38 protein-coding genes and 1 pseudogene are annotated in these 40,897 nt (G+C 65.2%); 5 read left to right on the forward strand and 34 right to left on the reverse strand.

Annotation, left to right across the window (positions count from 1 at the left end):
- Window positions 1–972: hypothetical protein (locus VGF12_RS13280; protein WP_331176510.1), on the forward strand; the 972-nt coding region annotated here is incomplete at its 5' end.
- A gap of 150 nt (window positions 973–1,122) precedes the next feature.
- Window positions 1,123–2,466 (forward strand): annotated as a pseudogene (gene tnpC, locus VGF12_RS13285) (IS66 family transposase); the annotation flags it as partial.
- On the opposite strand, the gene VGF12_RS13290 reads toward tnpC, so the two are convergent.
- From VGF12_RS13290 to VGF12_RS13320, 7 genes are all read right to left on the reverse strand, one after another.
- A complete protein-coding gene (locus VGF12_RS13290; protein ID WP_331176511.1) occupies window positions 2,463–2,840 on the reverse strand; it encodes a hypothetical protein in 378 nt (125 codons plus the stop codon). The pseudogene tnpC and the gene VGF12_RS13290 overlap by 4 nt on opposite strands.
- Window positions 2,841–3,088: 248 nt before the next feature.
- Window positions 3,089–3,328 (reverse strand): hypothetical protein, encoded by a 240-nt coding sequence (locus VGF12_RS13295; RefSeq protein WP_331176512.1) that lies wholly within the window; start codon window positions 3,326–3,328, stop codon window positions 3,089–3,091.
- Window positions 3,329–3,507: 179 nt separating this feature from the next.
- Window positions 3,508–4,167 carry a bifunctional 4-hydroxy-2-oxoglutarate aldolase/2-dehydro-3-deoxy-phosphogluconate aldolase gene (locus VGF12_RS13300; RefSeq protein ID WP_331176513.1) on the reverse strand — a complete coding sequence of 220 codons (660 nt, stop codon included), beginning with the start codon at window positions 4,165–4,167 and terminating at the stop codon, window positions 3,508–3,510.
- A gap of 97 nt (window positions 4,168–4,264) precedes the next feature.
- Window positions 4,265–4,411: a DUF2474 domain-containing protein gene (locus VGF12_RS13305; RefSeq protein ID WP_331176514.1), complete on the reverse strand. Its 147-nt coding sequence runs from the start codon at window positions 4,409–4,411 to the stop codon at window positions 4,265–4,267.
- Window positions 4,411–5,421, reverse strand: a complete 1,011-nt coding sequence (cydB, locus tag VGF12_RS13310) for a cytochrome d ubiquinol oxidase subunit II (RefSeq protein WP_331176515.1) — start codon at window positions 5,419–5,421, stop codon at window positions 4,411–4,413. The genes VGF12_RS13305 and cydB overlap by 1 nt, the downstream gene beginning before the upstream one ends.
- Window positions 5,421–6,857: a cytochrome ubiquinol oxidase subunit I gene (locus VGF12_RS13315; RefSeq protein ID WP_331176516.1), complete on the reverse strand. Its 1,437-nt coding sequence runs from the start codon at window positions 6,855–6,857 to the stop codon at window positions 5,421–5,423. The genes cydB and VGF12_RS13315 overlap by 1 nt, the downstream gene beginning before the upstream one ends.
- 77 nt (window positions 6,858–6,934) lie before the next feature.
- Window positions 6,935–7,123 (reverse strand): DUF2970 domain-containing protein, encoded by a 189-nt coding sequence (locus tag VGF12_RS13320; RefSeq protein ID WP_331176517.1) that lies wholly within the window; start codon window positions 7,121–7,123, stop codon window positions 6,935–6,937.
- Window positions 7,124–7,294: 171 nt separating this feature from the next.
- On the opposite strand from VGF12_RS13320, the gene VGF12_RS13325 reads away from it, so the two are divergent.
- On the forward strand, window positions 7,295–8,701 hold the full coding sequence (locus VGF12_RS13325) for a PLP-dependent aminotransferase family protein (protein WP_331176518.1): 1,407 nt from the start codon (window positions 7,295–7,297) through the stop codon (window positions 8,699–8,701).
- A gap of 99 nt (window positions 8,702–8,800) precedes the next feature.
- On the opposite strand, the gene VGF12_RS13330 is transcribed toward VGF12_RS13325, so the two are convergent.
- Window positions 8,801–9,517: a hypothetical protein gene (locus tag VGF12_RS13330; protein ID WP_331176519.1), complete on the reverse strand. Its 717-nt coding sequence runs from the start codon at window positions 9,515–9,517 to the stop codon at window positions 8,801–8,803.
- 397 nt (window positions 9,518–9,914) lie between these two features.
- Here VGF12_RS13330 and VGF12_RS13335 point away from each other — a divergent pair, with 397 nt between their 5' ends.
- Window positions 9,915–11,393 (forward strand): hypothetical protein, encoded by a 1,479-nt coding sequence (locus VGF12_RS13335; protein ID WP_331176520.1) that lies wholly within the window; start codon window positions 9,915–9,917, stop codon window positions 11,391–11,393.
- Between the two features lie 331 nt (window positions 11,394–11,724).
- Here VGF12_RS13335 and VGF12_RS13340 read toward each other — a convergent pair whose 3' ends face one another.
- The 26 genes from VGF12_RS13340 to VGF12_RS13465 all read right to left on the reverse strand — a co-directional run bounded on the left by VGF12_RS13340 (window position 11,725) and on the right by VGF12_RS13465 (window position 39,520).
- Window positions 11,725–13,023, reverse strand: a complete 1,299-nt coding sequence (locus VGF12_RS13340; RefSeq protein ID WP_331176521.1) for a DUF1329 domain-containing protein — start codon at window positions 13,021–13,023, stop codon at window positions 11,725–11,727.
- A gap of 14 nt (window positions 13,024–13,037) precedes the next feature.
- On the reverse strand, window positions 13,038–15,089 hold the full coding sequence (locus VGF12_RS13345) for a DUF1302 family protein (RefSeq protein ID WP_331176522.1): 2,052 nt from the start codon (window positions 15,087–15,089) through the stop codon (window positions 13,038–13,040).
- Window positions 15,090–15,133: 44 nt separating this feature from the next.
- Window positions 15,134–17,569: an efflux RND transporter permease subunit gene (locus tag VGF12_RS13350; protein ID WP_331176523.1), complete on the reverse strand. Its 2,436-nt coding sequence runs from the start codon at window positions 17,567–17,569 to the stop codon at window positions 15,134–15,136.
- Window positions 17,566–18,555, reverse strand: coding sequence for a WD40/YVTN/BNR-like repeat-containing protein (locus VGF12_RS13355; RefSeq protein WP_331176524.1), 990 nt, complete (start codon window positions 18,553–18,555; stop codon window positions 17,566–17,568). Before VGF12_RS13355 ends, VGF12_RS13350 begins: the two co-directional genes overlap by 4 nt.
- 345 nt (window positions 18,556–18,900) lie before the next feature.
- Complete coding sequence (locus tag VGF12_RS13360) at window positions 18,901–19,092, reverse strand: 2-hydroxymuconate tautomerase (RefSeq protein WP_268151031.1); 192 nt, start codon at window positions 19,090–19,092, stop codon at window positions 18,901–18,903.
- Window positions 19,093–19,135: 43 nt separating this feature from the next.
- Window positions 19,136–20,176: a 4-hydroxy-2-oxovalerate aldolase gene (gene dmpG, locus VGF12_RS13365; protein ID WP_331176525.1), complete on the reverse strand. Its 1,041-nt coding sequence runs from the start codon at window positions 20,174–20,176 to the stop codon at window positions 19,136–19,138.
- An 11-nt stretch (window positions 20,177–20,187) separates the two neighbouring features.
- Window positions 20,188–21,102 (reverse strand): acetaldehyde dehydrogenase (acetylating), encoded by a 915-nt coding sequence (locus tag VGF12_RS13370; protein WP_331176526.1) that lies wholly within the window; start codon window positions 21,100–21,102, stop codon window positions 20,188–20,190.
- Between the two features lie 28 nt (window positions 21,103–21,130).
- Window positions 21,131–21,715, reverse strand: a complete 585-nt coding sequence (locus tag VGF12_RS13375) for an antibiotic biosynthesis monooxygenase (RefSeq protein ID WP_331176527.1) — start codon at window positions 21,713–21,715, stop codon at window positions 21,131–21,133.
- Window positions 21,712–22,545 (reverse strand): alpha/beta fold hydrolase, encoded by an 834-nt coding sequence (locus VGF12_RS13380; protein ID WP_331176528.1) that lies wholly within the window; start codon window positions 22,543–22,545, stop codon window positions 21,712–21,714. Before VGF12_RS13380 ends, VGF12_RS13375 begins: the two co-directional genes overlap by 4 nt.
- 14 nt (window positions 22,546–22,559) lie before the next feature.
- Window positions 22,560–23,348, reverse strand: a complete 789-nt coding sequence (gene dmpH, locus VGF12_RS13385; protein WP_331176529.1) for a 2-oxo-3-hexenedioate decarboxylase — start codon at window positions 23,346–23,348, stop codon at window positions 22,560–22,562.
- Window positions 23,349–23,358: 10 nt separating this feature from the next.
- Window positions 23,359–24,141: a 2-oxopent-4-enoate hydratase gene (gene dmpE / locus VGF12_RS13390; RefSeq protein ID WP_331176530.1), complete on the reverse strand. Its 783-nt coding sequence runs from the start codon at window positions 24,139–24,141 to the stop codon at window positions 23,359–23,361.
- Between the two features lie 10 nt (window positions 24,142–24,151).
- Complete coding sequence (locus VGF12_RS13395) at window positions 24,152–25,606, reverse strand: 2-hydroxymuconic semialdehyde dehydrogenase (RefSeq protein ID WP_331176531.1); 1,455 nt, start codon at window positions 25,604–25,606, stop codon at window positions 24,152–24,154.
- A gap of 10 nt (window positions 25,607–25,616) precedes the next feature.
- The gene (locus tag VGF12_RS13400; RefSeq protein ID WP_331176532.1) at window positions 25,617–26,549 is read right to left on the reverse strand and encodes a catechol 2,3-dioxygenase; all 933 of its coding nucleotides are present in this window, start codon (window positions 26,547–26,549) and stop codon (window positions 25,617–25,619) included.
- A gap of 18 nt (window positions 26,550–26,567) precedes the next feature.
- Window positions 26,568–26,936, reverse strand: a complete 369-nt coding sequence (locus VGF12_RS13405) for a 2Fe-2S iron-sulfur cluster-binding protein (RefSeq protein ID WP_331176533.1) — start codon at window positions 26,934–26,936, stop codon at window positions 26,568–26,570.
- A 14-nt stretch (window positions 26,937–26,950) separates the two neighbouring features.
- Complete coding sequence (locus VGF12_RS13410) at window positions 26,951–28,018, reverse strand: 2Fe-2S iron-sulfur cluster binding domain-containing protein (RefSeq protein ID WP_331176534.1); 1,068 nt, start codon at window positions 28,016–28,018, stop codon at window positions 26,951–26,953.
- An 18-nt stretch (window positions 28,019–28,036) separates the two neighbouring features.
- Window positions 28,037–28,399 (reverse strand): phenol hydroxylase subunit P4, encoded by a 363-nt coding sequence (locus tag VGF12_RS13415; protein WP_331176535.1) that lies wholly within the window; start codon window positions 28,397–28,399, stop codon window positions 28,037–28,039.
- 42 nt (window positions 28,400–28,441) lie between these two features.
- Window positions 28,442–30,019, reverse strand: coding sequence for an aromatic/alkene/methane monooxygenase hydroxylase/oxygenase subunit alpha (locus tag VGF12_RS13420; protein ID WP_331176536.1), 1,578 nt, complete (start codon window positions 30,017–30,019; stop codon window positions 28,442–28,444).
- A 43-nt stretch (window positions 30,020–30,062) separates the two neighbouring features.
- Entirely contained in the window at window positions 30,063–30,365 is a 303-nt protein-coding gene (locus VGF12_RS13425) for an MmoB/DmpM family protein (protein ID WP_331176537.1), read from the reverse strand.
- A gap of 15 nt (window positions 30,366–30,380) precedes the next feature.
- Entirely contained in the window at window positions 30,381–31,379 is a 999-nt protein-coding gene (locus VGF12_RS13430; RefSeq protein ID WP_331176538.1) for an aromatic/alkene monooxygenase hydroxylase subunit beta, read from the reverse strand.
- A 42-nt stretch (window positions 31,380–31,421) separates the two neighbouring features.
- A complete protein-coding gene (locus VGF12_RS13435) occupies window positions 31,422–31,700 on the reverse strand; it encodes a phenol hydroxylase subunit (RefSeq protein WP_331176539.1) in 279 nt (92 codons plus the stop codon).
- 215 nt (window positions 31,701–31,915) lie between these two features.
- Complete coding sequence (locus VGF12_RS13440) at window positions 31,916–33,550, reverse strand: sigma 54-interacting transcriptional regulator (RefSeq protein ID WP_331176546.1); 1,635 nt, start codon at window positions 33,548–33,550, stop codon at window positions 31,916–31,918.
- Window positions 33,551–33,853: 303 nt separating this feature from the next.
- Window positions 33,854–34,918: an FUSC family protein gene (locus VGF12_RS13445; RefSeq protein ID WP_331176540.1), complete on the reverse strand. Its 1,065-nt coding sequence runs from the start codon at window positions 34,916–34,918 to the stop codon at window positions 33,854–33,856.
- Between the two features lie 361 nt (window positions 34,919–35,279).
- Window positions 35,280–36,281 (reverse strand): FAD:protein FMN transferase, encoded by a 1,002-nt coding sequence (locus VGF12_RS13450; protein ID WP_414710086.1) that lies wholly within the window; start codon window positions 36,279–36,281, stop codon window positions 35,280–35,282.
- Entirely contained in the window at window positions 36,262–38,466 is a 2,205-nt protein-coding gene (locus VGF12_RS13455; RefSeq protein WP_331176542.1) for a PepSY domain-containing protein, read from the reverse strand. Before VGF12_RS13455 ends, VGF12_RS13450 begins: the two co-directional genes overlap by 20 nt.
- Before the next feature lie 10 nt (window positions 38,467–38,476).
- Window positions 38,477–38,953 (reverse strand): DUF2271 domain-containing protein, encoded by a 477-nt coding sequence (locus VGF12_RS13460; RefSeq protein ID WP_331176543.1) that lies wholly within the window; start codon window positions 38,951–38,953, stop codon window positions 38,477–38,479.
- Window positions 38,954–38,977: 24 nt separating this feature from the next.
- On the reverse strand, window positions 38,978–39,520 hold the full coding sequence (locus VGF12_RS13465; protein WP_331176544.1) for a PepSY domain-containing protein: 543 nt from the start codon (window positions 39,518–39,520) through the stop codon (window positions 38,978–38,980).
- A 435-nt stretch (window positions 39,521–39,955) separates the two neighbouring features.
- Here VGF12_RS13465 and VGF12_RS13470 point away from each other — a divergent pair.
- Window positions 39,956–40,897 (forward strand): hypothetical protein (locus VGF12_RS13470; protein WP_331176545.1); only part of this gene is annotated, 942 nt, incomplete at its 3' end.

The raw sequence follows: 40,897 nt of genomic DNA on the forward strand, positions 1-40,897 counted from the left end.
CCGCGCCAAACCCCGCGTCGACAACTACGATGCAAACCCCTGGGCTCTAGATCGAAGTGCTACGAATCCTGGGGGCAGCGCACCCTGTTTCGCGTGAATAGATCTACATTCTTCGTTCTTGGCCTCCTTGCACTAGCCGGGGGCTTGATATTTCTATATGACTCTGGAGAATCTTCGGAACCGGCAGGCCGAAGGGGTGGGCTGAGGTTTGAAGATGTTGCAGGGTCTGACCCCATAGGTAGGCAGCATCCTGTAGCGCAGGATGCTTCAATACGTTCGAAAATCCAGAATGCCGAAGAGAGGAAGGCTTCGAATTCCAACAGCCTTTCCAGTTTCATTCAGAGAGCAAAGGCGTCCAGCAATCCGGAAGATAAATTGTCTGCATTGTCTGTTGCGGCTGTGTGCACATCATTCCCGCGAAATCCACCATCTTTAGACGAAATTGCGTTGGTAGGAGCGGATCAGAACGCAGAGTTGGCTGCCAAGATAAAGTCTTCCCGTGAACAACTGGAAGACATTTGCAAGAGTGGTGACTTTGAGGACTATCTCAGCTACGTTAAGGCAAACAGGGCTATTTTGACGTCGGTGACAACAAAAGTCAGAGTAACTGGCGACGGAAGTCCAGGTCGGGCGTTGAACGAGTGGGAAATTGCGCTGCTCTCCAATCCAGCGGCGTATCCAAGCGGATTGGAGAATTGGTTAAACAAGAATGTGCAAGCATTGGTCCCACCGGAAATACGCCAGAACCTGACGTTGAGGCGTCACATTTCTAACGAGCTTTATGAGCGATTGTCCGGTGATAGCAGTGGGTTACAAAACCGTGTTCGTTTGTTAAACGAGTGCGGGACCAAGTTCGTTTGCCATCCGCTCAAGCTCTCCCAAGCCGACCAACTCGCCGCTTCGGCCATCGTTGCTGAAATCGAAGGGAAGATTCGGCGCCAGCTTTGGCAGTCGCTAAGGCAGCCCAGGTGAGCGGGGGATGCCCCGAAGGCAAGCCTGAATTCCTTCGGCGTCCGCGCCTTGCTTGGCGACAACGTTGCGCGTCCACTCTGCTTCGATTTCCTTCGTCCAGTGCACGTTGATGAGCTCATCCGCATGTAGATGCATGACGAGGTCTAACATGAGACGCTGGACAGCGACCTGGCGGCTGTTGCCGCCGAGATTGAGGCGCTGCAGCCAAGCCGCGCCGCTGGTGAGCGGCAACAGCCTCGGCGCGAGAAGCTGCCGGCGCACCTGCCGCGCCGCGATGTGCGCCATGAACCCGAGAGCACGACCTGCGGCTGCGGCCAGGCCATGCAGCGCATCGGCGAGGACGTGGCCGAGAAGCTGGACTACCAGCCTGGCGTCTTCACGGTGGAGCGTCACATCCGCGGCAAGTGGGTGTGCAAGTGCTGCGAGCGGATCGTGCAGGCGCCGGTCGCCCCACACATCATCGACAAGGGCCTGCCGACGACTGGCCTGCTAGCCCAGGTGTTGGTCGCCAAGTACCTGGACCATCTGCCGCTGTACCGGCAGGAGGCCATCTTCGAGCGTGCCGGCCACGCCATCTCGCGCTCCACGCTGGCGCAGTGGGTCGGCGAGTGCGGCGTGCAACTGCAGCCGCTCGTTGACGCGCTGACCACCGAGCTGCTGCGCCAGCCGGTGCTGCATGCCGACGAGACGCCGGTGGCGATGCTCAAGCCCGCCGGCCAGCGCGACGGCAAGACCCATCGGGCCTACCTGTGGAGCTACTGCAGCACCCAGTTCAGCCCGCTGAAGGCCGTCGTCTTCGACTTCGCCGACAGCCGTGGTGGCCAGCACGCCCGTGACTTCCTCGGCTTGCCGGGAACGCCGGGCAAGCCAGCTTGGCAGGGCAAGCTCGTGTGCGATGACTTTGCCGGCTACAAGGCCTGCTTCGAGCTGGGCGTGACGGAGGCCGGCTGCATGGCGCACGCGCGGCGCAAGTTCCATGAGCTCTGGGCCAATCATGGCAGCCAGGTCGGCGAGCAGGCGCTGAAGTTCTTCGGCCAGCTCTACGAGGTGGAGCGAGCAGCGGCCAACGCCGACAGCCAAGCCAGGCTCGAAGCCCGCCGAGCAGCCCGGCCGCTGGCCGATGCACTGAACCAGTGGCTCCGGCAAAAGCGCCAGCGCGTGCCGGAGGGCTCAGCCACCGCGCGGGCCATCGACTACAGCCTCAAGCGCTGGACGGCCCTGACCCGCTACCTCGATGACGGTGACCTGCCCATCGACAACAACTGGGTGGAGAACCGCATCCGGCCCATCGCACTGGGGCGGCAGAACTGGCTGTTCGCCGGCAGCTTGCGCGCGGGCAAGAGAGCTGCGGCCGTGATGAGCCTCATCCACTCGGCCAAGCTCAATGGGCTTGATCCTCACGCCTATATGCGCGATGTGCTGGAGCGCCTGCCAACGCAGCCGGCGAGCAGGATCGCGGAGCTGCTGCCGAAGCCGGCGCGCACCACTGGCTAGAACAAGTCTGTAGCCGCCGGCAAATGAGCTTGCTCGCGAAACACGACGACAAAGTCCTTTGCCTCTGCCAGCGTTGTTGGATAGCGGACCGACTGCTTGCCGCCCGACTCGACGTTCCTGTAGACGGAGTAAAAGCGGAAGCCGTGCTCCACAAGAAACTGCACCTTCTTCCACTGAGCAATATCAGCAGACTTCGGTGCCGAGAACTTCCTGCTAAGCATCTCCATCGGGCGCCTGCACTGGGGGCAAAGTCGCGATCCTGTACTGACCGGCAACTTGAACGACTTGCGGCAACCGAAGCAGACAAACGGGAAGCGAAATGCCTGCACATGCTTCTGCTTCGGAAAACGCGAGTGATGCTGGAACTTGCCCATTACGGGGATGCTTACGAGTGCCTCAGGTCCACAAGGGTAGCCGAGCTCTTCCCCTGCGCCCATATCGAAGGTGACTTCCCCGTACGTTTACGTTGCCTTCTCCAAGAGAATCTCCATGCTCAGGCCTCACCGGCTTCGTGCCTGCGCCCGTCAGCTGGCTGTCCTTGTCTCCTTTGAGCCAGTTGCGTAGCGGTTGCTCCGAAATTCCACGAGCGTCCTGGGGGCTCAGGTGGCTAACCGCTTCTCGATCACGGAAGGTTCAAGTCGATGCCAAGCACGGAGCCCATACCGAAGGTCAGCAACAGTAGGGCGACGAGCAACAGCGCGAAGGCAATGATCACTTTCCCGGCCGCCCAAAGCACCGCACGCTGCGACTCAGGCCCCTTCTCCTTTCTCGCTTTGTCGTAGTGCCACTTGACGGCGAGAAACATTCCGATTCCGAGCACGCTTACCTTGAACGCGATGAAGACCGTGGGCACCCATTCCATGATTCCGATGCTCCAGACTCTTAATTGACGTTGTCCGTGCTGAACACGACCAGCTTGAATGTTCCGGGGACTACAAGAACACAATCCATTTTGATGACTTCCGACCAGTTGCTTGATGTTGTCTATCTTGAGGCGCCCTACCCCGCCTCAACGGCAAACGGCAGCCCTGGCGCCCTCCTTCACCACGAGGTGGCAGCCCTTTCGGCCCGTGAGCCTTGTCGGGCCGCGGCGGCGACGAATCGGCGGGCGGTTGCGGTGATCGCACCATAGTCACCGCCTGCTGCGGAACAGGTCAAAGGTCCGCCCACGCCGACAGCAACCACACCTCGTACGAACCACCCAGGGAAATTGTCGATGGTGACACCCCCGCTTGGAAGAAAAACGGCCTGCGGCAATGGCGCCGCGATGGCATCGATGTAGTTCGGTCCAAGCGATGCTGCAGGAAACATCTTGACCACATCCGCACCGGCTTCCAGGGCCGTCACGACTTCGGTCGGCGAAAAGGCGCCTGGAATCGAGACGACGCCATGTCGCGAGCACATGCGAATCACTTCGGCATTGACGGCTGGTGAGAGCAGGAATAGCGCGCCGGCCTGAATGGCAGCACTCGCGGTCTCGGGGTCCAGCACCGTTCCTGCCCCGACCACCACGCCGTCGGTTTTGGACAAAGCCGAAATCACATCCAGACCGTTCGGCGTGGTCAGCGCGATCTCCAGGCAGCGAATGCCGCCGTCTATGCACGCCTGCGCCACCTTGAGTGCGATGTCCGGTTCGTCCTCTCGAACGATGGCGATGACCTTTGAGTCTCGGATTGCGGCGAGTACGTCGAGCTTCTTCATGGTGAACTTGCTTCAGGTTTATGACGCGCGGGGCGAGTCGCTCGTCGTTGTTGTTGTTCATGCTTGGTCCCGGCGGACATGGAACCACCTCATTGGCCTAGCTCAACCCAAGCTGCCGCATGACCAGCTTCATTGCCAGGGCGGCCACCCCCAGGGCCAGCACGCTGGCAAGCCAGATGATCGTCAGCCAGCCAACTCGCCGAAGCCACAGGTGGCGGGTTGGCAAAACGGGCTGCCCTGGCATCAGTGGTACGCCTCGCCATGCCGCACCTTGCCGCGGAACACCCAATAGCTCCAAGCGGTGTACATCAGGATCATCGGGATGATGAGCAGCGCGCCGACGAGCGCAAAGCCGAGGCTCTGCGGCGGGCCGGCAGCGTCCCAGATCGATATCGACGGCGGCAATACGTTGGGCCAGAAGCTGATGCCCAGCCCGCTGTACCCGAGGAGGATCAACACCAGCGTCAGCACAAAGGGCAAGGCGTGCGTCGATTGGCGCCCCAGCGAAGTCTGAAGCCCCCAGGTCACCGCCAACACGAGCGCAGGAACTGGCGCGAACCAGATCATGCGGGGCCAGGTGAACCAGCGGTCGAGGATTGCCTGATGCGCCAGCGGCGTCCAGATGCTGATGGCGACGATGACCGCCAGCAGCGCCCATGACAACCGGTACGAGACACGTCGCATGCGTGCCTGCAGTGCCCCCTCGGTCTTCATCACGAGCCAGGTGCTGCCCAACAGCGCATACGCCACGATGAGTCCCAGGCCGACAAATACAGAAAACGGTGACAGCCAGTCGAAGGCACCACCGACGAAGTTGCCGTCTTGCACTGCAAAGCCGTCGATGAAGGCGCCCAGCGTGACGCCTTGGAAGAACGTTGCCAGCAGCGAGCCGCCGGCGAACGACTTGTCCCACACCCTGCGCTTGCCGGCCGGGACCTTGAAGCGGAACTCGAACGCCACGCCCCGGAAGATGAGCCCCACCAACATCAGGATCAGCGGCAAATACAAGGCACTGAGGATGACCGAGTACGCCACGGGAAATGCCGCCAGCAGGCCCGCGCCGCCCAGCACCAGCCAGGTCTCGTTGCCGTCCCAGACCGGGGCGACCGTGTTCATCATCAGATCGCGGTCATCCTTCGGATCGACGACCAGGAACAGCAGTCCGATGCCGAGGTCGAACCCGTCCATGATGACGTACATCATGACCCCGAACAGGATGATGATGGCCCAGATGAGAGGGAGGTCGATGCCCATCACTGGTCTCCTCGTTGGTTTGCAGGCGATGCCCCTTCAAGTTGCTCCGGTGCGCCGGACAGTGGGCGCATCGGCTGCCGCATTTCGCCGGGGCCACCTTCCACCGGATGAGCACGCTCCCCGGTGTGCGGCCCCTTGCCGATGATGCGCAGCAGGTAGACGGTTCCGGTGCCGAAGACGAAGAGGTACACGACCACGAAGATGGCCAAGCTGACGGCAAGCTGCTCGAAGCTGTGAGCGGACACCGCGTCCCTGGTGCGCATGACGCCGTAGACCACCCACGGCTGGCGCCCGACTTCCGTGGTGATCCACCCGGCCAGGATGGCGATCAAGCCCGCCGGGCCCATCGCCAGTGCGAAGCGCAGCAATGGCTTTGACGAGTGAAGGCGGCCGCGCAGGTACGTGACCAGAGCCAAGATGCCCAGAAGGATCATCAGCAAGCCCAGCCCGACCATGACCCGGAAGCTCCAGAAAACGACCGTGGCGTTCGGCCGATCCTCGGGTGGGAACTCCTTCAAGGCAGGGAACTGACCGTCCAGGGTGTGCGTCAATAGCAGGCTGCCCAGATTGGGGATCTCAATCGCATGCCGCGTGATTTCCGCTTGCATGTCCGGAACGCCGAACAGGATCAGCGGCACGGCCTCGCCAGGTTTGTTCTCCCAGTGGCCTTCGATGGCCGCAAGCTTGGCCGGCTGATGCTCAAGCGTGTTGAGCCCATGAAAGTCGCCGATGACCGCTTGAATCGGCGCGGTGACCAGCACCATGCCCATCGCCATCTTCAACATGGTTCTCACTGGGGCGCTGTCGCGTCCCCTGAGCAAATGCCAGGCCGCCGACGCACCGACCATCAGCGCCGTCGACAGGAACGCTGCCACGACCATATGCAGAAGACGGTACGGGAACGACGGGTTGAAGATGACGGCCAGCCAGTCGACAGGCACCACCCGGCCGTCGATGATTTCGTGTCCCTGCGGCGTCTGCATCCAGCTGTTGGACGCCAGAATCCATGTGGCGGAAATCAGTGTGCCGAGGGCCACGAATACGGTCGACATGAAGTGCAACCCAGGCCCGACACGACGCAGGCCGAAGAGCATCACCCCGAGGAAACCGGCCTCCAGGAAGAACGCCGTCAGCACTTCATAGGTCAGCAGCGGGCCCGTGATGCCGCCAGCGAACTTCGAGAAGCCGCTCCAGTTCGTGCCGAACTGGTAGGCCATCACCAAGCCCGACACCACGCCCATGCCGAACGCGACGGCGAAGACCTTGATCCAGAAGTGATACAGGTCGTCATAGACCTGGTGCTTCGTCTTCAGCCACAAGCCTTCCAGCACGGCCAGATAGCTGGCCAATCCGATGGTGAGGGCCGGAAAGACGATGTGGAAGGAGATGGTGAAGGCGAACTGGATGCGCGCCAACAGCAAGGCGTCTATGGACATGGGTGCTCCTTGGCGGGCCTCACGACGTGATCACCATCGCAGTCATGGCGTAGTGCCGCATTCCCAGCTCCCGCTGCTCAGCTGAAGGTGCGGACGGCAACGTTGACCATCGTCCAAACCAAAAGGCAGAACAAACCGGCAATCGAGATGCCAACAGCGATCAGAACGCCCGGCTTGACCCGGGCGAGCTCCTGGTCAGCACCCGCCCGTCGGCGGATGCCGAAGAAGCTCCACAAGATCATTCGTGCGTAGCTCAGCAGGGACATGGCGACCTCTCTTTCGAACCGTCAGTGTGCGCTTGGCGATTTCAGAAAAACAGATTCAGATTTGAAGAGAAACACCGGATCAGATGAGCGTCTGAGGGGGCTTTCACAGAGATATGGCGGCAGCCCATACAGTGCACTCGTCCGAGGCCATGGGCCGTATCAGCACACCGCATGAAGCGCTATGAAATCCTTGCCGATCACGTGATGGCGTCCATCGCTGCAGGGCAGTTGCGCCCTGGAGACCGGCTGCCGTCGGTCCGCGAGGCGAGCAAGGACCGCGGCGTCAGCCCATCCACCGTTTTCGAGGCGTACTACCTGCTGGAGGCCCGCGGTCTGATCGAAGCCCGGCCGCGGTCCGGCTACTTCGTCAGCCAGGCGGCCATCCCCCATCCGGAACCTGGCGCGTCGGCCCCGAAGACCGAGGAGCACAACGTCGAGGTGTCGGAGCTGGTGTTCCAGGTCCTCGGGCTGTCGCGCAACCGGGCCGTCGTTCCGCTTGGTTCTGCATTCCCGAGCCCTACCCTGTTCCCGCTTGGCAAGCTGTCGCTCGCCCTGGGCAAGGCGGTGCGTGGACTGGACCCGTGGCGCACCGTGGAGGACTTGTCGCCAGGCAGCGCCGAGCTGCGGCGCCAGATCGGCCTGCGCTACCTTGGCGCCGAGTGCAAGGTCGACGCCGACGAGCTCATCATCACCAACGGCGCGATGGAGGCCTTGAATCTGTGCCTGGAGGCCGTCACGAAGCCCGGCGACCTGGTCGCCATCGAGTCGCCGGCCTTTTACGGCGCCTTGCAGGCGCTCGAGCGCCGCGGACTCAAAGCCGTCGAAGTGGCGACCCATGCGCGCACCGGCGTCGACGTGGCAGCGCTGGCGGCCGTCATTGAGCGCCATCCGGTCAAGGCATGCTGGCTGATGCCGAACTTCCAGAACCCCTTGGGCAGCTTGATGCCTGATGCAGCCAAGGCCGCGCTGGTGGCGCTGCTTGCGGGGCGCGAGATTCCGCTCATCGAGGACGATGTGTACGGCGAGCTGTACTTCGGTTCGCGCCCCCGCCCTGCCAAGGCCTGGGACAAAGCCGGCCTGGTGCTGCACTGCAGTTCGTTCTCGAAGTCGCTGGCACCGGGCTTTCGCGTTGGCTGGGCGGCCGCTGGCCGGTTTGCCCGCGACGTCGGTCGTCGCAAGCTCATGAGCTCACTGGCCGCGCCGGTGCCGATGCAGGAAGGCCTGAGCGAGTACCTCCGGCGGGGCGGATACGACCGGCACTTGCGGCAGCTTCGTCAAGCCCTCGTTGCGAACCGCCAGGCCGTGCTGAGGACCATCGCCAAGTGCTTTCCTCCAGGCACCCGCGTCACGCAGCCGGAGGGCGGATACTGCGTCTGGGTCGAGCTGCCCGCCCAGATTGACGCGCTCGAACTGCACCGGGTCGCCCTGTCTCATGACATCAGCATTGCGCCGGGGCATCTGTTCTCTGCCGACCACCGTTTCACACACCACCTGCGGCTCAACTTCGGTCATCCTGACAACAAACAGGTCGATGGCGCGCTGAGAACCTTGGGCCAGATTGCAAAGGCGCTTGCATGAACTGGCGCCCATCAATTGAAGGGCTAGCGGCTTGGGTGGCGAGGCACTCACCTTGTTCGATGGGGCTCCTCCCGTCGCTCCCTGAGACCGAGCCCCGCGTCAGTACGGGGCTGCCAGCTTCTCAAACGTCATCGGATTGAAGTCGAAGAGCAACTTGCTCTTGCCAAGACCTTCATCCTCGACGCGCCCGCCGTACAGCACGCCCTCTTCGGCCCAGATGACGCGCCCTCCGTCGACCTCAGCCCATTCCCAGTTCGGCAAGGCGACGACATCTTCCGTGCGCGCGTTGAAGAGCTGGTGCTCATCGAAGTAGCACCCCTTGCCTACCGGGTGATGCATGGTGGCGTGAGCGAGTTTGCGCAGGCGCCAGTGCGTGTTGATGCGTCGCTCAAACATCGTCACCGTGCCTCCGGCGCTATCTGGCGCCGTGTACTTCATCGTCCAGCCGTCGCGCTGCAGGCGCACGTAGTACACCCCGGGGCACTCGCCGCCGTACTGCTCGTGCCACGGATACGGCGCCGCACGTTGGATGCGTGCGTCATCCTCAAGCACGTCGTGTCCGTGGCCGTCGTTGACCCAGAGCTCCTTGCTCGACGCGAACAGACCTCCCCCGTGCCAGCAGTCGCCCTTCGCCAGCAACGTCAGGGCCTTCAGGTACGGCGCCTTCGAGACTGCCGTCCAGGCGCCTCGTGTCCGAGAGTCCCAACGGCCATTCATCGCGAAGTAGACGAGGTGCTTGCCGTCCGGCGACAGGTCGCAGCGCCGCTCGTAGATGCGCCCGTAGAGCCACTGCCCCACCTTGAATCGGTCGGTCACCCTGTCCCAGCCAACGAGCGCGGTGTGGCGGCTGGGGCCTCGGCGGATGACGACCGCCGTCGATGCGTCGCGCGCCAGGAGAACGTGAAGACGGGCGGGATGAGCTCGGGACACGAGTAAAAAGGGCTGGTGCCGGCGCCCCCTGAAGGGGCTTGAGATTTTCCAATGAAATCAATGGCTTGCCGCGCTGCGGAAAGCAGGTTGCGAACATACCACTGACCGTCTGGCAACGCTTGCACTGTGGGGCACGCCACGCCATGACTTGCAACTGTGTTTCCGGTCATTGACGGGTAGTGCATATCACCCGGATTGCCACACCTGGATCCACAACTGTGTGGATTCGCCTCGTAGTGGGCGCGGCGACAGTTCGGCCGCCAAAAATCCTAGGGAGATCACCGTGCCGCGAAGCCACCTTTTGAAGTGCCGCATCCATCCTTTGGCGGCCGCCGTGCTCGCTAGCCTGTGCCTCGCCGCAATGGCAGCCCGTGCGGACGAGCAGACGGACCAGGCCAAGGCCCAGGCCGACTACTTGGAGCAGCTCGCACGGCAAGCCAAGGCGAACGCCGATATCGCTGCGCAGTCCGCAGCTGCAGCGAACGCGGATGCCAGTGCGCAGCTCGCGCTCACCAAAGCCCAGACCGATGCCGACAAGGCCAAGCTGGATCTGCTCAAGGCGTCGATTCCAGACTTCAGCAGCTACAAGAAGGATGCGACGGCCGCACCCAACCTCGCGGCCACGGCCGACATGATGGCGGCCATTGCAGCGAAGAAGCTGGGCACGACCATCGCTGCGCAAGTCAACAAGGAAGTGAAAGCGTCAGCGTGCCGCACGGGCCTCCCTGTGCGCAAAGCTGAGGTGCAGCCCAATCCCCTGGAGGAACTGCAGCCGGAGCGGCCGCTGGTGAAGGAAGCCGTCAAAGTGGCTGCCGAGTCGGATGTCATCCTCATCTCCGACCCCAACACGGTCAATCAGGCGATCGACGCCTTCACGTCGATTCGAAACAGCATCGGACTCGCAACTTTCCAGGTCAAGGCGGCCAAAGAACAGCTGAACCAGGCCAGCGGCAATGTTCAGTTTGAATTGAAGGTCGTCGCACCCCAAACGCTGATGGTGGCCCTCCAGTTCACCGCCGCGATCTCGTCGGCGCTACGGCCGAGCTACAGCTTCGGCACTCAGAGCGTCGGGGACACCTTCGGCGAACTGCTGAAGGGCGAGGTGGAGGCCCAGATGACGGTCCCGCGGCTGGACCCTTCGGCGATCGTCGTCAACACGGCCGCGAAGTCGCAGACTGCCGGTCTGTACCTAAAGCTGCTTGAGGAGATCGAGGACGCCCGCAAGGCCATCGAAGTGGCCCATAAGGCGATCGCCGCGAAGAAGAGAAGCTCGGAAGCGGCAAAGGGCGACAACGCTGATACCAAGGCGAAGAAGAAAAAGCTCGCCGATGAGGCTGACGCGCTCGCCGCACTGGTGAAGGTCGTCTCAGGCATTCTCGATCAGGGCGTCGCATTCGGCCTGAAGGTCAACACGCCCGATGCGGCTGGCAACTCACCGCTGATCCTGGCGGCGCGCGGAGAAGCCGTCAGTGACTTGGTGTCCACTCGGTGCACCCTGACTCTCAAGATCACGCCGGTGGCGGCCCATGCGGACACCATCGTGCGCCAGCCTGGACCGCTGGCCATCTTCTCGTCGCTGCGGATCTGGATGAACAGCACCGCTACCGCCCGCTGGCAGTTGTTCAATCAGAGCGGCCTGCTGGTCAAAGCCAATACGGTGGTGAGTGATCCGAGGGATCGGCCAGTCGAGATCAATCTGTATGGCGACGTCAACTACTGGGACGGCAGCAAAGCGGCGAAGGAGGCCGGCATGGGCCCGTGACACAGGCACATGCGCGGCTGCTGGCATGATCGACGTTCCATGCCGGTCCTTGGGCGCGCGCCGCCGGACAGATGGCTTGGAGATGTTCAAGGACCTGGTCGACGATTCGCTCGTCAAGCCCAATGAGGACTGCGGTCGAGGTACGCCTTTTGGGTGCCCTCTTCCTGCTTGGACGTTGTCGTCCGCCTCATTCAAATCGCTCGTCCAAGTGACTGCGGTTCTGGGGCCGAGTTCCCCACCGGGATGCGTGGCGATCGCGGCGATCCCGCTTGACAGCTAGCTAGAGAACCGGGGCAGTGAAACGGCCGGCCGTTGCGGGCCGGCCCTGACTTCAGTTGCCGCCGCGCAGGTTCTGCACCTGGAACAGCCTGGGCGGGTTTTGCTTGGCATCGACCTGTCCCTTGAACTGCCCGGTCGTGCAGTGCTTGGACTGCACGTCGATCATCGAGAACGAATCGTCAATCGCGATGCCGGTGCCCTTGTTGATCGGCAGATGGAAGTCCGGATGCGACTTGCCGATGGTCCAGCTCTTCCACAGTTCGCCCTTGCGATCGTAGATCAGCGTGCGGTTGATGTTGTAGACCTGGGCGTCGATGTGGAAGACGCGCTTGCTGATGGGATGTGCGCCGTTCACGGGCTCGGCCTCCAGCACATAGATCTTGCGCAACTGCCAGGTGATGTTGGGGAAGCAGCCGCCCTGCCCTCCGAAGTCCACAAACTTGTAGCCATCGGCCTGCTTGAACTCGTCCGTCAACACCAGTTCGTTGTGGTTGTAGTAGGGCATCAGGATGTTCTTGGTGCCCTTGTAGGTCCACTTCATGTCGGACACGCGGCCGTTGTAGCCCTCGAAGTCCTCGATCATCAGATCGGAGCCGAGGAAGGCATCGGTGGCCTGGCCCGTGGCGAGGCGCCGCACACGGCGCTGGAAGCCAAGGTAGAGGTAGGCGTCGTCGAACTTCAGGTCGTCGTCGTAGCGCTGTATCAGCAGCTGGGTGTTCTTCAGGTCCTGCGGCTCCTGCACCTGCACGTAGATGCCACGGAACAGCTCCGACGGATTGGGGGTCACCTCAGGCACCGGCGCGTCCTGCACGCGGTGGCGAAAGTTCAGGAAGTGGAAGTCGAACTTGATCGTGCGCTCGACCTGCCCGCTGGTCATGTTGCGGTACTTCCAGAAGAAGGGGTCAATGGCGGCGTTGTCGCCCCAGTTGATGCCGTACTTGAAGTTCCAGGCGATCTTCTCGCCCGCGCGCGGGTCGTCGGCACGCGGCTCCTCGGGAAAGGGGCGCCCTGCTTCGAAGCCGCTGATCTCGCCATTCTTGGCGCCCAGCTTGGTCTTGTTCAACCCTTTGCGGGTCGCCTCGACATATGCCTTGTTGAGCGAGAACTGCGTCGTCGGGCCCACCTTGATCTCGGTCCAGCCGTTCTTCACCGCCAGGTACATACCGGCGTCGAGGGCGTCCTTGAACTGCTCGACGTTGGCCTTGCTGATCACGGTGCCGACGGCGAGGCCGGGGAAGCTCGGAAAACCGTGCTTGTAGGGATTGAACGAGGCCTCGAGATCGGCCTCGGTGGCGGCCAGCGCGCCGGCCGCCATGCTCGAGGCGGCGAGGGAAAGGATCATTCGCTTCATCTGGGTCTCCTGAGTCAGAACTGGTAGCGGGCGGTGAAATACAGCTCGTTCTCTTTCCAGGCCGAGCCGATGGGGCCGGCGCGGAAGCGCCCGAGGGGTTCGAGGCCGCCGAGGCCGCGCGAGTAGGCGGTCATCGCGTCCGCGTCGCCGAAGGGGCTCGTGAACGGCGGCCAGGGGTTGCAGGAGCGGCAGTCGTCGTACTTCCATCGCTCCTCGTTGCTGCGTGTCTTGAAGTTGCCGCCCAAGCTCAGCTTGAACTTGTTGCTGACCAGCCAGTCGATCTGAGGCGACATCACCAGCGCACGGGCGCGCACGTCGTAGGCCGTGATGAGCTGCGGGCTGACGCGGTCATTGGCGAGGAAAGCCTTGATCAGCAGCGTCGCGGTGACGTTGTCCTTCCAGTCGGGCATGCCAACGGTGCCGAGGGCATCCTGGCGCTGCTCGTGGTCGAAGATGTGCTGGTAGAACAGCTGAGCCGAGATCAGCGTCGTGCGATTCGGATTGATGAAGGGGATGAAGGTGGGCCGGTCAAAGCCGATCACCGAGCGCCAGACCTTGTTCTTCGAATACAGCTCGGGCCGCGCCGTGTTGGCGAATTCCTCGCCCTGGGTCAGCGCCCCCTCAACGCGCACGGCAGCCTTGGCCGCTTCCCACTGCAGGTCCAGGGAACCGCCGATCATGTTGACGCGCGGATAAGCAACGTCGAAGGCGATCAGGAAGGGGCAATGGCCCGCAGCATCCTTGCAAGGCTGACCGGTGAAGGCGTTCTGCGCAGCCTTGCCGCCGTGCAGAGACGGCAGTTGCGATCGGTAGCTCAGCGCGTTCAGCGAAAAGGACAGACCGCCCTGTGTCACACCCTCGTACTTGATGCCGACCTGCGTGTTCTGCAGGTTCCACTTCGGCAGGTCCACGCTGCGGATGCCGATCTGGCCGGGCCCGAAGTCAGTGGACAGCAGCACACCGGGGCCGACGTTGGCGAAGTTGGACACCGTGCCGCCGTTGTCCCAGAGGTTCTTCATGCCGCGGAAGAAGCAGCCGGCGTCCAGGATGGTGTTGGCTGTGCCGCACTGCCCAAGGTTGTTGGGCCGGAACTTGTCGACATTCCAGATCAGCTGCAGGTTGCGGTCCTGCATGCTCTCGCTGGATCCCATGCGCCATTCGGCCTGGGCAATCCACATCGGAATGCGAATGTCCTGCAGCTCGTCGTAGATGTTGTTGCGCGAGTAGTCGACGGGATTGACGACGTCGAGCACCCGGAAGAGGTCGGTACGGCCCCAGACGACCTGCTGTCGGCCCAGCTTCAGAAAGAGCTGCTGGCCGGCATCCAGGTCGACGGACTTGGTCACATAGAGCTCGCGCAACGCGTCGGCGCGGTTGTTGAACTCCGGTGACTCGAGCTGGCTGCGGGTCTTGTTTCCATAGCCTCCGAAGTCCGCGCAGCCGCGGCCGTCGACGTCACAAGGGCGCACCGGCACAGCGAACTCGACGCCGCCGTTCTGCGTGGAATGCCAGCGGTCGCCAAGCAGACGCAGGCCTTCGTTGGGGTTGTAGTTCGGCGCGGCTGGGTTGGTCGAATTGAAGCCGAAGGTGTTGGTGGTCAGGCCCAGGCTGTTCACCACGGCCCGGTTCACGGCGCCGCCGCCGTGCGGCAGCGGCGGCGGCCCGCCGGTGGACTGCAGCAGCACGCTGCCGCCGGCGCGATTGCCGTACTGGTCGTCGTTGAGGCGGTAGACGCCGTCATGGCTGCCGCGCAGGATGCTGTGCAAGGCCCAACCGCCGGCGAGCTTCTTGTCGACCTCGACCTGCAGCGTGTTGCGGAACTTGGACAGCCCGACGCTCTGTCCGGTGGCGTCCTTGCCGCGCACGCGGGTGTCGTTCTCATAGTAGACATCGACCTTCCAGGGGCCGGGCCCCGACTGGGAAACGACGTTCAGTGTCTCGGCCTCGCTGTTGACGCTGGCGTGGGTTGAAGCGTCAGCGGGCTGTTGCGCGAATGCAGGCCCGGCCAGGCCGGCGAGCAGGCTCAGCCCCAGCGGCCAACGCCGCCATGGGTGGTTGCATGTCATCAATGTCTCCTCGTTGTGGTGAGTGTTCCGGCGCCGTTGTCCGTCTAGGCGCTCGCTGCTGCGCGGGGCTCGGTGCGAGGCCTCGCGGTGCTGGGGTCGTCGTCGCTCGCCGCGGCCGCTTCCAGCGCGCCCGCGACGACGAAGCGGGGCTTGAACACGACGCACCAGGCCGGCACGATCAGGATGGCGGCGATGGCGTTCACGATCAGCATGAAGGACAGCAGTGCCGCGGCATCGGACTGGAAGCGCAGGTCGCTGAGAAAGACCCACAGCACCACGCCCGCAGTCAACGTCAGCGCTGTGAAGCTGACGGCATAGCCGGTCGTGCTGACGGCGTTGATGGCTGCCTGGCGCACGTCGCGCACATGCGGCATCTCCTCGCGGATGCGGTCCATGAAATAGACCGCGTAGTCGATGCCCACGCCGACGCCGATCATGATGACGGGAACCGTGTTGACGCTGATGCTGATGCCCACCCAGCCCATGTAGGCATAGGACAGGACGGTGGCAAACAGCATCGGCAGCACCATCAGCCAGCCGGCGTGCACTGACTGGTAGTAGGCCATCACGACGATGAAGGCCAAGCCCATGACCAGCGGCACGAGCAGCAGATGGTCGGTGTGCAGCGCCTCGTTGGCGGCCGCCGTCACTCCGATGATGCCGCCGCCAGGCTCGAAGCTCAGGCCTGGCACCTGGGCCGTGACGCGTGTGGCCGCGTCACGGGCCAGGGCCAGCGCGCGGTTGATGGTCTCGGCCTGGCGGTCCTTGTAATAGAACACCAGGTCGGCCTCGTTCTCGTCGGCGTTGACGAACTCCTTCAGAGCACCCGGAATGGGGCTGGACGCGAGGTAGGCGAACATCAGCCCGCCGACCTCGTCGGCCGAGTCCGGGACCTGGGCCCAGCGCGGATCGTCGTTGTGCGTCAACCGGTTGACGACACGCACGACGGTCGGCAGCGCCTTGGTGCCGCCGAGGTTGGGGTCGGCCAGCATTTCGGCTTGAAAGGCCTCGATGGCTCGCAGCACCTCCGGCCGCTTGATGCCGCCCTTGTCTTCGGTGCGGGCGACGATGTGCAGTTCCTCAGAGCCGGGAAACAGGCGGTTGATGGCCTCGGTCGACTGGTTGTAGGCGTGGTCTCGGTGCAGGATGGGCGAACCCGGCTCGGTCTCGCCGGTCTTCACGCCCGCCGCCAGCTGCCCACCGGCCAGCATCAGCAAGCCGGCGATGAGCAGGATGGCAGTCGCGCCCTGGACCGTGCCACCGCTGCGGGCCATGGCCGCACCAAGGAAGGAGCGTATGCCCTCGTTCTTGTTCGCGGTGGCCCGTGGCTCGGGCAGCACGGTCAGCGCCAGCGGCACCATGAAGTGCACGGTGAAGATGACCGAGAAGGCCCAGAAACCCGCCGATATGCCCAGCTTCCAGTTGAAGGGCGCGGCGCCGAGGATCATCACGCCAATGCCGATGGCGTCCACTGCGATGGCCAGCGAGCCAGGCCGGAACAGCGCCTCCAGCGCATTGCGGGCCGCACGACGGCCACTGTGGGTGATGGCCAGCTCCTCGTAATAGCGCGCCACCAGCTGAACCCCGTGCGACATCGCCCGCGCCGCGATCAGGAAGGGGATCGGCATGGACAGGGGCTCCAGGTTGAAGCCCAGCCAGGACATGAAGCCCAGGCCCCATATCGACGACAGCGCGATGCCCAGAAGCGGCAGGAAGACGCCGTAGAAGCGCCGGAAATAGGCGATCAGCAGCGCCGCCAGCAGGGCCAGCGTGTAGAACAAGATGGCGACGATCTGGTTGAGGTAGGTGTAGACATAGCCCGTCAGCACCGGGTTGCCGGTCAGGTGGATCCGGTGGCCGGGCGATGCCAGCTCGGCCTTCAGCGCCTGCAGCGCGGCGAAGGTTTTCGCGTAGTCGATCTCGCCCTCGTTGAGCTGAGCCTTGATCAACGCGGCCTTCAGGTCCGGCGAGACGAGCAGGCCGTAGACCTGCGGGTTGGCCATCACCTTCTGGCGCAGCTCGTCGAGCTCTTCGGCCGTGTGATGAGGGCGCTGCGGGTCGTAGTAGGGCTCGGACGCGAAGCTGCCCTCCGCCGTCAGGTGCACATGGCGAGCGGTGCGGTGCGTCAGGCTGCCGACCAGGTTGTGGTTGACGCCGGGCAGGTTGTCGATGCCCTGTGTGGCACGCTGGATCAGCGCGAGCGTCGCATCATTGAAGACCGTGCCCTGCTCGACTTCGACCGCCATGACGATCTGGTTGGCGCCGCCGAAGTTCTCCTTGATGCGGTTGTAGGTCTGGATATAGGGGTGCTTCTGCGGCAGCAAGTCGCTGAAGTCCGTGTAGATGCGCAGGCCGGGCAGCCGGGTCGCGAAGACCAGCGTGACGGCCAGGATCAGCCCCAGCACGATCTTCGGATTGGCAAAGATCCATTCCTCGGCGCGCACCAGCGCGCGCAGCAGTTGGCGGGCGGCGGCTCTCATCGCGCTTCCTTGGTGTCTGTGGGGGCCTGTGCGACCTGCGTCGACAGGTGGATGACGTTCAGCGCGCCGGCCGCGCCGGCAACGAGCATCGACCGCGCATCGAGGGTAACGCCGGCCGACAGATAGGCCGGGATGTCCTGGCCATGCTCGAAGGCCTGCCACTGGTCGCCCTGCAGCTTCACCATGCGGCCCCCGGCGCCCAGGCCGTACAGCTCGTCGGCGACGCGCAGCAATGCATACATCGGTACACCGGACGGATTGGCCTGAGTCGTCCACGTGCGGCCACCATCGCGGGTGCGCTTGATGACGCCGGCCAGGCCCGATACCCAACCGTTGGCGCTGTCCGTGAACAGCGCCGCATAAGGGTAGAAATCGCCTTCGATCTTGGGCTGGGGCTGCCAGTTGGCGCCGCCGTCCGCGCTGGTCAGCACGGCGCCGAATTCGCCGGTGATGACCGCACGCCTGTCGTCGACGAACTGCACGGTGGTCAGGATGGCGTCGTCGCCCAGGTCGCGGGCCTGCCACGAGGCGCCGTGGTCGGCGCTCCACAGGATGCTGGTGCGCGCGCCGACGGCCCACAGCCGGTTGCGCGGATCGCAGGTCAGGGCCAGCAGGTCGCTGCGGGTCGGTACCTGGCGCATCGACCACTCGCCACCGGTCGCAGGAAGTACCCAGACCTTCTTGTAGAAGTCCAGCGCAGCGAAGCTGCCATCCGGGCAGGCGGCAACTGCCAGCACCGACGAGGGCTGGGCCAGCACATGTCGCGCCCAACGCGCCCCGCCGTCGGTGGAGGTCAGGATGACCCCCCCGGCCGCGCCGGCCACGACGCGGCTGCCATGGCTGGCCAGCGCCTGGAAGGTGTCATAGCGCTGCACGGGCTTGACCCGCTCCGCCTGCACGCCGGTCCAGTCGGGCGCCGGTACACAGCCGCTCAGCATGGTGAATGAGGTACCCAGCCACGCAAGGCGCGCAGCCCATCCCCTCATCAGTCTCGATTCCATCGTTGTCCCCTCTTCGCAGACCCGACAAAGGCCGGCCTGTGGTGGCGTCTGGCGCCACATTTGTCGATTTCGTCAACCCGCGGACGCTGCCTTCAGCGCCCACGAGGAAAGGCGCAAAGCCCATGCCAACACCGCCAAGTGCTTGATTCGTATCGGAGCTGCCGCGGGGGTCGCACCGCCCCCCGGGGACTCCCGCATACCGACTTGAGCATTTGCTGCACTGCCGCTTGATCAAATGCTCAAATCCGGCGGCGCAACGGCCGCCGAAATGCAGCAGGCCCGCCGGCTGCGTGAAGCAGCGGGCGGGCCTGCGGGGCGAGGCTGGGTTGGCTAGCGGCCGAGATCCTGGGCACTAACGCCCGCGATGCCCCAGTTCTCCTTGGGCACCTCGGTGATCCAGACGCGCACGTTCTCCTTGGGTGCGCCGACCGCCTCGGTCAGCGCCTGGGTGACCTTCTCGATCACGGCGCGTTTTTGCTCGGTCGTGCGACCTTCGATCATGTAGATCTGGGCAAAGGGCATGGGAGTCTCCGTTGGGTTCAGGCCGGCCTGCGCGGCACGGGCTTCAAGCAGCGGCCTTCTGCGCTGCGCATGCACGTGAGCGCGCCAGCGTCATCGCCGTGTCCTCGATCATGTCCTCCTGCCCGCCGACCATGCCGCGCCGCCCCATCTCCACGAGGATGTCGCGCGCCGGCACGCCGTACTTCTGCTCGGCGCGCTTGGCAAACAGCAGGAAGCTGCCGTAGACGCCGGCATAGCCCAGCGTCAGTGCGTCCCGGTCGATGCGGATGGGGAAGTCCATGATGGGCACGACGAGGTCCTCGGCCACGTCCTGGATCTTGAACACGTCCACACCGGTGGTGATACCCATCAGGTCACAAACCGCCACCAGCACCTCCATCGGCGTGTTGCCGGCGCCGGCGCCCAGGCCCGCCGCGGCCGCGTCGATGCGGTTGGCGCCAGCCTCGATGGCGGCAATGGAGTTGGCCACGCCCATGGCAAGGTTGTGGTGCCCGTGAAAGCCCAGTTCGGTTTCCGGCTTGAGCGCCGCTCGCACCGCGCCCACACGGGCCTTGACCGTGTCAGGCAGCAGATGGCCGGCCGAGTCCGTCACGTAGATGCAGTTGGCGCCATAGCACTCCATCAGCTTGGCTTGCTTGACCAGACCCTCGGGGCTGTTCATGTGCGCCATCATCAGGAAGCCCACCGTGTCCATGTCCATCTTGCGGGCCATGGTGATGTGCTGCTCGGAGACGTCGGCCTCGGTGCAGTGAGTGGCCACGCGGATGGTGTGCACGCCCAGCTCATGGGCCATCTTCAAGTGGTCGACGGTGCCGATGCCTGGCAGCAGCAGGGCCGACACCTTGGCCTGCTTCATCAGCGGGATGACGGTGCTCAGGTACTCCTCGTCAGTGTGGGCCGGAAAGCCGTAGTTGACGCTGCTGCCGCCCAGCCCGTCGCCATGGGTGACCTCGATCAGAGGGATGCCGGCGGCGTCCAGCCCGCAGGCGATGGTCTCCATCTGCTCAAGGCTCATCAGATGGCGCTTCGGGTGCATGCCGTCGCGCAACGTCATGTCGTGCAGGGTGATCTTCTTGCTGCTCATGGTGTTCTCCTTCAGGCTGGAACGGCGTCGAGCGTTAGCTTGCCGGCCAGCATCTCCTCGGCAAACATTTCGGCGGTGCGCGCGGCGGCGGCGGTCATGATGTCCAGGTTGCCGGCGTACTTGGGCAGGTAGTCGCCCAGACCTTCGACCTCCATGAAGACCGAGACACGCTGTCCATCGAACACCGGGCCATTGACCAACTGGTAGCCGGGCACGTATTTCTGCACTTCCTTGATCATGGCGTGGATGGACGCCGTGATGGCCGCGCGGTCAGGCTCGCCTTCGACCAGGCAGTGCACGGTGTCGCGCATGATCAGCGGCGGCTCGGCCGGGTTGATGATGATGATGGCCTTGCCCTTCTTGGCGCCGCCGACCTTCTCCACGGCACCGGCCGTGGTGCGGGTGAACTCGTCGATGTTCTTGCGCGTGCCCGGGCCTACCGACTTCGAGGAGACGGTGGCGACGATCTCGCCGTAGGCCACCGGCTGAACGCGCGAGACGGCCGCGACCATCGGGATCGTCGCCTGGCCGCCGCAGGTGACCATGTTGACGTTCATCTCGCGTTTGCCGACATGCTCCCTGAGATTGACGGGCGGCACGCAGTAGGGGCCGATGGCCGCTGGCGTGAGGTCGATCATCAGCGCACCGCAGGCGTTGACCTTGCGGGAGTTCTCGGCATGCACATAGGCCGAGGTGGCGTCGAAGACGATCTGGATGCCGTCGGCCTGCATGTGCGGGATCAGGCCATCGACGCCCTCGGCGGTGGTCTTCAGGCCCAGCTCGCGGGCCTTCTTCAGGCCATCGCTCTCGGGGTCGATGCCGACCATCCAGACGGGCTCCAGCACTTTGCTGCGACGCAGCTTGGCAAGCAGATCGGTACCGATGTTGCCCGGCCCGATCAGCGCGCACTTGATTTTCTTGCTCATCAGGTTTGCTCCACGAAGTTGAAATCGATCAGGCGTCATGCGGTGCCGCATGCAGCCAGTGTTTGAGCCAGCGCGTCAGCCGCGGTGCGACCAGCCAGGTCATGATCAGCACCACCAGCAGCGTGATCACCAGCACGCGTGGCACCAGCGGCCAATCGGACATCAGCGGCCCCACGGTAAGGAACAGCGCGAGCACCGTGGGGAAGATGCCCAGCCAGGTGACCACCGCCACCTTCCAGCGCGGCGGAGGTGCATGCGGCGGGCCTGGCGGGTCCTGAGAATCCTTGGGCTGGGCGTACCAAAGGCCAAGGCCGTCGACCTCGCGCACCTGCTGCCGCCCCTCGACGTGTGGCGCCACCGCCTCCAGTCCCTGTGCGCGGGCCTCCGACTGCTGCCACTCGCGCAGATGGGTTTCGGTGTCAAAGGCGAAGACCACGTGGAAGAGATCGAGTCCGTCGTCCGCGTCCTCGTCGGGGCGCACGACGCGTCCGCCGAGATGGCCCGGAAAGCTCCGCGCAGCCTGGATCATGCGATCCATGGCTGCCTCCAAGGCCGGTCCGTGGCCGGGCCTCACGCGGCGCGTGATCAGCACGGTGACGGCGCCCTGGCTCACGCCCCATCCCCCTCGGCGAGGAAATCTGCCACCAGGCGGTTGAAGCGCCCAGCATGCTCGATTTGCGTCCAGTGGCCGCAATGGCCGAACACGTGCAACTGGCTGTTCGGGATCCAGTCGGCGAGCGTCTGCGAGGTGCTCAGCGGGATGATGCGGTCCTCTCGGCCATGCAGCACCAGCGTCTCCTGCGGCAACGCGCGGATCGCAGCCTCGGGGCTGGCCATGGCATCCACCCAGCGCTGACGCGGTGCAGGAAACATGGCAGCGAAGGCCTCCTGGTAACCCGGCTGGATGCTGGCCTCATAGCGCAGCTGGGCGAGTTCGTCGTTGACACGCGAGCGGTCGTGGGCGAACAAGTCCAGCAGGCTGCGCATGGTGGCGATCGAGGGCTGGTAGCCCCAGACGGCGTCCAGCCCTGGCGTGATGGTGAAGGGCACGCCGACACTGCCCATCAGCACCAGGCGGCGCACGCGCTGCGGCACGCGGATCGTCAGCGCCAGGGCCAGCGCCCCGCCAAAGGAGTTGCCGACCAGGTCGACCTGGGGCAAGTCGAGCGCATCGAGCAGATCCAGCACCTGCTGCACCCAGCCGTCCATGGTGTAGTGGAGGCGCGCCGGGCGCTCGGTGTCGCCGAAGCCGACCAGGTCGGGGGCCAGCACCCGCCGATGCTGTGACAGCACGGGCAGTGACAGCCGCCAGTTGACCCAGGCGCTCACGCCGGGGCCGGAGCCGTGCAGCATCAGCAGCGGCGGCTGGCCGGGCCGGCTGCTACCGTGGTCGTGGTACAGCGTCTGGAAGGCTCCGGTGGCGATGCGGTGTGTATGGCTCATGTTCGCCGCCGGCCTCAGACGAAACGCATCGCGACGCTTCCCAGGTCCTGGAAGCGCACGGTCACCTGGTCACCGGCCTGCACGGCAATGGCCTCGGTGACGCCACCGGTCATGATGAAGCTGCCGGCCGGGATCTCCTGACCGCGTGCGCCCAGGTGGTTGGCCAACATGGCCACTGCGGCCGCCGGGTGGCCCAGCACTGCAGCACCCGCAGCCATGGCGACGATGCGGCCGTTCTTCTCCATCACGACGCCCAGTGTGCGCAGGTCCAGTTCCTCGACATTGCGGGGCCGGCCGCCGACAACGAAGCGGGAGGCCGAAGTGTTGTCGGCGATCACACTCTTGAGGTCGAACTTGAAGTCGCGGTAGCGGCTGTCGATGATCTCGACGCCGGGCAACACGAAATCGACGGCCGCCATGACGGCGCCCACATGGCAGCCGGGGCCGCGCAGGGGCGCCTTGGTGACGATGCAGATCTCGGCCTCCACCTTGGGGTGGATGAGCCGGGCGGTGTCGATGTCGCTGCCTTCGGCACAGCTCATGTAGTCGCTGACGAAACCGAAACAGGGCACCTCGACACCCATCTGCTTCATCTTGGCCCGCGAGGTCAGGCCGCACTTCAGGCCCACGGTCTTGTGCCCCCGCGCCTCCTTGCGAGCGCGGATGGCGTCCTGGATGGCATAGGCGTCATCCCAGCTCATGGCCGGGTATTCGTCGGTGATCTTGGTGATGTCGTGTGCGTTCAGCTCAGCCGATTCAACGTGCTCGGCAAGCTGGGCGATGGTGACTGCGTCAAGTGCCATGTCGGGCTCCTCAGATGAATCGCACGGAGGTGCTGCCAAGTCCTCCGACGTGGCAGTAAAGGCTGTCGCCCGGCAACACCGGCACCAGCGGCGACTGGGACCCCGACAGGATCACGTCGCCCGCTTTCAGCGTGATGCCCAGCCGTCCCAGCGTGTTGGCCAGCCAGGCCACGGCGTTCACAGGCGACCCCTGCACCGAGGCGCCGCAGGAGGTGCTGACGACCTCGCCGTTCTTCTCCAGCACCATGCCGGCCAGCGCCAGATCGAGCTCGCGCGGGCTGCGGCGCATGCCGCCCAGCGTCAGCACGCCGCAGCTGGCGTTGTCGGCGACGGTGTCCTGGATCTTGATCTTCCAGTCCCGGATGCGGGAGTCGACGATCTCGAAACAAGGCATCACGCAGTCGGTGGCGCGCAGCACGTCGGCCGCGGTCACGCCGGGGCCGGTCAGGTCGCGCGCCAGGATGAAGGCCACCTCGGCCTCGGCCTTGGGGGCGATCAGCCGGCTGGTGTCCACCGGCTCCCCTTCGTTGAACACCATGCCCGAGAGCAGGTGTCCGAAGTCGGGCTGGTTCACGCCGAGCATGTCCATCACCACGCGGCTGGTGACGCCGATCTTCTTGCCGACGACGGTCTCGCCCGCGTCCAGCCGGCGCTGGATCATGCGCAACTGGATCTGGTAGGCGTCGTCGATGCTGATCTCGGACTCACGGTTCGTCAGCGGCTCGACGGGCTGGCGGCTCAGCAGCGAGGCATAGAGCTCGTCGCCGTAATGTTGAATCTTGTCGGGGGTCATGGCGTGTCCTTCAGAGCTTGACCATCACGTTGCGCAGTTCGGTGTAGAACTCCAGCGAATGCACGCCGCCCTCGCGGCCAATGCCGCTGGCCTTGGCGCCGCCGAAGGCGGTACGCAGGTCGCGCAGGAACCAGCTGTTGATCCAGCACAGGCCCACCTCGATGGCGGCCGCCATGCGGTGAGCTGTACCCAGGTCCTGCGTCCACACGGTGGTGGCCAGGCCGTAGTCGGTGGCATTGGCCAGCGCAATCACCTCCTCCTCCGTGTCGAAGGGGGCGACGTGGCAGCACGGGCCGAAGATCTCCTCACGGATCACCGTCGACGATTCGGGCAGACCGGTCCAGATCGTGGGCTGCACGAAATGGCCCTCTGCGAGCAGGCCCTGCATGATCGGTTCGCCGCCGCCGGTGACGACGGTGGCCCCCTCGGCGCGGGCCTTGGCGTAGTAGGAGAGCACCTTGGCCTTGTGCTCGGCCGAGATCAGCGGCCCCAGCCCCACCCCTGGGGTGTCGGGGCCGCCGATCGTCAGCGCCTCGGCCTTGGCCTTCAGCGCCGCGACGAAACGGTCGAAGATGGGCCGCTGCACATAGACGCGCTCGGTGCCCAGGCAGACCTGGCCGCAGTTCTCGAAGGCGCTGCGGGTGATGCCGGCCACGGCCTTGTCGAAGTCGGCGTCGGCAAAGACAACACCGGCGTTCTTGCCGCCGAGCTCGAAGCTGACGGGACGCACGCCCTTGGCCGCAGCGGCCATGATGGCCTCGCCGGTGCGCGTCTCGCCGGTGAAGGTGATGCCGTTGACGCCAGGGTGCTTGGTGATGAACTCGCCGGCCGATCCGGGGCCGAAACCATGCAGCACCTGGTACACGCCCTTGGGAACACCCACAGCGTTCATCACCTCGCCCAGCAACGTGGCGGTGGCGGGTGTCTCCTCGCTGGGTTTGACGATGACCGTGTTGCCGCAGGCCAGCGCGGGACCGACCTTCCAGGTCATCAGCAGCAGAGGCAGGTTCCACGGGCAGATCACGCCGACCACGCCCAGCGGCGAGCGCAACGCGTAGCTGATGGCCGTGCCGCCGTCGGGCGTCGTCATCTGGAAGCTCTCGGTCGGCACGTTCTTGACGATGTCGGCAAAGATCTTGAAGTTGGCCGCACCACGAGGGATGTCGATGTGGCTCGCCAGCGCATGAGGCTTGCCGGTGTCAGCCAGCTCGGCGGCGAGGAAGTCGTCGAAGCGGCGATTGATCTCGTCGGCAACCGCATGCAGCAGCTCGGCGCGCCTGACGACGCTCATGCGGCCCCACTCGCCCTTGAGGGCAGCATGGCCGGCGGCCACTGCGGCATCCACTTCAGCCTGGCCGGCCTCGTGCACCTGCCCGATGACCTGGTTGGTAGCCGGTGCGCGCTTGTCGAAGGTGGTGCCGGTGGCGACGAAATCGCCGTCGATGAAGTTCAGGAACTGCTTCATGATCCTCACCTCAGGTCAGCACGCTGAGGAAGTTCTCGTTGAGCTTGCGGTCGTGATAGAAGATCGCGCGCCCGAGGTCGTCGTCGGTCCAGGTCAGCGTCGGCCGGTCCGGATAGTGGATGTAGCCGCCCGAGAAGACCTCATTGCGGTTGCCACTGGGGTCGAAGAAGTAGATGGTCTCGCCACGCGTGATGCCGTGACGGGTGGGGCCGATGTCCAGCGACACACGCTTGCGGGTGATGATGTCAGCCGCCTTCAGCACCTCGCCCCAGTTGTCGAGGATGAAGGACGCGTGATGGAACTTGTTCTTCTCCGGGTGGCGAATGAAGGCCACGTCGTGCGGCTTGTTGGAGCAGGTCAGGAAGGCCGCAATCTGCAGTCGGTCCGGCCCGGCGACGACCTGCTCAGCAAGGCGGAAGCCCAGCACGTCCATGAAGAGCTTGACGGTGCCGTCAAGGTCGTCGCCGTAGAGCAGGCAATGATCGAAGCGCGTCGGCGACATGCCCTTGAGGCCATCCGGGTAGATCTCGGGGTTCTCCAGCGGCATGCCGTTGCCGACCTTGTCCTTGTCGGCGAACAGCTCGATGAGGTGGCCCGTCGGCACTGTGAAGCGGAAGCGCTCGCCGGTGCGCAGCATCTCGCCGGCCTCCACCCATTTCATGTCGGTAGCCAGGCCGCTGGCCTTGACGTCCTCGGCCAGCTTCTTCAGGGTGGCCGCCGAGTCGACGCGAAAGCCCATGAAGTCCATGCCGGCGGTGTCTGCCTCACGCAGCACGATGCTGTGGTGATCGTGCTCGTCCCAAGCCTTGAAGTAGACGCGGCCCTGCGGGTCGCGCGCTACCTCCCAAAGGCCCAGCACTTCGCCGTAGTGGCGGACGGCCGCCTCCAGGTCGAGCACGCGCAGTTGCACATGCCCGGGTCTCAGAACGCCATTGAGTGCCATGGTGAGTCTCCTTGTTGTCTATCGGTTGGGGTCGGGGTGGCTGCCCGTGGCCAGGGCAGCCTGAAGAAAATCGGCCTTGGCGCGGCTGCGTTCGATGCAGCGCGCCAGCTTGTCGACCGCGCTCAGGCGCAAGTCGCTGCAGGGGTAGGCGCGGCAGGCCAGCACATAGCCGGCGGCCTCGTCGGCGGCGCTGATGTGGGACTGGCTCATCTTGTCGGTGCGCACCTGGCCAACCTCGATCCGCACCTTGCAGACACCACATCCGCCGCCACGGCAGCCGACCGGGATGCCGCGGCGGGCCAGCGCCTCCATGCCGGCCAGCAGCGTGGCGCTGTCGGCGCAGGCGTAGCGCTCCTCGGTGTTGGTGATGTCGACCTGGTAGGACATGGTCGTCGCGCTCCTCACAGGCTGCGGAACAGCGGGCTGCGTGGCGCGGAGCCGGCCGCGTCCGAAGCGGTGAAGAACTTCTCTGCGTAGATGTCGCGCTCGAACAGCCGGCCCTGCATCAGCGTCTTGATGCAGGCCTCGATCATGGGCGGCGGGCCGCACAGGTAGGCCTTGTGGCCACGGAAGTCGCCAGCGAACTGGGTCTTCAGCGCCTCGTGGGCGTAGCCGCGCGCACCGGCCCAGTCGCCGCCATCCGGCGAGTCCGGCAGGTCGGACAGCACAGGCACGTATGCGAAGTTGGGATGCTTGTCGGCGAGGGCCTCGAAGAGATCCCGGAAATAGAGCTCGTCGATGTTGCGCGCGCCCTGCACAAGCGTGATGGGCAGCCGGCAGCCTTCGGCGAGCAAATCCTGGATCATGGACTTGGGGCTGGAAAGTCCTGAGCCGCCGGCGACGAAGATCAAAGGAAGCTGGGCGGACTTGCGAACGAAGAAGCGGCCACTGGGCGCGGAAAACCGCATCGTCTGGCCGACCCGCAGCTCGTCGTGCAGCCAACCGGTGGCCCTGCCGCCGGGCACGCGGCGGATGTGAAGCTCGATCAGCGCCTCGCCCGGCGCGTTGGCCACGGAGAAGGCGCGCGCGCCGTCAACGCCCGGCACTTGCAGCATCAGGTACTGCCCGGCCTGGAAGGGCACCTCGCGATCCGGCCGCAGCCACAGGCCGCGGATGGTGGGCGTCAGCATGCGTGCCTCAACCAGCTCGGCGCTGTAGTCCGCCAGCGGCAGGAACTGTGCATCCGGGTCCTCGTCGATCTCTGCCTCGATGACGAGATCGGTGCGCGCCGTTGCGCAGCAGGCCAGGATGCGACCTTCGTCGCGTTCGAAGTCCATAAGCGCGAAGTTGGATGCGCCGCCATGTTCGAACTCGCCCTCCAGCACCTGAACCTTGCAGGTGCCGCAGACGCCATGGCCGCAGGCGTGCGGCAGCCAGACGCCGGCGCGCAGACAGGCGTCCAGCACCGTCTGGCCGTCGCGCGCCGCCACGGCCTGGCCCAGCGGTTCGATGGTGATGTGCGTGCTCATGTCAGCCTCCGGCAGCCTTCAGCTGCGCGAGCCCTGGATGCCGCGCAGACCCGGCGTGCGAAAGCGCAGCACGGACTTGTGCACCAGCCCGTTTTCGGCGAGCGACTTGGCCGCATCGGGCTTGAAATGCTTGCCGGACTCGGTCCACAACACCTGGCTCCAGTCAATGCGGGCGAAGTCGGGGTGGCTGCCGTAGACACCTGGCAGCACCTCACTGAGCAGTGCGCCGAAGGGCATGGCCGGGGGCAGCGGCAGCGCCACCGGAGCGCAGAACAGCAAGTGCTCGTCCCAGCAGATGTAGAGCAGGCGGTTGCCGTGGAACTTGTCCTCGGTGTCCTGCACGGGGCCGGCATAGCCGGGCTTGAGGGCGACGACGGGCATGAGCGTCTCCTGAGAGTTGGGGGGTGGAGGAGCGTGGTGCGATCAGGCGGCCTTGGCCGCCGAGGGAGTCAGCTGCTGGCCGGTCCAGCGCTCCCAGTTGGCGCGGTCGGGCGACGTGTTGAAGTCGCCGCTGTCGGCGCCCGGCGCGAGGTGGTAGTACTCGAGCACCTTGGCCAGCGGGTTGAAGCCAGGCACCGTCGGGTCGGTGCCTTCGGGGAAGCAGTTGCCCTGGTAGATCTGGTGCACCGGCAGCCAGCTCTGCACATACTTCTCCGGCTCCTGCTCGAAGATGTCCCTGCAGCCGTCCGAACAGAAGTGGTACTTCATGCCGTGATAGTTCGTCTCGCGAAGACTGATGCGCGTCGGCTCGTCCATCTCCGTGAAGATGCAGGGCACCTGGCAGGTCTGGCACAGCATCGGCAGCGTGTTGTTGCGCCACATGGCGCCGTTCTTGGCTTCCTGCTCCGCCATCCATTCGAAGCGTGGGCGGTAGATGCGGTCGAAGCTCTCGGGGTACTTCTGGCTCAGCCAATCGAGCTCGTCGGGCTGCGGCACCCAGGTGTTGAAGTCCGCCGCGTGGCCATAGTTGTTGAAGGTGGCCCAGGCGATATGGGAGAGATGCTGCTTCTCGGCCGTGGCGACCTCGTGGTACTTGGGCATCCGGATCCCGTAGCGTCCCAGGTCTTCGAACAGCGCGCCGCCGTTCTTCTCGAAGTACATCTCCCAGGCCTCGGCCCAGCTCATCACGCGCTTGGGCAGCATGTAGTCCATCATCATGGCGACCAGCGTCAGCAGGCGGTGGCCGCGCCAGAACCACTTGTCGATCCAGCGCTGGATGATGGGCACGTTGTCCGGGTCTTGCTCGAGCATGAACTTCACGACCTCGAGGCCCAGCGTCATGTGACGCGACTCGTCGCTCTGCGCCGAAAAGCCGAAGGTGACGGTGGCCATGTCGCCGTTGAAGGCAGCGCCGCTCATGAAGGGCATGAACAGCAGGTTGGTCAGCACGTACTCGAAGGAGAAGGAGATCGCAGTGATGAACTCGAACGGCCCCGCCGTCATCGCGTCCTCGAAGTAGGACTTGGGCACCGACAGGTACCAGACGCGGTCGTGCATGTACTGGGGATCGTGCAGACCGTTGAAGTACTTGTTGAAGTGGCTGATCGTGTGGAACTGCGTCTGGGCGTGACGGAGCTCATCGATGGACTGCATCTGCGACGCGACGCGGGCGCCGACGCCTCGGAACGCACGGCCCGCCATCGCGTAGCCGCGATGGGCCGCATATTCCAGCGGCGACACGCCGGTCAGAAACAGCTTGAGCGTGTTCAGGTAGCGCGGGTCGCCGACGTTGAACTGGCCCTGGTTCTGCTGGAAGGCGTCGATGATGGCGTAGAGCTTCTTCTCCTTCTCGCCCTGGAACTTCCAGTAGGCGTCCATCGTCAGGCGGAAGGGATCCTCCCACTTGTCCCAGTCGTGGATCTTGATGCCCTCGAACTTGTCGTAGGGGAAGACGTCGTCCATCGCCTGGTAGCTGGTTTCCCAGCCGAGGCCGCGGGTCATCATGGCGTAGCGCTCCTTGATGCCGAGGCGCTTGGAGGTCTTGGGGGCGATCGGGCTCATCGGTTGTCTCCGGTGGTCTGTTGTCTTGGTGGTGGGAGGCAGCTCAGCTGCGGCGGCCCCATTGCAGGGTGAACTCGTCATCGGTCTCGTCGATGTTTCCGGACAGCGAGATCAGGCTCAGGTGCAGTTCCTGCACGTCCCAGCGGCGGCCCAGGCGCTCCTCGACGGAGTCGCGGCGAATGACGATGCGCCCAGGCGCGTCGACCTTGACCATGGCCGGAAACTCCGCGACGACGGCGTCGGGGTTGTCGGCGACGATGGCCTCGACGATGCAACGCGACACTTCGTTGCTCAACAAGGAGATGAAGACCGGGGCGCGCGAGGCGGCGGCGGCGGTGGTGGTCATGAGCGGACTCCGGTTTCAGGCCTGCAGGCCCAGGCGTTGGATGCGGGTGTCGAAGTCGGCGTGCACAGCGGCCAGGGCGGCCGTGGCCTGTTCGCCGAGTGCCGAGCGAGCCAGGGGTTCCAGCGCCCGCTGCATCTCGTCGCGCCAGCTGGCGACCCAGCTGACCAGCCGGTCGCGGTTGGCGGGCGACTCGTCGGCGGCGGTCTTGACGGTGGCGTCGACCCAGCGGGTCGTCTCGGCATGCCAGTCGCTCATGAACTCCGTCAGCATGGCCAGCGCGTTGCCGGTCCGCGGGCTGAGGGCGTCGACATAGTGACGGTAGATCAACGGATAGAGGAGTCCGTCGAACACCAGGTTCTGCGCGACGAAGAGTTCGAACCAGTCGTGCGTGACGAACAGGTTCTCCATCACGCGGCGCACGCCTTGCCACGCCGGCGCCTGCATCCAGGCCTGCTTGCCGTCATCCAGGGCGATTCCCTGGTTGCCGTCCAGCAGCAGGCCGATGCGCGACAGGTATTGCGCGATGCCCAGGCGGTCCATGGCAGCGAAGTTGCAAGCCTGGGTCACCGCCGTGCCGTAGCCGTAGGCACAGCAGTAGGTGTTGTTCATGTTGCCGCCCCACTCGTAGTGGCGCAGCGGCACCAGCACCTGGGTCAGCGACTCGCGCGTTGCCTCGTCCACTGCGCCCAGCAGGTTGCGCTTCTCGGCGAACTCGAACTGGCGGTCGGCGCCCTCCTGCTGCTTGGCGCGTGCCATCGTGTAGACCCCGTAGTAGAAGTGGCGCGGGTCCTTGAAGGCATACCAGTCGGCCATCACGATGGCAGTACGGCGCGCGTCGAACACATGGCGCTCCGGCTCCCACAGCGGCCGGTAGTGCCAGTTGGTCGTCGGTTGCATGTCGAAAGTGGCCTCCTGGTAACGGGAGGCCGCCTTGTCGGCGCCGAGGCGGCGCGCAATGTGCGAAAAGGTCTGGCGGATGGGCTGGATGTCGGTGGTCTTGATGTCGACTTGCATGCGGGTCTCCTGCTGTCGTTCTGAAATGGCCGTCGGCGCGGCTCAGTGGTCTAGGCCCGGCTCGCCGTAGCGCCACTTCATGCGCTCGTAGTCGAGTCGGGCGCCCTCGGCTGCACTCAGATGGGTGACGCCGTGGGTGGCGCAGAACTGGCTGAACTGTTCGAAAGACAGCACCAGTTCGACCGCCAGCTCGGGGTCGCCAATGGCGAACTCGAACTCCACGAAGCGGGCACCTCGGGTCCCGGTCACGCGCACGAAGCAGGCCTGGCCGGTCAGTTCGGCCGCCGAGGCGGAGCGGGGGGTGGCGGGACGCTGGCTCACTTGTTCAATCCATCAAGTTGCAGACGACGGGGCTGTCGTCCACCCTGATGAGCGCAACCTGCGTGCCAGGCCGGCTAAGTGATTGATTTGCCTGAATCCGAGGTCATGGCAGACCGAGAACCCGGGAAGTCCCGCATGCCCAGTCGATCAGTTGCTGCACCGCAGCTTGATCAATTGGTGAAATGCCGCGTTCGCTCCCGCGCCGCGGCAAACACTCACGTGGCCGGAAGGCCTTCCTTCTTGAGCCGGTAGGCCAGTTGGGGGCGCGTGATACCCAGCAACCGTGCCGCCTGGGACAGATTGCCCTTGGCGCGCTGCATGGCGAGCTGCATCAGCCTTTGCTCCAGCGATGCCATGTCGATGTTCTGCTGCAGGACCTGGTCGCACAGACCGTCCAGCTCGACAGCGCCCGGGTTGCCGACCTGGCCCAGGGCGTCCAGCTGCTGCTCCGCCGCCATGCCGGGGCCATGGCTCCAAAGATGGACAGACTCGATGGCCCCGCCCTCAGGCGCGAGCAGCACGGCGCGCTCGATCGCGTTTTCCAATTCGCGGATATTGCCGGGCCAGGCGCGGTTCAGCACGTCGCGCATCGCGCGATCGGTCAACCCGCTGAGCTTCTTGCCATAGAGCGCGCTGTACTTTTCAAGGAACCGGTTCACCAGCGGCGGGATATCTGCCGTGCGCTCGCGCAGCGGCGGGATCGTGATCGGAAAGGTGCTGAGGCGGTAGAACAGGTCATTGCGAAACTTGCCGGTCTGCATGGCCTGCTGCAGGTCCACATTCGTGGCCGCGACGATGCGCACATTGAGCTTGATGGGTTGCTCGGCGCCAAGGCGCTCGATCTCGCCGGTCTGCAGCACGCGCAGCAGCTTGACCTGCGTGGCCAACGGCAAGTCACCAGCCTCGTCGAGAAAGAGTGTGCCGTTGTGGGCCCGTTCGAAACGCCCTGCCCTGGCCATGTGGGCGCCCGTGTAGGCGCCCTTCTCGACACCAAACAGTTCTGCTTCTATGAGGTCAGCCGGGATGGCGGCGCAGTTGACCGCGATGAACGGCCCGCCGGCCCGCGGACCGTTGTCATGCAGCCAGCGGGCAAAGACTTCCTTGCCCACGCCAGTCTCGCCCAACAGCAGCACCGTGATCGCGCTCGGCGCAGCCCGCTTCAGCAACTCGAAGGCAGCGCGAAAGCCTGGAGAAACGCCGACGAGATTGGTGTCGTACTCACGGCGAGCCTGCACTGCGCGCAGGTGCTCGAGGCCAATGCTGTAGTCAATCAGGCGTTCACCGATGCGTTGCGGGCGGAAATAGTCGACGTACTCGTCGTCGTGCCAGTCCTCCGCGGCTTGGCCAACGATGCGGCAGTGGCTGTCGCCCATGCTGTGGCACTCGGTCTCCTTGAAGACAATCAAGCGGCCGACGAAGGCGCTGGTGTAACCCGAGGCATAGCCAATCTGTTGCCAGCATTGCGGATCGTCCCCATAACCCAGTTCAGTGACGTGGGCGTCGCACTCCCAGGAGTTGGTCCACAGGAACTCGCCGACAAAGTGCTTGGCCTTCAGGTCGAGCTCCAAGTGGACCTTCTCGACGCGCACAGCCCCCTCGATGCTGTGCAGCTGCGGGCCCAGCATGAAGGCCTTTTCATAGGGCATGCCGGCGCGCATCTCCCCCAGGGCGAGTTCTCCATCGCGCTTCCCGGACGCAAAGCCCATGCGGACCAGCAAGCCGCGGGCACGGGCGACCCCGAGCGAATCCAGCAATTCCCTCCGCAACTCGGCCAAGGCCCGCGTATGCAACAGCATCATGCGGTGCTCGTTCAGCCAGATATGGCCCGAGCCCGCATTGAAGCGAAGCATGGACAACAGTTCGCCCACCACTTGTCTCCTAATCAGTGTCTTGGAAAGGTCTTCGCCTCGTCTGTAGATACTACAGCCAGGTGAAGTGGACGCCACGCCGCCCGCCGGGGAGCGCGTGAAAGCGACCTCCCGACGGGTTTCACGAGTGGCCCGCAGGCAGCTGGCGCCGCGCTCCAGGCAGGCCGTGGCGCCCTGCCTTGCACCGGATCGACGGACGACACAGCAGCACCCGGCGGCTGTTCGGCTGCCCGGCCTGCCGCGGCGTGCAAAACAGCTCCGGAATGCGACGCAGACGCTCGGGACTCAACCGGGCCACAGCCGCCGCAGCCTGCTGCCGGCCCAGTGGCGGAAACGTGTGTTGTGCAGGCAGGCCGCGCCCGCCACGCCGATGATCGCCCCCACGACCGTGTCGATCAGTCGGGCCTCCATCAGCGTCCAAGGTGCTGCCAGCGCATTGCCTTGGCTGCCTTCGGCCAGCAACAGCGCCATGGGTGTGATGAAGACGGTGGCCAATCCGTAGTGTCTGACCACCAGGGTCTCGACGACCAATGCAAGCGCCATCACCATGGCCGCCGTGCCCCACGGTCCGAGTGGGATCTGGGTGATGCCGAGGAACACCAGCAGCCCCGCCGCGGTCCCCAGGGTGCGATGCAAGTGCTTCGACCAGGCCGCTCGCACGGAAGCGCCCTGAATGATGGCCAGGCAGCTGACGGGCACCCAGTAGGGCCGCGTCAGTTGCAGCGCGTGGGCGGCCAACAGCGACAGCCCGACGAATCCACCAATCACGACGGACTCCATCACCACAGTGTCAAGACTTGGGGTTGGACGTCGTAGCGGCTCGGGATGGCCCCTGCGGCTGACGATGTGCAGGCTGTAGAGAAAGCCGATGGCCACGGCGAGGACGCCGCCCGCCGCCACGGCCCCTATTTGCGCCAGCGCATCGCGGCCGTGCACTGGGCTGTACGCGCCGATCGCCGCTGCCATCACGAAGAAAAGGCCGCCAGGCGGTGGCGCCGCGTAGAAGCGACAAACCATCATCACCAGGATGGTGATGATGACGATCATGGGCACCACCAGCGCCGGCACCAAGTGGCCAAGCATGCCCAGGGCGTGGCTCGCCGTCATGCCGAACGCGCAGGCCATCAGCCAGGACATGCGGTGCGCGAGTCCCGTGGCCGGCAGATGCAGGAAAACCAAGCCGCCCAACGACGCCGCGAGCCCCAGTCCGATGTCGTCCATCGCCGCACCCGCGAAGATAGGCGCGCCCATGCACAGCGCCGCAGCAACGGGCATCTCCCAGGGCCGGTCGCTGCGGTTCACTCGGGCGAGTTGCCGCCACTCTTCGATCAGGTACTGCTTCAGATTCATGAAGCGCGTGCACCCGCAGGATCGACCCGGGCGCCAGCGTCAGGTTGCTCCGCGAGTCTCGACTGCTTCATGCGTTCAGCGTTTTAACAGAACAGTTGCCACCTCATCGAAGCAGCCACGCCTCCGAGGGGCCATGCTGGCCGCCGACACCCTGGCCTTCTTGCAGATGACGGAATTCGACAGGTCATCCGGTCACTCCGTCGGTTCTTACTCGAGAGGCCCCAAATAACCTAGCGTCCAAAGCAGCGCTCATGTCGTTCAGCGAGGATGAAGACCGCGGCCTGCCTGCTGCGCCGGCGACCGGAGGGCACGACGATGACCCGGTCGAGGCTCCGGGCCGGCACGGTTCCATGTTGCCGCGTCAGCCGCCGTGGCAGACAAGACTTGACCGGTCCGCAGACGTGCCGAACCGACCCAGACCCACGTCCACCAGGTGCTCCGCGCGACGCAACAGGTACAGCACGTCCATCCTCATGCGTTGCGCCACGACCAGGCCTTGGTCGGCACCCGCCACGAGCAGGGCTGTGGCCCAGGCGTCTGCTTGCATGCAAGTACGCGCCAGCACGGTGACCGAGGCCACGGCGTTGTGCACTGGCGCCCAGCGACGCGGGTCCATCGTGTGCGCGAGGTGCGCCCCCTCCACTTCCAGATAACGTCGGTAGTCGCCCGAGGTGGCGACGGCAAGGTCTTCCAGCTCGATGACCCCGTGCACCGCGCGTCGCCCAGCCTCGGGCCGCTCGAGCGCCACAGCCCAGGGCTTGCCGCTGGCTTGAGCGCCCACGGCGCGCAACTCGCCATCAAGCGCTGCCAGCGCATGTCGCACGTCATGCTGCTTCAGCACGCAGGCCATGCGGTCCACGGCATAGCCCTTTGCAATGCCGCACAGGTCGAATTGCGCGCGTGCATGCTTGCGCACGCGGCCCGCGGGTCGATCTAGCTCGAGGCATTCGTGCGCGACAGGCGGCCGGGCTTGACGTGCGAGGCGAATCGCCTGCGCGTCAGGTGCATCGCGGACCGCGCCGAACCCCCACGCGTCGACCAGCGCGCCCACGCACGGATCGAATGCACCCTCGCTCAGGCGGTTGATATCGAGCGCACAGTCCAGCACCTCCAGCAGTTCAGCCGGCAGGTCCACCCACTCGCCCACGGCCGCGCGATTCAATCGCACGAGGTCGCTGTCCGGCTTCCAGGGCGACATCTGCTGATCCACCTGCGCCACCGCTGCAGCCAGGTCCTCACGCAAGGAGGGCAGGTCCACGGTGCTGTGGGCGTCGAGACTGACTGACCAACGTGTTCCCATGGTCGAGCCGTGCAGGGTGGTACGTTTGCCAGGCATGGCAGGCTCAGAAAACATCTTCCGCATAGCGTTCCTTGGCCTTGAGCGACGCCACGCTCGTGCGCAGCGGTGCCAGCACCTCGTCCAGCGTCTCTGCGACACCCTGTGCCATGACACGGCTCCCGCAGACGCGCACGATCGCCCCCTGTGACACCAGGGCACGCACGTGCCCGGCGTCTCGGCGCAGGGCGTTCTGCACATAACCGCCGCCGTTGGGCACGCGTGAGAAGACCGTCTTCAGCGTCGCCAGACGCCCCTCGCCGAGCCAGCGCTGGAGATCGGCGCCAAAGTAGGCGTCCCGCGCCGGGTCGCGCCCCCCGAAGTACAGGTGCATCGGGCCGCGCCTGTCGTTGCGGCGGATGAAGCCGGCAAGCGGGGCCACGCCTGTGCCCGCCCCGATGAGCAGCACCGGCCGCCGCGTTCGCGGCAGTGCAAAGCCGGGATTGGGCCGGATGAAGGCGGTGACGCGATCGCCCACCTGAAGACCCAACAAATGGGTGGAGCACAGACCACCGGGCATCTGACGCACGCAGATCTCCAGGAACCCATCCTCCCGTCCCGACGCCAGCGAGTAGTAGCGTGGCACCGCGGAACCCGGTGGCACGACGCCCACCAGATCGCCGGCGGCAAACCGCAGCCCACCATGCCCTTGCAATCGGGCACCCAGACTCTGCACAGGCCACGCAAAGCGCAGAATCGCCGTGGGCGCCTCAAAGGCCTCGGGATAGTCCTGGCGCGCAATGAGCGTGAGCTGCACCGTGGGCGGCACGCGCGGCACATGCTCGAGGACCAGAGGTTCTCCCAGCGCCTGCGCCAGGGCCACGCCCCAGCGCGCGAACTGCTGACCCGACTGCTGGTGGATGCACTCCAGCGGCAGCAGCGCGGGCCAGCCCTGCGCGCGCAGCGTCTGGTCCAACGTGACTGCAAAAGCACAGAAGGCCGGGAACTGCCGATCACCAAAGCCCAGGACCGTCACCGGCACCGCCTTGGCGTCAAGCTGGGCGATGCGACTCAAGGCCTGGCTCGCGTGTGCCGGTGCCTGACCTTCGCCATAGGTTGCGGCAAGCACAAACACCTGCCGCGTGGCGGCCGCCGTTTGAAAGTTCTCCAGTGCGCTCGAGTGAACGCGGTGGCCGCTCTGGCGCAGTGCGTTGTGGAGCGTTTGGGCGAAGCCCCAGGTACTGCCCCCTTCACTGGCCACGAAGATGAGCACATCAGCCTGTGCCAAGGGGGTGTTTCCTGCGATCCGCGGTGTCTGCCGACGTGCTTGCCACCAGATGACCATGCCTGACAGCCAGAACACCAGTACGCTGGCGCCGGCAAGCCCGAGGACCGCGGCCCAAAGCCAGGCCGCCTCACCCGTGTGCAGCACCACAGCCCAGTCGTTGAGGCGCTGCGCGACCGTGGCGTCTTGCCACACCAGCATCTGGCCCGAATACCGGTCGATCCAACCTTGCCCCTGGGCTGTGGTGACCGTCCAGGTGTCCTCAGGATCCGTGGTGCCGGGAAAGGTCAGCTTTCGCAGATCCTTCACCGCAATTTCCATCAGGGCGGGAAGCTGCGCACCGGGCCGGTCAGGCCCGCCGGCGACCACTGAGATCACTTCGGGCTCGGTCCTGTCCAGTGTCACGAGGCCCAGGGTCGAAGCGCTCATCGTCAGCGCGGTGAGTGATGTCAGGCACAGGACGGCGAGCACCACTCGGCCTGCGACCACGTGAATGCGCTGCGCCAGCGTGCCGCGCACCCGCGCCGTCAGCCGTCGCCAGCCTCCCATGCGCCGCAGCACAAGCACCAGGGCCGAGACGCACAGCGCACCCATGGTCAGCGCAATGCCCGCCGCGCCCCAGCGACCGGCGTCCCCCAACAACAGTGAGCGGTGGAGGTTCTTCACCCAGCGCGGCAGCGGCGACGGCTCCCACGCGCCAAGCACCCGGCCATTGGCGGGATCCACGTAGGACGCCTGCGGCTGGTCGCCGGCAAAGCTGAACACCACGATCGCACCCGAAGGCAGCCGGCGAATTTCCTCCGGATCCGGGACGTTGCGCGTGACGCGCTCCACCAGGGTGGCCACCGGCAAACTGCCTGGTGCGGCCGGGGCCTGCCAGGCCTGCAGCACCGGGTCGAACGCCAGCACGGCCCCGGTGATACCCAGCACCACGGTCAGGGCGCCAAGGGTCAGGCCCAGCCAGCGGTGAATTGCCTTCCAGGTCATGCGAACCCGGTCACCGGAACTGGAAAGTCGCAGACTGGATGTACTGCTTGCCGGCTTGGGGCTTGCCGGCGTTGGCTGTGGCCAGCGGAATGCGGACCTCGGACGGGCTGTCCCGCATGTCTTCTGCGGCGACATCCAGGCGAATCTCGTAGCCCGCATCTATCAATGCATCCGCGAGATCGGCAGTGACCTTGAGCGTGCGGCCCGCACCCACGCTGGCGCCGGTCACGCCGTTCAGGCGTTTGGTGTCCCCGGCCGAAAGCCGGCTCCAGTCCGACAGGTGCTTGTAGTACTTGGCCTTGCCCCCGGCCACCCACAGCGTACGCACATACGCACCCTTCGCATCGGTCAGGTACGCCGCCAGGTAGGCGCCATCGCCCCCGTAGTTCTTGAGCTGGGCGGTCAAGGTGAGCGGACGGCTCTGCGCCAAGGCGGGAACGGCCAGCGCGCAGGCAGCCCCCAGAATGGTCATGAGCGGCTTGGGCATGGTGATCCTCCTGTACAAAAGTGGTTACTCGACGTGGCCGCGCGGCGCGGCACCCGAGGCGGGCAAAGGCGCGGGCACGGCAGCGTCGTCCGGCCGCGGCGAGCGAGGGACGCGACCAGCACCCGCGTCGTCGCGTTCCCGGGCACGCGGGTGGTGGTCTTGCTTCATCTTCAACACCTTCAGGGTTTCCGGGTCGATCTTGGCTTTGAAGCTGCGCCCTTGGGCATCCGTGCCACGAAGTTCATAGCACCCGTCATCAATCTTCAGCCGCTTGACGTGCCAGCCCTGCGCGGATGCCCACTGCCGCAAGGCTTCGCGCGACTGCCAGCGATTCACCGGCGCATCGCAATCGTCGCTGGCCCAGGTGGGCAGGACCGCCAGGCCCAGCGAAAGAACCAACACGCCCCGACGTGAAGAAGGCAGGCATTTCATGGAAGGCTCCCACAGAAGACTGGCACATGACAGGTTGCGGCGCAGCTCGATCCCGCCCTGCGGGTGCACGCCTGAACGCGCCACGACCCGCAGCGCGCCAACACGCGGCCCCAGATCGCGCAGCGGGCCTCGCATGCTTTGGCGGGTTCGACGGGCCAAGTTCCGGCTGAAACGTTCGACGGCATACGGCTTTTGCGCTCCTGCCGCGGCATTGTTGCGCGCGCCCCTGAAAGAAAGCTGAATGCCTCGTTCACCCTCTGTTCATCAACCCAGGGCTCTGCGGGCCTTAGGTGCTTCCCACGGACCGCCTGGGATCCATGCAAGCCGATGAGGGGCAGGCGGACCCTGTCGACCCGGTGAAGCCTGAGCCCCGTCATACATGGGCCTTGAAGCCTCCCCCTCATCTGGATGGCCTGAAAGGGCTTGCGCTGAGTCTGGGCGACATGGGATCGCGGTAGCCTCCCGTCCGCCCTTCCCTTTCCCGGACGGCGCCTTCCTCAAGTTCCGCCCGTCAACGTGCGCGCCGAGTTCGCCACGTCCAGGCGTCAGGCGCCCTGAATGACTGCCACCATGCGATCCTCGAAACGACGCGCGCTCCCCCCTCCTCCCCCGCCCGGCGCGGCCGGCCTGGCCGCGCTGCTGCTTGCCACGGTGGCGTCAGCCGCCGTCGCGGCCAATGTCACGGCGGACACACCGCTGCTGGATATTTATGTGCCGGGCCAGGAGACTTACAACACCCCTGAGAAGAAGAACTACGCCCTTCTCAATCCCAAGGCCCCGCCGCCGGCCTTCAAAGAAGACGGTGCCGTCGCCCGGCAATGCGCCAGCCTCACCTACGCGATCCCGTGGGTGGATCGCGCAGCCATCGAGAATGCCCAACAGACCGGTCGCAGCGTCGCGCAGGCCCGCCACGTGTGGCAGTTCGAGCAGACGCGGTGGGAGGCGCAGGCCAAGATGGTCAATGGCAGCCTGGCCCGCCGCACGGTCGAGCCGGTTGGCCCGCGTCCCACCGGTGGCGGCGATGTCGCGCCCCGCGGCCGTGGCGAGCCCGCACCGCAGCCCAGTTCGGGTGGCTTGCCCGGGGGGGCGCCGCGCATCACGGCCAACGGCCTCCTGGGCATGCTGGGCATCAAGCGGCCCACGGCGCCGGCCCCGTCGGCCCCACCCACGCCCTCAGGTCACGTCCTGGGCACCCAGCCCTCTGACATCCGCGCCTTCATGCCAGACTTCGACAAGCTGAAGCGGCAGGTCGATCACAACCAGGCCGTGCTGATCGCCCAAGACGAACGACTCAAAGGGCAGGAACAGCAATATGCCCGGGCGCTGACCGACGTCCTCGAGCAGGGTTTGGACCGGCTATCCGCATCAGGTCAGCCGGTGCCCCTGGCCCAGCTCAACGACTTCGAGATGTTTCGCGCCTATCAGGTGGAGCAGTGCATTGCTGCGCGCAGCTTGCCCGACCCTGGCACCCGCGCCCGTCTCGACGCGCTGTTCGATCGCTATCAACCCCTC

The organism is Roseateles sp., assembly GCF_036404855.1.
Taxonomy (GTDB): domain Bacteria; phylum Pseudomonadota; class Gammaproteobacteria; order Burkholderiales; family Burkholderiaceae_C; genus Pelomonas.

What these genes read in the sequence shown, in the direction of transcription:
- VGF12_RS13305 (WP_331176514.1), bottom strand. Translation starts at nt 4,411, where the DNA reads ATGCCAGGGCAGCCCGTTTTGCCAACCCGCCACCTGTGGCTTCGGCGA.
- VGF12_RS13350 (WP_331176523.1), bottom strand. Translation starts at nt 17,569, where the DNA reads ATGAGAGCCGCCGCCCGCCAACTGCTGCGCGCGCTGGTGCGCGCCGAG.
- VGF12_RS13430 (WP_331176538.1), bottom strand. Translation starts at nt 31,379, where the DNA reads ATGCAAGTCGACATCAAGACCACCGACATCCAGCCCATCCGCCAGACC.
- VGF12_RS13445 (WP_331176540.1), bottom strand. Translation starts at nt 34,918, where the DNA reads ATGAATCTGAAGCAGTACCTGATCGAAGAGTGGCGGCAACTCGCCCGA.
- VGF12_RS13320 (WP_331176517.1), bottom strand. Translation starts at nt 7,123, where the DNA reads ATGTCCCTGCTGAGCTACGCACGAATGATCTTGTGGAGCTTCTTCGGC.
- VGF12_RS13325 (WP_331176518.1), top strand. Translation starts at nt 7,295, where the DNA reads ATGAAGCGCTATGAAATCCTTGCCGATCACGTGATGGCGTCCATCGCT.
- VGF12_RS13465 (WP_331176544.1), bottom strand. Translation starts at nt 39,520, where the DNA reads ATGCGAGGCCCGCTGCGCGATCTGGGGCCGCGTGTTGGCGCGCTGCGG.
- VGF12_RS13400 (WP_331176532.1), bottom strand. Translation starts at nt 26,549, where the DNA reads ATGGCACTCAATGGCGTTCTGAGACCCGGGCATGTGCAACTGCGCGTG.
- VGF12_RS13355 (WP_331176524.1), bottom strand. Translation starts at nt 18,555, where the DNA reads ATGAGGGGATGGGCTGCGCGCCTTGCGTGGCTGGGTACCTCATTCACC.
- VGF12_RS13395 (WP_331176531.1), bottom strand. Translation starts at nt 25,606, where the DNA reads ATGAAGCAGTTCCTGAACTTCATCGACGGCGATTTCGTCGCCACCGGC.
- VGF12_RS13370 (WP_331176526.1), bottom strand. Translation starts at nt 21,102, where the DNA reads ATGAGCAAGAAAATCAAGTGCGCGCTGATCGGGCCGGGCAACATCGGT.
- dmpE (WP_331176530.1), bottom strand. Translation starts at nt 24,141, where the DNA reads ATGACCCCCGACAAGATTCAACATTACGGCGACGAGCTCTATGCCTCG.
- VGF12_RS13450 (WP_414710086.1), bottom strand. Translation starts at nt 36,281, where the DNA reads ATGCGGAAGATGTTTTCTGAGCCTGCCATGCCTGGCAAACGTACCACC.
- VGF12_RS13380 (WP_331176528.1), bottom strand. Translation starts at nt 22,545, where the DNA reads ATGAGCCATACACACCGCATCGCCACCGGAGCCTTCCAGACGCTGTAC.
- VGF12_RS13345 (WP_331176522.1), bottom strand. Translation starts at nt 15,089, where the DNA reads ATGACATGCAACCACCCATGGCGGCGTTGGCCGCTGGGGCTGAGCCTG.
- VGF12_RS13440 (WP_331176546.1), bottom strand. Translation starts at nt 33,550, where the DNA reads ATGCTTCGCTTCAATGCGGGCTCGGGCCATATCTGGCTGAACGAGCAC.
- VGF12_RS13300 (WP_331176513.1), bottom strand. Translation starts at nt 4,167, where the DNA reads ATGAAGAAGCTCGACGTACTCGCCGCAATCCGAGACTCAAAGGTCATC.
- VGF12_RS13315 (WP_331176516.1), bottom strand. Translation starts at nt 6,857, where the DNA reads ATGTCCATAGACGCCTTGCTGTTGGCGCGCATCCAGTTCGCCTTCACC.
- dmpG (WP_331176525.1), bottom strand. Translation starts at nt 20,176, where the DNA reads ATGAGCAGCAAGAAGATCACCCTGCACGACATGACGTTGCGCGACGGC.
- VGF12_RS13340 (WP_331176521.1), bottom strand. Translation starts at nt 13,023, where the DNA reads ATGAAGCGAATGATCCTTTCCCTCGCCGCCTCGAGCATGGCGGCCGGC.
- VGF12_RS13420 (WP_331176536.1), bottom strand. Translation starts at nt 30,019, where the DNA reads ATGAGCCCGATCGCCCCCAAGACCTCCAAGCGCCTCGGCATCAAGGAG.
- VGF12_RS13295 (WP_331176512.1), bottom strand. Translation starts at nt 3,328, where the DNA reads ATGGAATGGGTGCCCACGGTCTTCATCGCGTTCAAGGTAAGCGTGCTC.
- VGF12_RS13415 (WP_331176535.1), bottom strand. Translation starts at nt 28,399, where the DNA reads ATGCCCGTCGTCGCCCTCAAGCCCGGCTATGCCGGCCCCGTGCAGGAC.
- VGF12_RS13455 (WP_331176542.1), bottom strand. Translation starts at nt 38,466, where the DNA reads ATGACCTGGAAGGCAATTCACCGCTGGCTGGGCCTGACCCTTGGCGCC.
- VGF12_RS13360 (WP_268151031.1), bottom strand. Translation starts at nt 19,092, where the DNA reads ATGCCCTTTGCCCAGATCTACATGATCGAAGGTCGCACGACCGAGCAA.
- VGF12_RS13410 (WP_331176534.1), bottom strand. Translation starts at nt 28,018, where the DNA reads ATGAGCACGCACATCACCATCGAACCGCTGGGCCAGGCCGTGGCGGCG.
- dmpH (WP_331176529.1), bottom strand. Translation starts at nt 23,348, where the DNA reads ATGGCACTTGACGCAGTCACCATCGCCCAGCTTGCCGAGCACGTTGAA.
- VGF12_RS13290 (WP_331176511.1), bottom strand. Translation starts at nt 2,840, where the DNA reads ATGGGCAAGTTCCAGCATCACTCGCGTTTTCCGAAGCAGAAGCATGTG.
- VGF12_RS13425 (WP_331176537.1), bottom strand. Translation starts at nt 30,365, where the DNA reads ATGACCACCACCGCCGCCGCCGCCTCGCGCGCCCCGGTCTTCATCTCC.
- VGF12_RS13405 (WP_331176533.1), bottom strand. Translation starts at nt 26,936, where the DNA reads ATGTCCTACCAGGTCGACATCACCAACACCGAGGAGCGCTACGCCTGC.
- cydB (WP_331176515.1), bottom strand. Translation starts at nt 5,421, where the DNA reads ATGGGCATCGACCTCCCTCTCATCTGGGCCATCATCATCCTGTTCGGG.
- VGF12_RS13460 (WP_331176543.1), bottom strand. Translation starts at nt 38,953, where the DNA reads ATGCCCAAGCCGCTCATGACCATTCTGGGGGCTGCCTGCGCGCTGGCC.